49 protein-coding genes and 4 pseudogenes (2 of these 53 cut by a window edge) are annotated in these 56,884 nt (G+C 61.5%); 32 read left to right on the top strand and 21 right to left on the bottom strand.

Annotation, left to right across the window (positions count from 1 at the left end; genetic code table 11):
• The 3 genes and pseudogenes from AB4N33_RS10475 to ribBA all read right to left on the bottom strand — a co-directional run.
• Positions 1-541, bottom strand: partial view of an ABC transporter permease gene (locus AB4N33_RS10475; RefSeq protein WP_460139530.1) — the 5' portion only. 389 nt of this gene lie to the left of the window's left edge; only the first 541 of its 930 coding nucleotides appear in the window; its start codon is at positions 539-541; its stop codon lies off the left edge, out of view.
• Positions 538-1,562, bottom strand: a pseudogene (locus AB4N33_RS10470) (ABC transporter substrate-binding protein). The gene AB4N33_RS10475 and the pseudogene AB4N33_RS10470 overlap by 4 nt, the downstream one beginning before the upstream one ends.
• Positions 1,563-1,812: 250 nt before the next feature.
• A complete protein-coding gene (gene ribBA, locus AB4N33_RS10465; RefSeq protein WP_460142096.1) occupies positions 1,813-2,922 on the bottom strand; it encodes a bifunctional 3,4-dihydroxy-2-butanone-4-phosphate synthase/GTP cyclohydrolase II in 1,110 nt (369 codons plus the stop codon).
• A 70-nt stretch (positions 2,923-2,992) separates the two neighbouring features.
• Here ribBA and AB4N33_RS10460 point away from each other — a divergent pair, with 70 nt between their 5' ends.
• A complete protein-coding gene (locus tag AB4N33_RS10460) occupies positions 2,993-3,289 on the top strand; it encodes a DUF1330 domain-containing protein (protein WP_460126320.1) in 297 nt (98 codons plus the stop codon).
• A gap of 126 nt (positions 3,290-3,415) precedes the next feature.
• Here AB4N33_RS10460 and AB4N33_RS10455 read toward each other — a convergent pair whose 3' ends face one another.
• The 8 genes from AB4N33_RS10455 to AB4N33_RS10420 form a co-directional block, all read right to left on the bottom strand.
• Complete coding sequence (locus AB4N33_RS10455) at positions 3,416-3,979, bottom strand: NUDIX hydrolase (RefSeq protein WP_460126319.1); 564 nt, start codon at positions 3,977-3,979, stop codon at positions 3,416-3,418.
• A gap of 2 nt (positions 3,980-3,981) precedes the next feature.
• Complete coding sequence (locus AB4N33_RS10450; RefSeq protein WP_460126318.1) at positions 3,982-4,734, bottom strand: GntR family transcriptional regulator; 753 nt, start codon at positions 4,732-4,734, stop codon at positions 3,982-3,984.
• Between the two features lie 87 nt (positions 4,735-4,821).
• On the bottom strand, positions 4,822-5,211 hold the full coding sequence (locus tag AB4N33_RS10445; RefSeq protein ID WP_427527800.1) for a carboxymuconolactone decarboxylase family protein: 390 nt from the start codon (positions 5,209-5,211) through the stop codon (positions 4,822-4,824).
• Positions 5,211-6,683: an NAD-dependent succinate-semialdehyde dehydrogenase gene (locus tag AB4N33_RS10440; RefSeq protein ID WP_476457224.1), complete on the bottom strand. Its 1,473-nt coding sequence runs from the start codon at positions 6,681-6,683 to the stop codon at positions 5,211-5,213. The genes AB4N33_RS10445 and AB4N33_RS10440 overlap by 1 nt, the downstream gene beginning before the upstream one ends.
• Before the next feature lie 157 nt (positions 6,684-6,840).
• Positions 6,841-7,326 (bottom strand): flavin reductase family protein, encoded by a 486-nt coding sequence (locus AB4N33_RS10435; RefSeq protein ID WP_460142094.1) that lies wholly within the window; start codon positions 7,324-7,326, stop codon positions 6,841-6,843.
• 12 nt (positions 7,327-7,338) lie between these two features.
• Entirely contained in the window at positions 7,339-8,820 is a 1,482-nt protein-coding gene (locus AB4N33_RS10430; protein ID WP_460126314.1) for an aldehyde dehydrogenase, read from the bottom strand.
• A complete protein-coding gene (locus AB4N33_RS10425) occupies positions 8,817-9,650 on the bottom strand; it encodes an alpha/beta fold hydrolase (RefSeq protein ID WP_476457223.1) in 834 nt (277 codons plus the stop codon). Before AB4N33_RS10425 ends, AB4N33_RS10430 begins: the two co-directional genes overlap by 4 nt.
• Entirely contained in the window at positions 9,647-10,282 is a 636-nt protein-coding gene (locus AB4N33_RS10420) for an amino acid synthesis family protein (protein ID WP_476457222.1), read from the bottom strand. The genes AB4N33_RS10425 and AB4N33_RS10420 overlap by 4 nt, the downstream gene beginning before the upstream one ends.
• Positions 10,283-10,618: 336 nt before the next feature.
• Between AB4N33_RS10420 and AB4N33_RS10415 the strand changes: the two genes are divergently transcribed.
• Positions 10,619-11,746, top strand: a complete 1,128-nt coding sequence (locus AB4N33_RS10415) for a GGDEF domain-containing protein (RefSeq protein ID WP_460142093.1) — start codon at positions 10,619-10,621, stop codon at positions 11,744-11,746.
• A gap of 6 nt (positions 11,747-11,752) precedes the next feature.
• Here the strand turns inward: AB4N33_RS10415 and AB4N33_RS10410 are convergent, their stop codons facing one another.
• Positions 11,753-12,757, bottom strand: coding sequence for an AraC family transcriptional regulator ligand-binding domain-containing protein (locus AB4N33_RS10410; RefSeq protein ID WP_476457221.1), 1,005 nt, complete (start codon positions 12,755-12,757; stop codon positions 11,753-11,755).
• Between the two features lie 227 nt (positions 12,758-12,984).
• On the opposite strand from AB4N33_RS10410, the gene AB4N33_RS10405 reads away from it, so the two are divergent.
• Together AB4N33_RS10405 and treS are read left to right on the top strand one after the other, a co-directional pair.
• Complete coding sequence (locus tag AB4N33_RS10405; protein ID WP_476457220.1) at positions 12,985-13,734, top strand: EAL domain-containing protein; 750 nt, start codon at positions 12,985-12,987, stop codon at positions 13,732-13,734.
• A gap of 100 nt (positions 13,735-13,834) precedes the next feature.
• Positions 13,835-15,886, top strand: a complete 2,052-nt coding sequence (gene treS / locus AB4N33_RS10400; RefSeq protein ID WP_476457219.1) for a maltose alpha-D-glucosyltransferase — start codon at positions 13,835-13,837, stop codon at positions 15,884-15,886.
• A 230-nt stretch (positions 15,887-16,116) separates the two neighbouring features.
• Here treS and katG read toward each other — a convergent pair whose 3' ends face one another.
• Positions 16,117-18,375, bottom strand: a complete 2,259-nt coding sequence (gene katG, locus AB4N33_RS10395) for a catalase/peroxidase HPI (protein ID WP_476457218.1) — start codon at positions 18,373-18,375, stop codon at positions 16,117-16,119.
• 307 nt (positions 18,376-18,682) lie between these two features.
• The gene (locus AB4N33_RS10390; RefSeq protein ID WP_460126306.1) at positions 18,683-19,192 is read right to left on the bottom strand and encodes an Lrp/AsnC family transcriptional regulator; all 510 of its coding nucleotides are present in this window, start codon (positions 19,190-19,192) and stop codon (positions 18,683-18,685) included.
• Positions 19,193-19,389: 197 nt separating this feature from the next.
• Between AB4N33_RS10390 and AB4N33_RS10385 the strand changes: the two genes are divergently transcribed.
• The 3 genes from AB4N33_RS10385 (at position 19,390) to mdeB (ending at position 23,683) form a co-directional block, all read left to right on the top strand.
• A complete protein-coding gene (locus AB4N33_RS10385; RefSeq protein ID WP_476457217.1) occupies positions 19,390-20,406 on the top strand; it encodes a 1-aminocyclopropane-1-carboxylate deaminase in 1,017 nt (338 codons plus the stop codon).
• A 94-nt stretch (positions 20,407-20,500) separates the two neighbouring features.
• The gene (locus AB4N33_RS10380; RefSeq protein WP_460142088.1) at positions 20,501-20,965 is read left to right on the top strand and encodes a transketolase; all 465 of its coding nucleotides are present in this window, start codon (positions 20,501-20,503) and stop codon (positions 20,963-20,965) included.
• Positions 20,966-20,983: 18 nt separating this feature from the next.
• On the top strand, positions 20,984-23,683 hold the full coding sequence (gene mdeB / locus AB4N33_RS10375) for an alpha-ketoglutarate dehydrogenase (RefSeq protein ID WP_476457216.1): 2,700 nt from the start codon (positions 20,984-20,986) through the stop codon (positions 23,681-23,683).
• A 19-nt stretch (positions 23,684-23,702) separates the two neighbouring features.
• On the opposite strand, the gene AB4N33_RS10370 is transcribed toward mdeB, so the two are convergent.
• Positions 23,703-24,689 (bottom strand): EamA family transporter, encoded by a 987-nt coding sequence (locus AB4N33_RS10370; RefSeq protein ID WP_476457215.1) that lies wholly within the window; start codon positions 24,687-24,689, stop codon positions 23,703-23,705.
• Between the two features lie 205 nt (positions 24,690-24,894).
• On the opposite strand from AB4N33_RS10370, the gene AB4N33_RS10365 reads away from it, so the two are divergent.
• From AB4N33_RS10365 to AB4N33_RS10305, 13 genes are all read left to right on the top strand, one after another.
• Complete coding sequence (locus tag AB4N33_RS10365) at positions 24,895-25,095, top strand: YbdD/YjiX family protein (protein ID WP_460126298.1); 201 nt, start codon at positions 24,895-24,897, stop codon at positions 25,093-25,095.
• Between the two features lie 221 nt (positions 25,096-25,316).
• Positions 25,317-26,108, top strand: a complete 792-nt coding sequence (locus AB4N33_RS10360; RefSeq protein ID WP_460126297.1) for an enoyl-CoA hydratase/isomerase family protein — start codon at positions 25,317-25,319, stop codon at positions 26,106-26,108.
• Positions 26,109-26,130: 22 nt separating this feature from the next.
• Complete coding sequence (locus tag AB4N33_RS10355) at positions 26,131-27,291, top strand: acyl-CoA dehydrogenase family protein (protein WP_476457214.1); 1,161 nt, start codon at positions 26,131-26,133, stop codon at positions 27,289-27,291.
• Positions 27,292-27,309: 18 nt separating this feature from the next.
• On the top strand, positions 27,310-29,397 hold the full coding sequence (locus tag AB4N33_RS10350) for an acetate--CoA ligase family protein (RefSeq protein ID WP_476457213.1): 2,088 nt from the start codon (positions 27,310-27,312) through the stop codon (positions 29,395-29,397).
• Between the two features lie 31 nt (positions 29,398-29,428).
• Positions 29,429-30,130 (top strand): NAD(P)H-dependent oxidoreductase, encoded by a 702-nt coding sequence (locus AB4N33_RS10345; protein ID WP_476457212.1) that lies wholly within the window; start codon positions 29,429-29,431, stop codon positions 30,128-30,130.
• A gap of 48 nt (positions 30,131-30,178) precedes the next feature.
• Positions 30,179-30,814, top strand: a complete 636-nt coding sequence (locus AB4N33_RS10340) for a TetR family transcriptional regulator C-terminal domain-containing protein (protein ID WP_460126289.1) — start codon at positions 30,179-30,181, stop codon at positions 30,812-30,814.
• Between the two features lie 84 nt (positions 30,815-30,898).
• On the top strand, positions 30,899-31,588 hold the full coding sequence (locus tag AB4N33_RS10335) for a winged helix-turn-helix domain-containing protein (RefSeq protein ID WP_476457211.1): 690 nt from the start codon (positions 30,899-30,901) through the stop codon (positions 31,586-31,588).
• 187 nt (positions 31,589-31,775) lie between these two features.
• On the top strand, positions 31,776-33,410 hold the full coding sequence (locus AB4N33_RS10330; protein WP_476457210.1) for a 5-guanidino-2-oxopentanoate decarboxylase: 1,635 nt from the start codon (positions 31,776-31,778) through the stop codon (positions 33,408-33,410).
• Positions 33,411-33,690: 280 nt separating this feature from the next.
• On the top strand, positions 33,691-35,697 hold the full coding sequence (locus tag AB4N33_RS10325) for an aminotransferase class I/II-fold pyridoxal phosphate-dependent enzyme (RefSeq protein WP_476457209.1): 2,007 nt from the start codon (positions 33,691-33,693) through the stop codon (positions 35,695-35,697).
• A gap of 27 nt (positions 35,698-35,724) precedes the next feature.
• Complete coding sequence (locus AB4N33_RS10320; protein WP_460126281.1) at positions 35,725-36,507, top strand: transporter substrate-binding domain-containing protein; 783 nt, start codon at positions 35,725-35,727, stop codon at positions 36,505-36,507.
• Positions 36,508-36,628: 121 nt separating this feature from the next.
• Positions 36,629-37,333 carry an ABC transporter permease gene (locus AB4N33_RS10315; RefSeq protein WP_476457208.1) on the top strand — a complete coding sequence of 235 codons (705 nt, stop codon included), beginning with the start codon at positions 36,629-36,631 and terminating at the stop codon, positions 37,331-37,333.
• 5 nt (positions 37,334-37,338) lie between these two features.
• A complete protein-coding gene (locus AB4N33_RS10310) occupies positions 37,339-38,037 on the top strand; it encodes an ABC transporter permease (RefSeq protein WP_460126740.1) in 699 nt (232 codons plus the stop codon).
• Positions 38,037-39,044, top strand: coding sequence for a DMT family transporter (locus AB4N33_RS10305; protein WP_476457207.1), 1,008 nt, complete (start codon positions 38,037-38,039; stop codon positions 39,042-39,044). The genes AB4N33_RS10310 and AB4N33_RS10305 overlap by 1 nt, the downstream gene beginning before the upstream one ends.
• Here the strand turns inward: AB4N33_RS10305 and AB4N33_RS10300 are convergent.
• Positions 39,000-39,428 (bottom strand): annotated as a pseudogene (locus AB4N33_RS10300) (TetR family transcriptional regulator C-terminal domain-containing protein); the annotation flags it as partial. The gene AB4N33_RS10305 and the pseudogene AB4N33_RS10300 sit on opposite strands and share 45 nt — an antisense overlap.
• A gap of 215 nt (positions 39,429-39,643) precedes the next feature.
• Between AB4N33_RS10300 and AB4N33_RS10295 the strand changes: the two are divergent.
• Positions 39,644-40,660, top strand: coding sequence for a M14 family metallopeptidase (locus AB4N33_RS10295; protein ID WP_476457206.1), 1,017 nt, complete (start codon positions 39,644-39,646; stop codon positions 40,658-40,660).
• Positions 40,661-40,678: 18 nt separating this feature from the next.
• Here the strand turns inward: AB4N33_RS10295 and AB4N33_RS10290 are convergent, their stop codons facing one another.
• Positions 40,679-40,957, bottom strand: coding sequence for a Rho-binding antiterminator (locus AB4N33_RS10290; RefSeq protein ID WP_460142079.1), 279 nt, complete (start codon positions 40,955-40,957; stop codon positions 40,679-40,681).
• Positions 40,958-41,331: 374 nt separating this feature from the next.
• Between AB4N33_RS10290 and AB4N33_RS10285 the strand changes: the two genes are divergently transcribed.
• On the top strand, positions 41,332-42,597 hold the full coding sequence (locus tag AB4N33_RS10285) for an OprD family porin (protein WP_476457205.1): 1,266 nt from the start codon (positions 41,332-41,334) through the stop codon (positions 42,595-42,597).
• A gap of 39 nt (positions 42,598-42,636) precedes the next feature.
• On the opposite strand, the gene AB4N33_RS10280 is transcribed toward AB4N33_RS10285, so the two are convergent.
• Complete coding sequence (locus AB4N33_RS10280) at positions 42,637-43,665, bottom strand: AraC family transcriptional regulator (protein WP_460126269.1); 1,029 nt, start codon at positions 43,663-43,665, stop codon at positions 42,637-42,639.
• A 159-nt stretch (positions 43,666-43,824) separates the two neighbouring features.
• Between AB4N33_RS10280 and kce the strand changes: the two are divergent.
• From kce to AB4N33_RS10260, 4 genes and pseudogenes are all read left to right on the top strand, one after another.
• A pseudogene (gene kce / locus AB4N33_RS10275) lies at positions 43,825-44,762 on the top strand (3,5-dioxohexanoate:acetyl-CoA acetone transferase).
• 46 nt (positions 44,763-44,808) lie between these two features.
• The gene (locus AB4N33_RS10270; protein WP_460126265.1) at positions 44,809-46,134 is read left to right on the top strand and encodes an MFS transporter; all 1,326 of its coding nucleotides are present in this window, start codon (positions 44,809-44,811) and stop codon (positions 46,132-46,134) included.
• A 10-nt stretch (positions 46,135-46,144) separates the two neighbouring features.
• Positions 46,145-46,486: pseudogene (locus AB4N33_RS10265) on the top strand (SDR family NAD(P)-dependent oxidoreductase); the annotation flags it as partial.
• A gap of 88 nt (positions 46,487-46,574) precedes the next feature.
• Positions 46,575-46,937: an SDR family oxidoreductase gene (locus AB4N33_RS10260; RefSeq protein ID WP_476457204.1), complete on the top strand. Its 363-nt coding sequence runs from the start codon at positions 46,575-46,577 to the stop codon at positions 46,935-46,937.
• Positions 46,938-46,978: 41 nt separating this feature from the next.
• Here the strand turns inward: AB4N33_RS10260 and AB4N33_RS10255 are convergent, their stop codons facing one another.
• Positions 46,979-47,881, bottom strand: a complete 903-nt coding sequence (locus tag AB4N33_RS10255) for a LysR family transcriptional regulator (RefSeq protein ID WP_460126261.1) — start codon at positions 47,879-47,881, stop codon at positions 46,979-46,981.
• A gap of 106 nt (positions 47,882-47,987) precedes the next feature.
• Here AB4N33_RS10255 and AB4N33_RS10250 point away from each other — a divergent pair, with 106 nt between their 5' ends.
• Complete coding sequence (locus AB4N33_RS10250; protein WP_460126259.1) at positions 47,988-49,325, top strand: MFS transporter; 1,338 nt, start codon at positions 47,988-47,990, stop codon at positions 49,323-49,325.
• Complete coding sequence (locus tag AB4N33_RS10245; protein WP_460142077.1) at positions 49,322-50,596, top strand: glucarate dehydratase family protein; 1,275 nt, start codon at positions 49,322-49,324, stop codon at positions 50,594-50,596. Before AB4N33_RS10250 ends, AB4N33_RS10245 begins: the two co-directional genes overlap by 4 nt.
• Here AB4N33_RS10245 and AB4N33_RS10240 read toward each other — a convergent pair.
• Entirely contained in the window at positions 50,580-50,879 is a 300-nt protein-coding gene (locus tag AB4N33_RS10240) for a DUF7693 family protein (RefSeq protein ID WP_476457203.1), read from the bottom strand. The two genes, AB4N33_RS10245 and AB4N33_RS10240, sit on opposite strands and share 17 nt — an antisense overlap.
• Positions 50,880-51,109: 230 nt before the next feature.
• On the opposite strand from AB4N33_RS10240, the gene AB4N33_RS10235 reads away from it, so the two are divergent.
• The 4 genes from AB4N33_RS10235 (at position 51,110) to AB4N33_RS10220 (ending at position 56,255) form a co-directional block, all read left to right on the top strand.
• Positions 51,110-52,117, top strand: a complete 1,008-nt coding sequence (locus AB4N33_RS10235; protein WP_460126253.1) for an ABC transporter substrate-binding protein — start codon at positions 51,110-51,112, stop codon at positions 52,115-52,117.
• A gap of 107 nt (positions 52,118-52,224) precedes the next feature.
• Complete coding sequence (locus tag AB4N33_RS10230; RefSeq protein ID WP_476457202.1) at positions 52,225-53,265, top strand: GGDEF domain-containing protein; 1,041 nt, start codon at positions 52,225-52,227, stop codon at positions 53,263-53,265.
• A gap of 233 nt (positions 53,266-53,498) precedes the next feature.
• Positions 53,499-55,787: a 5-methyltetrahydropteroyltriglutamate--homocysteine S-methyltransferase gene (gene metE, locus AB4N33_RS10225; protein WP_476457201.1), complete on the top strand. Its 2,289-nt coding sequence runs from the start codon at positions 53,499-53,501 to the stop codon at positions 55,785-55,787.
• Positions 55,788-55,925: 138 nt separating this feature from the next.
• Positions 55,926-56,255 (top strand): hypothetical protein, encoded by a 330-nt coding sequence (locus AB4N33_RS10220; protein ID WP_476457200.1) that lies wholly within the window; start codon positions 55,926-55,928, stop codon positions 56,253-56,255.
• 1 nt (position 56,256) lies between these two features.
• On the opposite strand, the gene AB4N33_RS10215 is transcribed toward AB4N33_RS10220, so the two are convergent.
• A protein-coding gene (locus AB4N33_RS10215) for an alpha/beta hydrolase (RefSeq protein ID WP_476457199.1) crosses the window boundary here: on the bottom strand, positions 56,257-56,884 show its 3' portion. Its footprint extends 155 nt past the window's final position; only the last 628 of its 783 coding nucleotides appear in the window; its start codon lies beyond the right edge, outside the window; it ends in the stop codon at positions 56,257-56,259.

Here is a 56,884-nt window from a genome sequence, read left to right as displayed (position 1 = left end):
TCATGCCGATCACCACGCCGGTGAGGTTATGCACCATCTCCAGCGGCTGATCGATGATGCCCATGGCCATCAGTGCCTTGTTGATCACCCCGGAGGCTTGCAGCAACACCAGCCAGGAGTAAGTGCGGGCCAGCAGGCTGGTCCACATCGACAGCAGCACGATGTTGAGGATCCAGCGACCCCAGCCGCGTGGCACCAGGGTGATTGCCCAGGCCAGCGGGAAACCCAGCAGCAGGCTGAACAAGGTCACCAGGCCAGCCACCGAAAAGGTGTTGATCAAGACCCGGGCATAGGCCGAGTTGGCGAACAACTGCTCGTAGTTGCCCAGGCCGGGCACCGGTTCGAGCACGCCGCGCAGCAACAGGCCGATCAGCGGAGCCAGGAAGAACAGACCGAGAAACAGCAGGGCCGGGATCAGGTTACTCGACCCGCGCCAGCGCTGGGCCAGGCTCGGGGCCTGATTGGCCAGCGCCGCTTTGCCGGATGCCGCCCCGAGGGCGCCAGTGGCGCCCCCGGTCGGCGTGGATGCCGTCATTTTCATTTGACCAGCCATTCGTTCCACCGTGTCGCGATGGCTTGACCGTTCTTGGCCCAGTACGCGAAATCGAGAGTGATTTGATCCTTGGCATAAGCAGTCGGCAGGTTAGGTGCCAGCACCGAATCCAGGCGCGCCACGCTGTCGACGTTGACCGGTGCATAAGCGGTCAGGTTGGAGAAGTCGGCCTGGCCTTTGGCGCTGCTCGCATTGGCCAGGAATTTCATGGCCGCTTCCTTGTTTTTCGAGCCTTTTGGCACAACCAGGATGTCGGCCATGACCAGGTTCTGTTTCCAGCTCACACCCACCGGGGCGCCGTCTTCCTGCAAGGCGTGGATGCGACCGTTCCAGAACTGGCCCATGCTTGCTTCACCGGAGGCCAGCAGCTGTTGCGATTGTGCGCCGCCGCCCCACCAGACGATGTCTTTCTTGATGGTGTCGAGTTTCTTGAAGGCGCGATCCAGGTCCAGCGGATAGAGCTTGTCGGCGGCTACGCCGTCAGCCAGCAACGCCAGTTCCAGCACACCAGGGCTTGGCCATTTGTAGAGGGCGCGTTTGCCGGGGTAGGTCTTGGTGTCGAACAGGGCGGACCAGTCCTGGGGCTTGCTGGCGCCGAGTTTGCCTTCGTTATAGCCGAGGACAAAGGAGAAGAAGAACGAGCCGACGCCGTGATCGGAGATGAAACGTGGGTCGATCTTGTCGCGCTGGATGACCGAAAAGTCGAGGGGTTCGAGCAGGCCTTCGGCCGCAGCGCGCAGGGCGAAGTCGGCTTCGACATCGACCACGTCCCATTGCACATTGCCGCTTTCGACCATGGCCTTGAGTTTGCCGTAGTCGGTCGGGCCATCCTGGACCACGGTGATGCCGGTGGCCTTGCTGAACGGGTCGGCCCAGGCCTGCTTCTGCGCATCCTGGGTGCTACCGCCCCAACTGACGAAGTTGACGCTTTCGGCAGCCATCGACGCCTGGCTGGTCACGCTCAGCAGTCCCGCAAAAAAATCGCGGTTGCACGTTTGTTCAACACCATTTTTACGCCCTCATTGTTGTGTTTATGAGCGGGGCTTTCATGCCCGCCTATCGGGAGCAGTAGGTCCGAACGGTCACTGATGATCGGTCGGTCTATGGAATATCATATTATGGTATTCCAAACTTTGTGCAAGCATTTTGCCTTACCGGCCATCTGCTGAGCCTGTTTTTTTCTTTAATCTGTATTGCCTTTCAAGCGGCCGAGTCCATCCCTGTAGGAGCAAGCTCGCTCCTACAGGGGGCTTGGTGAGTCATCCCGTGAAAGCAATACTCTCCACCACCTCCAGGTCATACCCGGTCAAGCCCGCATACTTCAGCGGTGGGCCCAGGTGCCGCAGTTTGCCGACGCCCAGGTTCTGCAGGATCTGCGCACCTGTACCCACTTCAGAATAGATGCGTGACTGCGAACGGCTGAATTGGCGGGGCGGTTGGGTCAGTTGCGGCACGCGTTCGAGCAGCGCCTGGGACGATTCATGGTTGGCGAGCACCACCACCACGCCACGACCTTCTTCGGCCACGCGTTGCAGGGCAGCCCACAGCGTCCAGTTGCTCGGGCCGCTGTATTGCGCGCCCACCAGGTCGCGCAGCGGGTCGATGACATGAACCCGCACCAGGGTCGGTTCCTCGCGACGCAATTCGCCCATGACCATGGCCATGTGCACACCGCCTTCGATGCGGTCCTCATAAGTGATCAGGCGAAAGGTGCCGTGCACGGTCGGCAATTCACGCTCACCGATGCGCTCGACGGTGTGTTCGTTGCTCAGTCGATAGTGGATCAGGTCAGCGATGGTGCCGATCTTGATCCCATGCTTGCGTGCGAACACTTCAAGGTCGGGACGACGGGCCATGGTGCCGTCGTCGTTCATCACCTCGACGATCACCGAGGCAGGGGTAAACCCGGCCAGGCGTGCCAGGTCGCAGCCGGCTTCGGTGTGACCGGCGCGGGTCAGCACGCCGCCTTCACGGGCGCGCAAGGGGAAGATGTGGCCGGGCTGGACGATATCGGCGGCCGTTGCCCCCGCCGTTACCGCGGCGGCCACGGTTCGTGCCCGGTCAGCGGCCGAGATGCCGGTGGTGACGCCAACGGCGGCCTCAATGGACACGGTGAACGCGGTGCTGAACACGCTGCCGTTACTGGGCACCATCTGTTCCAGTCCGAGGCGCTGGCAGTGCTCGTCCGTCAGGGTCAGGCAAATCAGGCCACGTGCTTCGCGAGCCATGAAGCTGATGGCTTCGGCCGAGCAGCAGTCGGCGGCAAGGAGGAGGTCGCCTTCGTTCTCGCGATCCTCATCGTCCACCAGAAGCACCATCTTGCCCTGGCGGTAGTCTTCGATGATTTCTTCGATGCTGTTGAACGCCATGATGTAACTCTCGATGTGGGGTGGAGATATTTGTGGTATACCATAATACAAAATCAACACAGAGGTCACTATGAAGGCGTACTGGATAGCCCACGTGGATGTCACTGATCCCGATCAATACAGTCAATATACCCAGCGGGCGCCGGCGGCCTTCGCGTTGTACGGTGGTCGGCTGCTGGCCCGGGGCGGACGCAGCCAGGCGATGGAAGGTCGGGTGACGCCGCAGCGTAGCGTGGTGATCGAGTTTGAAACGTACGAGCAGGCGCTGGCTTGCTACAACTCTGATGAATACCAGGAAGCCAAACGGCACCGTGAAGGCGTGGCGCGGGCTGAGGTGATTATTGTTGAGGGGGTTGCGCCGGTGTAACCATCCCTCTGTAGGAGCGAATTTATTCGCGATGGAGGTCAACGATGACGCGGGAAGCCTGACACCCTGCGGCGACCCAGAAACCATCGCGAGCATGCTCGCTCCTACAGGGGAGGTGGAGTGTGCTTAGCGGATGAAGTGAATCTTCCCGCTATCGTCATTGCCGATGTAGATGCCATACACCCCGGCCTGGCGTTCTTCGATGTAGCGTTCGAGAATCTGGCGGATCGCGGGGTAGTAGATGCTGTCCCAGGGAATGTCCTCAGGCGCGAAGAATTTGTAGTCGAGGGTTTCCGGGCCGAACTGTCCGGTGATCTCCAGCGCGACGGCGCGGTAGATGATGTACACCTCGCTGATCTTCGGCACGCTGAAGATCGAGTACGGCGAGTGGATTTCAGCACGCACGCCACTTTCCTCCCAGACCTCGCGCAGCGCCGCTTGCTCGGTGGTTTCGCCGCCTTCCATGAAACCGGCCGGCAGCGTCCAGGTGCCGGGGCGCGGGGGGATGGCGCGCTGGCACAACAGATACTTGCCGTCCTGCTCGATGATGCAGCCGGCAATGATCTTCGGGTTGACGTAATGGATGTAACCGCAGCCACAGCACATCAGGCGCTCGTGCGTATCACCCGGCGGCAGCTGCGACTTGAGGTCGTTGCCACCGCACCTTGGGCAAAAGCTCGGGCTGAACATGATCAGCGACCTATGCGCGGTTCTTTCAGCGCGATGGGCAGGGTGATCTCAGGCGTGGGCCCGGTCTCTTCCTGCTTGCGCTTGAGGTATTCCAGCGCCACTGTGGCTGCGGCGCGCACGTGGTCGACACAGGCCTGGTGCGCCACCACCGGATCGCCGGTCTTGATCGCCTCCACCATGCGTTCCATTTCCTGGTTGCTGGCGCCACGACGGTTTTCCTGGGACACCGAGGTCGCACGCAGGTAGCTGATGCGCGCCTGCAACTGGCGCAACTGGGTGGCCGCCACATGGTTGCCCGAACCTTCGAGCAGCACGTCGTAGAAACCCTGTACCGAATCGATCACCTGTTGCAGTTCGCCTTCCTTGAGGGCCTTGCGGTTTTCCTCCAGGGCTTTTTCCAGGGCCTTGATGTCCTTGGCCTTGGCGCGCAGGGTGAACAACTGAACGATGAGGCCTTCGAGCACGCAACGCAGTTCGTAAATGTCGACGGCATCGTCCAGGGTGATGATCGCCACGCGTGGCCCCTTGGCGTCGGCGAACTCCACCAGGCCTTCGGATTCGAGGTGGCGCAAGGCTTCGCGAACGGAGGTGCGGCTGACACCGAGGCGGTCGCACAGATCACGCTCGACCAGACGGTCTCCCGGCATGAGCTGGAAGTTCATGATGGCGCTTCGCAGTTTATCCAGCACGATTTCGCGCAGGGTAACGGGGTTGCGATTGACCTTGAAGCTGTCGTCGAGTGGCAGGCGTTTCATGGGGTCCGCTCTGAGTGTGGCTGTCCATGCAAAAAGAGCACTTGGACCCGAAGATCATCGTGCTCAGTCAATCAAAACAGCCAAAGGTTAACTGGAGGCCTCGGCGTCGGCTTCGGCGAACGCTTCGCGGGCGAGCCGGAAGCTGTCCACCGCAGCGGGGACACCGCAATAAATACCGACCTGAAGCAGAATTTCGCGTATTTGTTCACGACTCAGCCCGTTACGCAAGGCGCCGCGTACATGCAGCTTGAGTTCGTGTGGCCGGTTGAGGGCCGAAATCATGGCCAAGTTTATCATGCTGCGCTCTTTAAGCGACAAACCCTCGCGACCCCAGACGTGGCCCCAGCAGTACTCGGTCACCATCTCCTGCAAGGGCCGGGTGAAGTCGTCGGCGTTCTCGATGGAGCGTTTGACGTAGGCTTCACCCAGCACCTGCGTGCGGATTTTCAGGCCCTGTTCATACTTTTCGTTGCTCATTAACGATTACTCCCAAAGTCGTCGAGCCCACCCATCAGGGTGTATTTGATTTCCAGGTAATCCTCGATGCCGTATTTGGAGCCTTCGCGGCCCAGGCCCGAGGACTTGATGCCGCCAAATGGCGCGACTTCGGTAGAGATCAGCCCTTCGTTGATCCCGACCATGCCGTACTCCAGCGCTTCGCTCATGCGCCAGGCGCGGCCGAGGTCGCGGGTGTAGCAGTAGGCCGCCAGCCCGAACTCGGTGTCGTTCGCCAGATGGATCGCCTCGGCTTCGCTGTCGAAGCGGAATACGGCGGCCAGCGGGCCGAAGGTTTCTTCGCGGGCGACTTTCATCGCAGCGTTCACACCGGCCAGTACGGTGGGTTGGAAGAACCCGTGGCCGAGGGCGTGCCGTTCACCGCCGCAGAGCAGTTGCGCGCCGTGGGCGAGGGCGTCCTGCACGTGATCTTCGACCTTGGCCACCGCGCGCTCGTTGATCAATGGGCCCTGATTCACGCCGCTGTCGAAGCCGCTGCCGACGTTCAACTGCGCCACGCGTTCGGCCAACCGTGCGACGAAAGCATCATGGATGCCCGACTGCACCAGGAAGCGGTTGACGCAAACGCAGGTTTGCCCGGCGTTGCGGAACTTGGCGATCAAGGCGCCTTCCACCGCTCGCTCCAGATTGGCGTCGTCGAACACGATAAAGGGGGCGTTGCCGCCCAATTCCAGCGAGACCTTTTTCAGCGTCGGCGCGCATTGCGCCATCAGCAGCTTGCCGATGCCGGTGGAGCCGGTGAACGACAGTTTGCGCACAAGGGGGCTGGCCGTCAGTTCGCCGCCGATGGCGATGGCATCGCCGGTGATCACGTTGAAAATACCCGGCGGAATGCCAGCCTGTTCCGCCAGCGCGGCCATGGCCAGTGCCGAGAATGGTGTTTCCGGGGCGGGTTTGACGATGCACGGGCAGCCGGCGGCCAATGCCGGGCCGGCCTTGCGGGTGATCATCGCCGCCGGGAAGTTCCACGGCGTGATGGCCGCGACGACGCCGATCGGCTCCTTGCTCACAACGATGCGGGCATCGCCCTTGTGGCTCGGGATGGTGTCGCCGTAGATGCGCTTGGCTTCCTCGGCGAACCACTCGATGAAGCTGGCGGCGTAGAGGATTTCGCCTTTGGCTTCGGCCAGGGGTTTGCCTTGTTCGAGGGTGAGGATTTCGGCCAGGGCATCGGCATTGTCGATCATCAGTGCGTGCCAGCGCTTGAGGACCGTGCTGCGCTCCTTGGCGGTCAAGGCGCGCCAGGCCGGCCAGGCGCCGTTGGCCGCTTTGATGACCTGCTGCGCCTGGGCTGCGCCCAGGTTTGGCACCTGGCCGATCAGCTCACCGGTGGCCGGGTTGAAGATGTCCTGGGTGGCGCCGTCGGGCGCATCCAGCCACTGGCCATTGAGGTAGGCCTGCTGGCGGAACAGTTGCAAGGCTGCTGGACTCATGCCGGCTCCTGAAAAAAGTGGGGAAAACACCGCATTCTGTAGGAGCGAGCATGCTCGCGATGGTCGTCAACGATAACGTTGGCATCCTGGCACCCCGCGGAGTTGCGGAGTTTCTTCGCGAGCATGCTCGCTCCTACAGGAGGGCAGGGATCTTGGATCAAGCCAGCGAGGGCAGCGGCCCCAGCTTGCCTTTGTGGTAGATCATCGGCGTCACAGGCTGTTCGGGCAGGATCAGGTTCTTTACCGCACCGACGATGATGGCGTGGTCGCCACCGTCGTATTCGCGCCACAGCTCGCACTCGATGATCGCCGTGGCCTTGCCCAGCAGCGGGTTGCCCAGGGCGCTCAGGTGCCACTCGATGTCCTTGGCCTTGTCCTTGCCTTTACTGGCAAAGGCATAGGCCTCGGCGGTCTGGTCGGCCGACAGCAGGTGAATCGCGAACTGCTTGCTGTCGCGCAGCACCGGGTAGGTGTCCGAAGCGTAGTTGGGGCAGAACAGCACCAGCGCCGGATCGATCGACAGCGCGCTGAACGCGCTGGCGGTGATGCCGACGATACCGCCGTCCGGGTCCAGGGTGGTGACCACCGTGACGCCGGATGGGAAGGAACTCATGACGTCTTTGTAAATGCCGGGTTCGATCATGTCGGTGGTCTCCTAACGCATCACAAACGGGTCAGGCATGGGTGCCTGGGAGAGGTTGATCCACACCGTTTTCAGTTCGGTGTAGGCCAGCACCGAGTCGATGCCGCTTTCGCGTCCATAGCCGCTGTTCTTGAAACCGCCGATCGGCGCCATGGCCGAGACCGCGCGGTAGGTGTTGACCCAGATGATCCCTGAACGCACATCCCGCGCCAGACGGTGGGCGCGACCCAGGTCGCGGGTCCAGATGCCGGCGGCGAGGCCGAACTGGGAGTCGTTGGCAATCGCCAGTGCTTCGGCTTCGTCCTTGAAACGGATGACCGACGCCACCGGGCCAAAGACTTCTTCCTGCATGATCTTCATCGAGTTGCGGTCGCACTCGAACAGCGTCGGCTCGTAGAACCAGCCGTCACCCACGCCGCTCGGACGTTTGCCCCCCGTGCGCAGGCGCGCACCCTCTGCGATGGCGTCCGCCACCAGGCCCTCGACGACCGCCAATTGTTGTGCGGTGGCCATCGGGCCCATTTCGCTGGTGTCTTCCTGCGGGTTGCCGATGCGGATGCGCTGGGCGCGTTCCACCAGGCGACCTACGAACTCGTCGTAGATTTCATCTTGCACCAACAGGCGCGAGCCGGACACGCAACTTTGCCCGGACGCGGCGTAGATCCCGGCGATGGCGCCGTTGATCGCGCTGTCGAGGTCTGCGTCGGCAAAAATGATGTTCGGCGATTTGCCGCCCAGCTCCAGCGACAGCTTGGCGAAGTTCTCGGCGCTGCTGCGCACCACATGCCGGGCCGTCGCTGCGCCGCCGGTGAAGGCGATCTTGCGCACCAGCGGATGGCGGGTGAGGGCCGCACCGGTGCTCGGGCCGTAGCCGGTAACCACGTTGACCACACCCGGTGGAATGCCGGCTTCCAGGGCCAGGCGAGCCAGTTCCAGAATGGTCGCCGAGGCGTGCTCGGAGGGCTTGATCACGATGGTGTTGCCGGCGGCCAGGGCGGGCGCGAGCTTGATGGCGGTCAGGTACAGCGGGCTGTTCCAGGGGATGATCGCGGCGACCACGCCCATGGCTTCGTGCACGGTGTAAGCAAAGAGGTCGGGCTTGTCCAGCGGCAGGGTGCCGCCTTCGAGCTTGTCGGCCAAGCCTGCGGTGTAGTGGAAGAACTCCGGCAGGTAGCCGACCTGGCCGCGGGTCTCGCGGATCAGCTTGCCGTTGTCGCGGCTTTCCAGTTGGGCCAGGTTTTCCTTGTTCTCGGCGATCAAGTCGCCCAGGCGCCGCAGCAGCTTGCCGCGAGCAGTGGCGGTCAGGCCGCGCCAGGCCGGGCTGTCGAAAGCGGTCTGCGCAGCCTGAACGGCGCGCTCGACATCGGCTTCATCGGCATCGGGCAGTTCGGCCCAGGGTTCGGCCAGGGCCGGGTTCAGGCTTTCGAATGTCTTGCCCGAGAGGGCATCGACCCATTCACCGCCGATGCACATCTGAAAGCGTGCGAGTGTCATACAACGATCCCCTTTATAGGATTTTGTCGGGCGTGCGCAGTGTCGAGAAACTCGAGCAACAACTGGTTGACCAGGCGCGGCGATTCTACGGGCATCATATGCCGCTGTTCGGCCAGTACGGCAACCGTTGCGCCGGGAATGCGCTCGGCCAGTTGCCGGGCCATTTCCGGGGTGGAGCCGGGGTCCAGTTCGCCGGTGGCGACGAGCGTCGGTGCCTGGATAGAAGCCAGGTCGTCGGCGCGGTACATGTCCTGGGTGGCGAACAGTTCGTAAGTGGTGAGGTAGCCCTGCGGGTCATTCTCGGCCAGGGTCTGGCGCAACGCGGCGATCTGAGCCGGGTTGGCTGCCTGATATTCACGGCTGAACCAGCGCGAGAGCGCCGCTTCAGCGTTGGCATCCGGGCCGTGCTCGGCCGCCTGGGCGGTGCGGGCAATGACGCCGGCACGCTGTTCGGCGGTGCGATTGAACACGCTGTTGAGTACCACCAGGCCTTGCAGGCGTTGCGGGTAATGCAGGGCGAAGGCTCGCGCCACCAGACCGCCCATGGAGAAGCCGATCACGGTCGCCTGGGGCAACTGCAAGTGATCGAGCAGCTCCAGCAACTGGTCGGCATAACCGAGCAGTGGCGTGCCGCTTTCCGGGCGCGGGCTGGCGCCATGACCCAGCATGTCATAAGCGATCACGCGGTACTTCGTGGCCAGGCCAACGACCTGGCCGCCCCACATTTCTTTATTCAGGCCCACGCCGTGGATCAAAACCACAGGCTGGCCTTGGCCGGTCGCCAGATAACTGGTGCCAGCCGGGGTGCGTTCAGCGGTGAGCCGAATCATGGAGCGCTCCTGCATACCTTTTTGTTGTAGTGACCGACCGTCTTACTGGGCTTTTCGGCGGCCAGTTCTTCCAGGTCGATGTAGCGGTTGCCGATGCGTGGGTGCAGGCGGCCGCCGTCGGCGCAACCCAGGACCACAACGATTTCATCGGCACGAGGGGCATCTTCGATCTGCATTTCCAGGGTGATGTAGTGCGAACGCTGGCCTTCGTCGTCCTTGTGCATCATCGGGATCTGGATCGAAGTGCCCGGGCCGCCGCGCTTGTTGGTGAAGCTCAGGTAGCTCTTGGCCTGGACCGCTTCGCGATAGTGGTTACCGAAGCGCAGGGTGTGGATCACCGCCGAAGCGTGCTCGATTTCGCCATCGGCACCGACCACTGCGGCCTTGCCGTATGCCTCGATCTTCTCTGCACCGCCGATCAGGCCCACCAGGCGCTCGACCATCAGGGCACCGAGGTCGGAGCAGTTGGCGCGGATCTGCGGCTTGAGATCTTCAACGAAACCATTACCCACCCATGGGTTTTTCATGACCACGGCCAGGCCGATCATGGTGACGGGCTTGTCGGTAGCTTTGCCGCCTTCGATAAAGGTCTCTTCGACATAGCTGACGATCTTGCGAATTTCGAAACTCATGAGCTGCTCCATACGGGTGAAGGGTGTCTGTCCGTATGATGGTATACCATAATATCGGCAACGCAAGCGTCCGATACGGGTTTCTGTGGGCGAGGCGACAGAATGCTTATGGGTGCTGAGTCACTTGTAGGAGCGAGCATGCTCGCGATGGTCTCAAAGGCACCGCGGGGTATCAGTTAGCCAGCGTCATCGTTGACCTCCATCGTCGGAACGCCGCCCGGAGCATGCTCGCTCCTACAGGGGGAGGTGGACCGAGAATTGGAGTCGCGGTTGTGAGCGTTGCTAGCAAAGTGCCAGAATAGAGCCCCTGCGCAGCATCATTATCAGGCGGCTCTAATGGATGGCCCTGGATTGCGGTATCAACAGGAAGATTTCATCGTGAAACTGGTGCAATCAGATCGATTGCACCAACTGTTTCGTCAGTCGGTTTTAGCGGTGCTTGGCAGTTATCTCGCGGTGCTGATGCTGTGCTGGCTGTGCTGGGACCGTTTCGATCACCGGACGGTTGCGTGGTGGATCGCACTGCTCACCGCCTCGTCGCTGGTGCGCATCATCATGTTTGCCGCTTATTTTCGCAGCCCCGACCGCGAGCGCACCCCCCAACGCTGGGAGCACATTTACTGGGTCACGCTGGTGCTGTCTGCCAGTATCTGGGGCGGCGGCGCCCTGGCGGTCATCCCGGTCGACGATCTGTTGGGCCAGACAATGGTCATGCTGTTTTGCGTGGGCATGTCGGTGAGTGCGGTGTCCTGCTATTCGGCGTACCGCTACATGACGGTCGTCTCGATCGTCCTGGTGCTGTTGCCTTGTACGGTGTGGTTGTTGGTCCAGCCTTCATCCCTGCAGGTCGGCATGGGCGTGGCGGTGATGGTGTTCGCCTCGTTCGTGTTCAGCGCCACGCGCAGCCTGTCCGAGGCGTTGGAAACCGCCTTTCGGTTGACCCGGGAAATGGAACACGCGCACAACGTATCCACCCGTGCCGCACAGACCGATGAACTCACCGGCCTCAAGAATCGCCGGGCGTTTTTCGAGAATGCACAGCATTTGTTCGGTTACTGTCGGAAAAACCACTTGCCGCTGTGCGCCCTCATGCTGGACATGGATCACTTCAAACACATCAATGACACCTACGGGCACCAGGTGGGCGATCAGGTGCTGCGGCAAATGGGTCAGGTCATCAGTTCCTCGTTCCGTGACACCGACGTGTACGGACGCCTGGGCGGCGAAGAATTCGCCGTCCTCCTGCCAAACACCTCCATCGAGGTGGCCCGTAATATCGCCGAAGAACTGCTGCAGTCGCTCGCTGGCATGATGAGTGCCCCGGTCAATCGGGTTTCGGCCAGCGTCGGTGTTGCCAGCATGAACGACGATGATCACGACCTGCATAGCCTGATGAACAACGCCGACAAGGCGCTGTATCGCGCCAAAGCTCGCGGGCGCAATCAGGTGGCAGTGGCTGAGTAACCGGGTTCAGGACGCTTCCCGATAGCATCCGGGCGTCATGCCGAACCAGCGGATACAGGCTTTGTGAAAGCTGCTCTGGTCGCGAAAACCCAGCAGCGCGCCAATGTATTTCACGCTGCGCACCGAGTTGCGCAGGAAGGTGTGCGCCAGCCTAAGACGCGCTTCATCCTGCAAGGCCGAAAAATGAATGCCTTCATCGGCGAGTCGCCGTTGCAGGCTGCGCGCGCTGATGCCCAACGCCTGGGCGATCCGGTTCAGGTCGCTGGGCACGCCTTGGGCCAGTCTCTCGGCCAGGACCCGACGAACTCGCTCGGTCATCGAGCCATTAAGCATCAGGTTCAGTCGCGTACGGGCATATTCGACATGCAGCACATCCAGTGCCGGGTCGGCAGTGGGCAACGCCATCGCACAATCGTCAATGCTGAAACTCAGGCTGTTGTATGACGCACCGAAGGACAGATTCCTGCCAAGCAGTCGCTCCAGTTGGCGGATGTCTGCGGGCCTGGGGTAAGTGAAGCTCGCCGCCACGGGATCAGGCTTGCGATTGGGCAACAGCCAGTGGACCAGCCCCAGGATCTGCGCGGCCCCGGCATCGATGTAGGCCCGGGGCGTCAGCGACGGCTGGGTGCTGACATCCAGGCCGATCAGTTTTACCGCGCCGGGTTCCTGATCCAGGCTCATGTGGAAGCCGTTGCAGATCAGCGACTGATAGTCCACAAAGCGTTGCAGCGCGGCGCCGAGCGTCGGGCAGGACATCACCGCGTAACCCAGCACCTCGAGATTCGCCGGATGGGCGCGGGCATAGGCCAGCAGGCCAATGTCCGGGTTGCCGGTGCGTACTGCCGCGGCCGCCATGACTTTGTAGACCAGTTCCAGCCGAACGCCATTGGGATTTGCCCAAACATCCTCGTGGCTACTGTCGAACTCGTTGAGCAAGGCTTCCACGTTGGCGCCCGCGTCGGTCAAGACGTCGGCGAGCACCCGAAAACCGGTGCTGGTCATTCTGTGCATGCGTATTTCCGGCGTAATGGCTAAGTGATGTCGCGAAGCCGGCGCATGATCGCAATAAACAAATGCTCGCAGTCGATTAACACCATTGACGCGTTTCCAAGGACAAGCGAAAGGACTCCGGGAACACTTCCTGCGTGATGGGCGAGCGTTGATGATGGCCGGCAGTCAGCGGGTGGTGGCATAAAGCCATTTCGGCGCCCGGCTCAATCCTTGTCTATGGATGTGACATGCACAGAGTCAAGAATTTCTATAACGAATTAGCCCAGGGCAAACTGGTGCTGGCGTTTCAACCGGTGGTCTGGATGCCCGACAGCGACCGGGTGCTGTACCAGGAAGGGCTGCTGCGACATATCGATGCCAGTGGGGAGGGGGTGTACCCGCTGGTGATGCTCGAACAGTTGCAGTCCATGCGAGAGTTGGATCGCAGCGTGGTGGGATGCGTGATTGATCGCCTGCTGCATGACGAGCACCTGCGCCTGGGCTGCAACATTTCTGCGCAAAGCGCGATCATCGACCCGTTCTGGCACTCGATTCTTGCGCGATTGCGCGAAACGCCTTCGGTGGCGGCGCGACTGGTTATTGAGATCACCGAGAGCGCCACGCCACCGAGCACTTCGGCGGCCATCGAATTTGTCCTGTGCCTGCGTGAGCTGGGCTGCCGGGTGGCCATCGATGATTTTGGCGCGGGTCTGGGCACCCTGGAATTCATCCGCAAAACCCGGCCGGACATCGTCAAGATCGACCAGGGCTACCTGCAACGCGCCCGGCTGGACACCAACAACGCGCAGACGCTCGGTCATCTGGTGCAACTGTGCAAAACGTTGGCACCGTGTGTGGTCATCGAGGGGATCGAGACCGAAGCCGACCGCGCCCTCGCCACTGCGTGCGGCAGTGAGTGGGGGCAGGGTTATCTGTTCGGTCGGCCGTGGATCGACGCGCTGGGTGAGCGCTGTCAGTTGCAGTCGATGCCTGCCTGACGCAGTACGATGCAACGAATGCCCCGCCAGGGCCTCATATGAAAACCGGTGGCGCCTTTGCGAGCGCAGGGCGCCTGCCATTTTCTGAAGGAGGGGTGCCATGACGGCAGCGGAAAAGAATCACGTGGACTGGTTGGTCGGGCAATCGATGCTGTTCGCCGCCAGGCAGCGGGCCAAGCTCTACTCGGGGCAAGGTCGGTTGTGGCAACAACCCTATGCGCAGACCCGTCCCCGTGACGCCTCGGCGCTGGCGTCGGTGTGGTTCACCGCGTACCCGGCGTCCATCGTTACCCGTGAAGACGGCACGGTGCTTGAGGCCCTGGGGGACCAAACCCTGTGGCACGCCCTGTCCAGGATCGGCATCCAGGGCATTCACAACGGCCCGCTGAAGAAGTCCGGCGGCTTGCGCGGCACTCGTCATACGTCGACGATTGACGGCAATTTCGACCGAATCAGTTTCGACATCGATCCGCAACTGGGCACCGAAGCCCAGCTTCAGGCGTTGACGCGCATGGCGGCGGCGCACAACGCGGTGATTGTCGACGACGTCATCCCCTCACACACCGGCAAGGGCGCGGATTTTCGCCTGGCCGAGATGGCCTACGAAGACTATCCGGGGCTCTACCACATGGTGGAAATCCGCGAAGAAGACTGGCCGCTGCTGCCGGAAGTTGCCGAGGGGCGCGACGCGCAAAACCTGAGCCCGCAGCAGGTCGATGCACTTCGTGACAAACATTACATCGTCGGCCAGTTGCAACGGGTGATTTTCTTCGAGCCCGGCGTCAAGGAAACCGACTGGAGCGCGACCCCCGTCGTGATCGGCGTGGACGGCAAGCCGCGTCGCTGGGTCTACCTGCATTACTTTAAGGAAGGGCAACCGTCGCTGAACTGGTTGGACCCCAGTTTTGCGGCGCAGCAGATGATCATCGGCGATGCGCTGCACGCTGTTGACGTGATGGGTGCGAAGATTCTGCGCCTCGACGCCAATGGCTTCCTCGGCGTCGAACGCAAACTCGACGGCACGGCGTGGTCGGAAAGCCATCCGCTGTCGATCACCGGCAATCAGCTACTGGCCGGGGCCATCCGCAAGGCGGGCGGTTTCAGTTTCCAGGAGCTGAACCTGACGGTCGACGACATCGCCGCCATGTCCCACGGCGGCGCGGACCTGTCCTATGACTTCATTACCCGGCCAGCCTACCAGCACGCATTGCTGATGGGCGACGCCGAATTCCTGCGCCTGATGCTGCGCCAGATGCACAACCTGGGCATCGACCCCGGCTCGCTGATCCACGCCTTGCAGAACCACGACGAACTGACCCTTGAACTGGTCCACTTCTGGACGCTGCACGCCCACGACACCTTCCTTTATCAGGGGCAGACTTTTCCCGGCAACATCCTGCGCGAGCACATTCGCGAGCAGATGTATGAGCGCCTGGCCGGCGAGCACGCGCCCTATAATTTGAAGTTCGTCACCAACGGCGTGTCCTGCACCACCGCGAGCATCATCACCGCTGCGCTGGGGATTCGTGACCTCGATGCGATCACTGCGGCAGACGTCCAGCAGATCCGTCAGATTCACTTGCTGCTGGTCATGTACAACGCCATGCAGCCAGGGGTGTTCGCTTTGTCCGGCTGGGACTTGGTGGGGGCGCTGCCGTTGCCGGCGGAGCAGGTCGCCGACCTGATGCTCGATGGCGATACCCGCTGGATTCACCGTGGTGCCTACGACCTGGTCGACCTCAACCCGCAGGCGCAGGTGTCAAATGGGCAGATGCCACGGGCACGAACCCTGTACGGCAGCCTGACGGATCAGTTGCAAGACCCGGACTCCTTCGCCTCGCAGTTGCAGCGCATCCTTGCTGCACGGCGCGCTTATGACGTTGCCGCGAGCCGTCAGATCCTGGTGCCGGACGTTGAGCATCCGGCGCTGCTGGTCATGGTGCATGAATTACCGGCGGGCAAAGGCACGCAGATCACCGCGCTGAACTTCGGCGGCACGGCGATTACCGAAACCCTGCACCTGCCGAGCATTGCACCGGGACCGGTGGTCGACATCATCAATGAACGGGTGGAAGGTGATCTCACGCCCGAAGGGGAATTCACCATTACGCTGGATGCCTATGAGGGGTTGGCATTGCGCGTGGTTATCTGATCCGTATTTTCCGGTGCAATCTGCGCCTGTTATGTACAGGCGCAGCGGCTCACAATGGCAGCACGAACCACAGCAAACCAGGAGGCCGTCATGGCCAAGATGTCTCTGTTCCTCGGCGGCTTTCTCGTGCTGACCCTGTTAATTGGTGCGCTGGCGACGATCTCCCCGGTTTGATTGCTGCGCACACCTGACCTGTAGGAGCGAGCATGCTCGCTCCTACAGGGGCAGCATCACTTCAGATCAAACCGATCCAGGTTCATCACCTTGGTCCAGGCCGCCACGAAGTCCCTGACGAATTTTTCCTTCGAATCGCCACTGGCATAGACCTCGGCGAGCGCTCGCAACTGCGCATGGGAGCCAAAGACCAGGTCCACCCGTGTGCCGGTCCATTTCACCTGGCCGGTTTGGCGGTCCCGTGCTTCGAACGTTTCGCTCGAGGTGGGTTTCCATTCATTCTCCATGCTGAGCAGGTTCTTGAAGAAGTCGTTCGTCAGCTTGTCCTTCTCGTGGGTGAACACGCCGTGGCGAGTCTGCCCGACATTGGTCTCCAGCACCCGCAGGCCACCGACCAGTACCGTCATTTCCGGAGCCGTGAGGGTCAGCAGTTGCGCCTTGTCGACCAGCAGGTGTTCAGATCCAAAGTTGAAGTTGCCCTTGGTGTAATTGCGGAAACCATCTGCAATCGGTTCGAGGAAGCCGAACGACTCGACATCGGTCTGCTCCTGCGAGGCGTCCATCCGCCCGGGTGTGAACGCTACCGTCACGTTGTGTCCCGCATTTTTTGCCGCTTGCTCGACAGCGGCACTGCCGGCCAGCACGATCAGGTCGGCCAGCGAGATTTTCTTGCCTCCTCCTTGTGCGCTGTTGAACTCGCCTTGAATACTCTCGAGCTTGGCCAGCACGTTAGCCAGTTGTTCAGGCTGGTTGGCCTGCCAGAATTTCTGAGGTGCCAGGCGCAGACGACCACCGTTGGCGCCGCCGCGTTTGTCGGAGCCACGGAAGGTCGACGCGGCGGCCCAGGCGGTCGACACCAGTTGCGAAATAGTCAGGCCCGAGGCGAGGATTTTGCTTTTGAGCGCGGCGACGTCGGCGTCGTCGACCAGGGCATGATCGACTTTCGGGATAGGGTCCTGCCACAACAGTTCTTCGCTGGGCATTTCCGGACCGAGGTAGCGCGACAGCGGGCCCATGTCACGGTGGATCAGCTTGAACCAGGCGCGGGCAAAGGCGTCGGCGAGCTGATCGGGGTTTTCCAGGAAGCGCCGTGAGATGGGCTCGTAGATTGGGTCGTAGCGCAAGGCCAGGTCAGAGGTGAGCATCCTTGGCGTCTGCCGTTTCGACGGGTCGTGGGCATCGGGAATCATCCCGGCGCCGGCACCGTTTTTCGGGATCCATTGGTTGGCGCCTGCGGGGCTCTTGGTCAGCTCCCACTCGAAACCAAACAGGTTCTCCAGGTAGTTGTTGCTCCACTGCGTCGGCGTGGTGGTCCAGGTCACTTCCAGGCCACTGGTGATAGTGTCCGGGCCTTTACCGGTGCCGAAACTGTTTTTCCAGCCCAGGCCCTGGAGTTCCAGGCCAGCCGCTTCAGGCTCAGGGCCCACGTTGTCGGCGGGGCCGGCGCCGTGGGTTTTACCGAAGGCGTGGCCACCGGCAATCAGTGCCACGGTTTCTTCGTCGTTCATGGCCATGCGGCCGAAGGTTTCGCGGATGTCCTTGGCCGAGGCAACAGGATCCGGGTTGCCTTCCGGGCCTTCAGGGTTGACGTAGATCAGGCCCATCTGCACGGCAGCCAGCGGATTCTCCAGGTTGCGGCCATGGTCGGTGCGGCTGTCCTCGTTGCGTCCAGGTTCGGCCACCAGTGGCACGTCGCCTGGCGGCTGCACCGCCTCCTTGCCTTTTCCGTAGCGGGTGTCACCGCCAAGCCAGGTGGTCTCAGAACCCCAGTAGACGTCTTCGTCGGGCTCCCAGACATCAGGCCGTCCACCGGAAAAGCCGAAGGTCTTGAAGCCCATCGATTCCAGGGCGACGTTACCGGTGAGCACGATCAGGTCGGCCCAGGACAGGTTGCGCCCATACTTTTGCTTGATCGGCCACAGCAGCCGGCGCGCCTTGTCGAGGCTGACGTTGTCGGGCCAGCTGTTGAGCGGGGCAAAGCGTTGCTGGCCGGACCCGGCACCGCCTCGGCCGTCGCCGGTTCGATACGTACCGGCGGCGTGCCAGGCCATCCGCACGAACAGTGGCCCGTAGTGACCGAAGTCGGCCGGCCACCAATCCTGCGACTCGGTCATCAGCGCCGTCAGGTCGCGCTTGACCGCGGCAAAGTCGAGTTCTTTAAAAGCTTTGGCGTAGTCGAAGCCCTCGTCCATGGGGTCGGACAGGGACGAGTGCTGGTGCAGGATCTTCAGATTCAGTTGGTTCGGCCACCAGTCACGGTTGGTCGTGCCACCGCCTGCGGCGTGGTTGAAAGGGCACTTCGATTCATTTGCCATGTGCGGGATACCTCTGGTCGTGTTCGTCCGGCTATCGGGCCCGGAGTGGGCGTTAAACAGCGACGAGCGGAATCGATGCCACAGGTTGCAGGGCCAGCAGTGCGGATGGCCGGGTCAAGCTTGGCTCGTTCCTGACTCCTTTACAGCGCTAATCCGGCCGGCTTATGGCGCCAGCGCAGACTAAGGTTAGACCCGAGTGGGGAAGGCAGCTAATAGGGGCAGTGTTGCGCGTCGATAGGCAGAATCTTTCAGCCTGACGGTGGTGAAGGCGCCTTTGAGGTCGGGTTTGTAGGGGGCTTTTGCGATCTCAGAGGGGAATTTGCGTGGTCGACAGCACGTTACGCAGCCCCATGAAGGAACGGATCTGCCGCACGCCGGGCAAGTACAGCAACTGTTCGGCGTGCAGCCGGTTGAAGCTGTTGCTGTCCTTGGTGCGCAGCAACATGAAGTAATCGAATTCGCCCGTCACCACATGGCACTCCATGCAACCGGAGACCTTTTGCGCCGCTTCTTCGAAGGCGGCGAAGGATTCCGGGGTCGAGCGGTCCAGCACCACGCCAATCAATACCACCATCCCCGCGTCCAGCGCTTCGCTGTCGAGCAACGCGACAATGCCCTTGATCAAGCCGGCCTGCTTGAGACGTTCGACGCGGCGCAGGCAGGCCGGCGCGCTGAGTTTGACCTTGTCCGCGAGGGCCACATTGGAAATGGACGCATCGCGCTGCAACGTCTTGAGAATGGCGCGGTCGATGCGATCCAGCGCATGCGGCTCCGGTGTTGGCGTGGCGGTCTTGTTGCGATGATTTATTGCGCTCATGGCGATTTCCACACAATAAAAAGATGATCAGTTTGTACATTATCGATTTATGTTTCTTTAACCACCTGAAACTTGCAACACATATTTTTCGGTTTGTTCTTACCATGGAATTCATCGAAGCCGCCCTGAAACGGCCTGCACATTCAGACCTGTCTTCGGCCTGGCGCCTGGATATTCCATAACAAAGGAGCACACCCATGAACCTGAATCAATTCAAGCGCTACCCGTTGACCTTCGGCCCTTCGCCCATCACCCCCCTGAAACGCCTGAGCGAGCACCTGGGTGGCAAGGTCGAGTTGTATGCCAAGCGCGAGGACTGCAACAGCGGCCTGGCTTTCGGTGGCAACAAGACCCGCAAGCTTGAATACCTGATCCCCGAAGCCATCGAACAGGGCTGCGACACCCTGGTGTCGATCGGTGGCATCCAGTCCAACCAGACCCGTCAGGTGGCCGCCGTTGCAGCCCACCTGGGCATGAAATGCGTGCTGGTCCAGGAAAACTGGGTGAACTACTCCGACGCCGTGTATGACCGGGTGGGGAACATTGAAATGTCGCGGATCATGGGCGCCGATGTGCGGCTCGACGCAGCCGGTTTCGACATCGGCATTCGCCCGAGCTGGGAGAAGGCCATGAGTGACGTCAAGGAGCGCGGCGGCAAGCCGTTCCCGATTCCCGCCGGTTGCTCCGAGCATCCTTACGGCGGCCTGGGTTTCGTTGGTTTCGCCGAGGAAGTCCGCGAGCAGGAGAAAGCGCTGGGCTTCAAATTTGATTACATCGTGGTGTGTTCCGTGACCGGCAGTACCCAGGCGGGCATGGTGGTGGGGTTCGCCGCCGACGGTCGCTCGAAGAACGTCATTGGCATCGACGCCTCGGCCAAACCGGCACAGACCAAGGCGCAGATCCTGCGCATCGCCCGGCACACCGCTGAACTGGTGGACCTGGGCCGGGAAATTACCGAGGAAGACGTGGTGCTCGACACACGTTTCGCCCACCCCGAATACGGCCTGCCCAACGAAGGTACCCTGGAAGCGATCCGCCTGTGTGGCCGACTGGAAGGGGTGCTGACCGACCCGGTGTACGAAGGCAAATCCATGCACGGGATGATCGAAATGGTCCGCCGTGGCGAATTCCCCGAAGGTTCGAAGGTGCTGTACGCACACCTCGGCGGGGTGCCGGCGTTGAATGCCTACAGCTTCCTGTTCCGTAACGGCTGATTCGAAGGAATCCACTGAAAACCTTGTAGGAGCGAGCTTGCTCGCTCCTACAGATGGAGCACCAGCAGAATCTTCGAACCGCAGGAGCACTGTCATGCAGACGAGACCGCAATCCGCAATCTGGATCAAGGAACCTTCGGCGGACGCCGGGGTGGTCATTGTCAGCAGCGTCGAATTGCCCAAGTACATGATCGACCAGTTGCATCTGGCCATCGATGACTGGGACCAGGTGGCGTATCTGGCGGTCAATCAGTCGCGGCAACTGATGCTCGACTGGTTGCGGGTCGAATCCGGGACGCCACCTTCGTCGTTGGCCGATGCGAGCGATGCCAGGCAGCTATTGTGTCGTGTAGCCAAAGGCAGTTTCCTGTTGGAGGTCGAAGCCGGAACGAGCCCGGGCCTGGCCTGGCTGGGCTCCGTCTGCGGACATCCGTTGCGCGTGATCGACCTGGGCGCCGTGGCGTTGTCCATTGAACAGATGGATCAGCAAGTCGAACAGGTGCTGACAGCGATCCGTCGCTTGGCGAAAAGCTTGTTGCAGGAGCGTGGTGTCATTTAATCAGTGCAGGAGATGGCCATGAGTTCGTCCCAGTCGCAGGCTCACGCATCGGGGCCAATCACGCAAGATGAAGAAGAAATCACCGAGTGGCGCGACGCCCTGTTGTCGGTGATCGCCCATGGCGGTGCCGAACAGGCCAGGCGGATCATGGACAGGCTGGTGACACTGGCCAGCACCGCCGACATCGGTTGGCGGCCGCGTCATGGCACACCGTACATCAATACCATCAGCGTCGAGCAGCAACCGGTGTACCCCGGAGACCTGGCGATGGAGGAGCGCCTGGCTTCGATCATGCGCTGGAATGCGCTGGTCATGGTCGCGCGTGCCAATCAGGCCTACGGCGAGCTGGGCGGCCACATCGCCAGTTATGCCAGCGCCGCCGATCTGTTCGAGGTGGGCTTCAACCATTTTTTCCAGGCCCGTAACGACAGCAGCGGCGGTGACCTGGTGTTCTACCAGCCGCACTCGGCACCCGGCGTGTATGCACGAGCGTATCTGGAAGGGCGCCTCGAAGAACAGGACCTGCAGCATTACCGGCAGGAGATCGGTGCGCGCGCTCACGGTGCCCGGGGGCTGTCGAGCTACCCGCACCCGTGGTTGATGCCGGACTTCTGGCAGTTCCCCACCGGCTCGATGGGCATTGGTCCGATCAGTTCGATCTACCAGGCGCGTTTCATGCGTTACCTGGACCATCGCGGCTTGCAGGACACTACCGGGCGGACCGTCTGGGGTGTGTTTGGCGACGGCGAAATGGATGAGCCGGAAAGTATGTCGGCCCTGACCCTGGCGGCGCGTGAAGGCCTGGATAATCTGGTGTGGGTGGTCAACTGCAACCTGCAGCGCCTGGACGGCCCGGTGCGGGGCAACGGTCGAATCATCGACGAGTTGGAAGCGCTGTTCGGCGGCGCGGGCTGGAACGTGATCAAGCTGGTGTGGGGTTCTGACTGGGACGGCCTGTTTGCCCGCGATCATGAGGGGGCGCTGGTCAAGGCGTTGTCCAGTACGGTCGATGGCCAGTTCCAGACCTTCGCCGCCAAGGATGGACGCTTCAACCGCGACCATTTTTTTGGCCAGAACGAAGCCCTCGCGAAATTGGCCCAGGGTCTCACTGACGAGCAGATCGACCGCCTCAAACGTGGCGGCCATGACATGGTGAAAATTTTCAGCGCCTATCACAGCGCCATGCGTGAAGGCACCAAGCCCACGGTGATCCTGGCGCAAACCAAGAAGGGCTTCGGCATGGGGGATGCAGGGCAGGGCAAGATGACCGTGCACCAACAGAAGAAGCTCGACAAGGATGCGTTGATCGCCTTCCGCAACCGTTTCAATCTGCCGTTGAGCGATGAACAGGCCACCTCGCTCAGCTTCTTCAAACCGGCTGCCGACAGTGCCGAAATGCGTTACCTGCACGAGCGCCGCCAGGCTTTGGGCGGCTACCTGCCGTCGCGGCCAACGAGCGCTCCGTCACTCAAGGTGCCGGACATCGACAGCTACGCCAGCTTCGCCATTGCCGCCGACGACAAGGAAATGTCCACCACCATGGCCTTCGTGCGCCTGCTCAGCGGTTTGTTGCGCGACAAGCAGCTCGGCCCCCGCATCGTGCCGATCGTCGCCGACGAGGCCCGCACCTTCGGCATGGCCAGCCTGTTCAAGCAGATCGGTATTTACTCCAGTGTTGGTCAGCGTTACGAGCCAGAAGACATCGGCTCGATCCTGAGCTACCGCGAAGCGCTGGACGGGCAGATCCTCGAAGAGGGTATCAGCGAGGCCGGGGCGATCAGCTCCTGGGTGGCGGCCGCCACCAGTTATTCGGTGCACGGCCTGCCGATGCTGCCGTTTTACATTTACTACTCGATGTTCGGCTTCCAGCGCATCGGTGACCTGGTCTGGGCGGCGGCCGACCAGCGGGCGCGGGGTTTCCTGCTAGGGGCAACTGCGGGGCGTACGACCCTCGGCGGTGAAGGCTTGCAGCACCAGGATGGCAACAGCCATTTGATGGCGTCGATGGTGCCCAATTGCCGGGCGTACGATCCCGCGTTCGCCGGAGAGTTTGCGGTGATCCTGGACCACGGCATGCGTCAGATGCTCGAACGTCAGGTCGACGAGTTCTACTACATCACGCTGATGAACGAAAACTACCCGCAGGCCAATGTACCGGAGGGGGCCGAGGCTGCAATCATCAAGGGCATGTACCTGTTCGGCCGACATGAAGTCGAGGATGCGCGCGGCACCGTGCAGTTGCTGGGCTCAGGGGCGATCCTGCGGGAAGTGATCGCCGCCGCCCAATTGCTGGCCAGCGACTGGAATGTCGAGAGCGAGGTGTGGAGCGTCACCAGCTTCACCGAGTTGGCGCGTGACGCCCGCGACGTCGAACGCTGGAATCGCCTGCACCCCACCGAGCCGCAGCGACGCACTCATGTCGGCGAGTCGCTGACAGCCACGGCGCCAATCGTCGCCTGCACCGACTATGTGCGCGCCTTGCCGCAACTGATCGCCAGTTATGTGGCGGCGCCGTACAGCGTGCTTGGCACCGACGGTTTTGGCCGCAGCGATACCCGCAGCCAGTTGCGCAGTTTCTTTGAAGTGGACCGCCATCAGATCGTGCTCAGTGCGTTGACCTCGCTGGTGCAGACTGGGAGTCTGGAGCCCGCCGTCTGCGCAAGAGCGATTGCGCATTACGCCATCGATATCGATGCGGTGGCGCCCTGGGACGCTTGAACTTGAGACTGGGGGCGGTTCAACGCCTGTCTTGGCAGTGTGCTGGCGGAGTACCGGCGGCGGGTGCTGTGACGGCGGATGGCGTGGGATTGGTCTTTCGGGAGGTCAGCAGGACGATCCCGGTCACGACGATCGCGCCGCCGATCACTTGTCCGGTGCTGAGCATCTGGTCCAGCACGACCCAACCCATCAGCAGCGTGGCCAGTGGTTCGATGTTCATCACGGGCGCGTTGCGGGGCATGTCCAGGCGCGGCACCGAAATGAACAGGACGATGAAGCCGGTTCCGTAGAGCACCACCAGCGTAGCCAGCGCCCACCAGCCCGTCGCGCTGGCCGGTAGGTTGAGGCCGCTGGGTAGGGCGCCGGTCAGCCCGGCCAGGTTGACGCTGCTGAATACGATGAAAATGGTCAGCAGACTGCGCACCGAACCGCGCACCTGAGACAGTTTGTGATCGGTGATCCATAACGCGCAGGCGAAAACGCTGGCGGCGCAGAACGCCAGCGCGACCCCGAGCAACCACTCGGGGCCGACGCTGCTGTTGGCGGCGAGACGTCCCGGTACGTCAAGCACAAACACCAGGCCCAGCAGTATCAGACTCATCAGTGCTGCGGTGCGCGCTGTCGGACGCGGGCCACCCAAGGCCCAAGTCAGCAATGCCAGCAGGATCGGAAACACGTTCCCCACCAGCAGTGCCAGGGCCACTGGCACCCGGGCGACCGCTGAGTAAAGACACAGGCTCTGGGTCGCGATCAGCAAACCCAGCAGCAATTGCCAGCGCCATGCACCGGCAGGCAAGCGCAAGCTCTGCCGCTGCCACAACACCAGCGCGGCCAGCACCAACAACGTTCCGCCCGAGCGCATCAGAATCGCCAGCAACACCCCGGCGCCGTCATCGAATGCCACGCGGGCGGCCACATGGTTGCCGGCAAAGGCGCAGCCCATGCACAGCAGGATCAATACGGCGAGGTGGCGGGGAAAGGGCAGTGGAGCGGTCTGGCGGTTCATGGCAGGTCTCTGGCGACGGCAGGATTTTTATTATGTTGTCGTACGACTCGTGAGTTTTTACCGCATACGGTTCGAAGGGACAAGGCTTCAGGCGCGATAGAGGTCGTACGACATAGGCGTCCAATCTTTTTTTCGTGCGGACACATTGCAGATACATGCGCGGGTTTTCATGGCAGTGTCCCATCCCCACACAGAGAGTTCTGCCATGTTCCGCAAACTGCAGCATGCCGCCCGATTCCTCAGTCAGAGCGCCCGCCTCATGGTGGGCGTTCCGGATTACGACAACTACGTGGCCCTGATGGCGCGCAATCATCCGGGGGAGACGGTGATGAGCCAGTCGGCGTTCTTCCGTGAGCGCCAGGAAGCGCGTTATGGCAAGCGCAGTTGCACGACTCGCTGTTGCTGAAGCTTGAAGCGAAGAGCCCTGGCTTGTGAGAGTCAGGGCTTTTTTGTGTCTGGCAGGTTTGTGTTGGCTGTGCTGGCCTCATCGCGCCGCCGCGATGAGGCCGTGACTTGTTCGAAGATGTAACAGGCAAGCGAACCCCCTTGCCGAGAAACTGAACAGGTGTTTAGTATCGGCGTCAGTTCGTACCTCAAGTCCAACTACAAAAACGACGAGGGCCTTTCATGACATCGCTACCTTCATTGCTCAATCGCGTTGAAAACGGCATCGCCTGGATCACCCTCAACCGTACCGAGCAACGCAATGCGCTGGACATTCCCACCCTCAAGGCCCTGATCGAGGCGCTGGAAGCCCACGACGCCAATCCCGCCGTGCGGGTGCTGGTTTTGACGGGCAACGGCAAGGGTTTTTGCGCCGGTGCGGACGTGGCGGAGTGGGCGGATGCCGAGCGTCGCGGCATCCTCGAAACCTACGGCTGGACTGAAACCGCGCATCTGCTGATGAACCGACTGCACGGCTTTAGCAAACCCACCATCGCCGCCATCAACGGCATCGCGGTGGGCGCCGGGATGGATCTGAGCCTGTGCTGCGACCTGCGGGTGGCTGCTCGGTCGGCAAGGTTCAAGGCCGGTTATACCGGCATGGCCTACTCGCCGGACGCGGGCGCCAGTTGGCACTTGCCGCGCCTGATCGGCGTCGAGCAAAGCAAGCGATTGCTGTTTCTCGATGAACTGTGGAGCGCCGACCGTGCGCTGGCCGCCGGCCTGGTGGGGGAAGTCTGCGCCGACGAAGAATTGCTCGCCCACACCACGGCACTGGCCACGCGCCTGGCCAACGGCCCGACCTTTGCCTTTGCCCAGACCAAGGTGCTGCTGCGCGACGGCGCAGGGCGCAGCCTCGCCGAACAATTGCACGCCGAACAGGCTGCCGGCCTGCTTTGCGGGCGCAGCCAGGACGGCGCCGAAGCCCTCAAGGCTGCCGTGGAAAAACGCACGCCACACTTCATCGGCCAGTAATCGAACCGCAGGTACGCTCATCATGAATTTTCAACTGACCCAAGAGCAGGACATGTTGGTCGAGTCCGTGCGCAGCTTCGTCGAAAAAGAACTGCTGCCCCATGAAGAGGCCGTCGACCGTGCCGATGCCGTTCCACCTGAACTGGCCGCGGACATTCGCGCCAAGGCGCTTGCCGCCGGTTTTTACGCGTTCAACATGCCCGAGGAAGTGGGCGGCGGAGGCCTCGATTACCTGTCCCAGGCGCTGATCGAGCGTGAACTGTCCAAGGTCTCGTGGGCGCTGCATGTATTCGTGGCGCGTCCCTCGAAAATCCTGATGGCCTGCCAGGGCGCGCAGATCGAGGATTACCTGCTGCCCTGCGTACGCGGGGAGAAAGTTGATTGCTTTGCGCTGACCGAACCGGGTGCCGGCTCCGATGCCAACGCGATCAAGACCCGCGCCGTGCGTGACGGCGACGACTTTGTCATCAACGGCAGCAAGCATTTCATCAGCCATGCCGGGCATGCCGACTTCGCCATCGTGTTTGCGGTCACCGACACCTTTGAGCACAAGGGTCGCCCACGCAACGCCGTGACTTCGTTCCTGGTCGACTGCAACACCCCGGGCATGACCATCCGCCGTGGTCCCAAGTGCGTGAGCAACCGGGGTTATCACACCAGCGAAATATTCTTCGACGACTGTCGCGTACCCGCTTCCAAGGTGCTGGGCGAAGTCGGCAAGGGCTGGGACGTAGCCAACGCCTGGCTGACGGCCGGGCGGGTGATGGTCGCGGCCAATTGCGTGGGCCAGGCGCAGCGGGCGCTGGACGTGTCGCTGCAATGGGCCGCGGACCGCAAACAGTTCGGCCATGCCATCGGCACGTATCAGGGCATCTCTTTCAAGCTGGCGGACATGGCCACCGAAATTCGCGCCGCCGAACTGTTGGCCTTGAACGCCGCCTGGAAAATGGACCAGGGCAGCATGACCGATGGCGACGCCGGCATGGCCAAGCTGTTCGCCAGTGAAGTGCTGGGGCGCGTCGCGGATGAAGCGGTGCAGATTTTTGGCGGCATGGGGCTGATGGACGAGGGACCGGTGGAGCGCATCTGGCGCAACGCACGGATTGAAAGGATCTGGGAAGGCACTTCAGAGATCCAGCGGCACATCATTTCCCGTGAACTGCTGCGGCCGCTGCTGCGCTGATTGGCCAAGGAGCCTCCCATGTCGATCAGAGATAACCTCAAGCGTCTGCTCCAACCGCGTCACCTGGCATTCGTCGGCGGACGCAGCATGGCGCGGGCGCTCAAGCGCTGCGCCGAGGGTGGCTTTGCCGGCCCGATGTGGCTGGTCAATCCGCAGCATTCGAATCTCGAAGGCGTGCCCTGTGTGGCTTCTATTGCCGAGCTGCCGTGCGCACCCGACGGCGTATTTATCGCGACCAATCGTGAACTGACGCTGGACTGCGTCCGCGAGCTGGCCGTCAAGGGCGCCGGTGGGGCGATCTGCTACGCCTCCGGTTTCGCCGAAATTGGCGAAGCCGGCGCGGCGTTGCAACAGACGCTTTTGCAAGCAGCCGGCGACATGGCGTTGCTCGGCCCCAATTGCTACGGCTTGCTCGACTACCTCCACAACGTGGCTTTGTGGCCGGTGGCCCATGGCGGCAAGACAGTGGAGAAGGGCGTGGCGATCCTGACCCAGAGCGGCAACTTCGCCTACAACCTGTCGATGAGCGACCGCTCGCTGCCGCTGGCGTACATGGCGTCGGTGGGCAATCAGGCGCAACTGGGCGTCGCCGAGTTGATGGATGTCCTGCTCGACGAGCCTCGGGTCACCGCCATCGGTTTGCACCTGGAAGGGCTCAAGAACGTCCCGGGATTCGCTCGCGTCGCGCACAAGGCCCTGGAGAAAGGCATTCCGATCATCGCTTTGAAAACCGGCGTGTCGCAGATCGGCGCCGAGTTGGCGCTCAGCCACACCAGCTCGCTGGCGGGCTCCGATGCGCTGTACGACAGTTTGTTTGCGCGCCTCGGGGTGATCCGTGTCAGCGGTCCGGTGAGTTTTGTCGAAACACTCAAGGCGGCGGCCTGCGGTAACTTGCCGAAGGGGCCGAGCCTGATTGCGCTGGCCTGTTCCGGGGGTGACGCCGGGCTGATCGCCGACTACGCCGAACGCAACCACTTGAGCTTGCCCAAACTCGCCGCCGATCAACGGGTCGAGCTGGCGCAGGTGCTGCCCGGTTATGCCAATCTGGTCAATCCGCTGGACTTCACCACGGCCATCTGGGGCGACCGCGACGCGCTGGAAAAGATGCTCGAAACGGCCCTGCGATCCCCGGCCGACGCGGCGCTGTTGGTGCTCGACTACCCGGCCGAATTTACCGGCGAGCGCAAGGAGTGCGACCTGTTGCTGGACTTGTTTTGCCAGGGGCTCGAGCGACACGGCAAGGTGGGTTTCGTCACCTCGGCGTTCCCCGAGCTGCTGCCAGCCAGCGCCCGTGAGCGCCTGCACCGCCAAGGCGTGGCGGCGTTGCAGGGCGTCGAGGATGGCCTGGCCGCCTGGGCCCGCATCGCCCATTACCGCGCGCGCCGGGACGTTTTGCTCGATGATGGCGAATCGTCGCTCGCGCTGCTCTGTCCGCAGGCGGTGCAAGGGCGGGGATGCCTGTTGGATGAATGGCAATCGAAACAGGCTTTGCGCCCGTTCGGCCTGCCCTTGCCTGACGCGCGCCTGTGTCGTCCGGACCAGGCCCTGGAGCAGGCGCGCAGCCTCGGCTACCCGCTGGTTCTCAAGGTGGTCAGCACTGATCTGCCGCACAAGACCGAAGCCGGCGGCGTTGCCCTCAACCTCAAGGACGAACAGGCCCTGAGCGCCGCACTTGAGCGCATGCGCAGCAACCTCGCGGAACATGCGCCGGGTGTGGCCTTCGATCAGGTCCTGCTCGAACGCATGGCAGCACCACCACTGGCGGAGTTGATCGTCGGCATCAAGCGCGAAACCGGCTTCGGCCTGGCGCTGGTCATCGGCGCTGGCGGGATTCTGGTCGAGCTGCTCAAGGACAGTCGCAGCCTGTTGCTGCCGACCACCGACCAGGCCATTCATGACGCGCTGCTGGCGTTGCGTTGTGCGCCCTTGCTCACGGGTTTTCGCGGCGGCCCGGCAGTGGACATGCCGGCGCTGGTGCGGGCGATTCGCGCGGTGGCGGACTACGCCTGCGAGAACGCCGAGCGCCTGTTGGAGCTGGATGTGAACCCCCTGCTCGTCAATGCCGAAGAGGCGGTGGCGGTGGATGCACTGATCCGCCTGGCCTGAGCACTCACGATAAAATTTCAAGGTCTATCCAATGAATGTACTGATACTCCACGCCCACCCGGAACCGCAATCCTTCACCAGCGCCTTGCGCGATGAGGCGGTGCAGACCTTGCACGCCCAGGGGCACGAGGTGCAGGTCTCCGATCTTTACGCGATGAATTGGAATCCGGTGGCCAGCGCCGAGGATTTCTCTGAACGCGATAACCCCGACTACCTGGTATACGCCCTCGAACAGCGCCTTGGGGTCAAGAGCAAAAGTCTCGCGCCGGACATTCAGCAGGAACTGGACAAGCTGCTGTGGGCTGACCTGTTGATTCTCAATTTCCCGATCTACTGGTTCTCCATGCCGGCCATTCTCAAGGGCTGGATCGATCGGGTGCTGGTGTCCGGCGTGTGCTACGGCGGCAAGCGCTTTTACGATCAGGGCGGCCTGGCCGGCAAGAAGGCGTTGGTCAGCGTGACCCTCGGCGGGCGCGAACACATGTTCGGCGAAGGCGCGATACACGGCCCGCTGGAAGACATGCTGCGGCCGTTGCTGCGTGGCACCCTGGCGTATGTCGGCCTGGAGGTGCTGCCGCCATTCGTGGCGTGGCACGTGCCTTACATCAGTGGTGAGGCCCGCGCGCAGTTCCTGACTGACTACCGTGAGCGTCTGACACATCTGGAACAGGATTCACCACTGGTTTTCCCGCGTCTCGAGCAGTTCGACGAAGCGCTGTATCCCATCCGCTGACGCAATGTTGTACCGTCTGCCATCGACTGTCTTACGGGCTGGAACACTATGGCTGAAGAAGCGCGTTTTCTGCGCATGGACCCCCAATTGCGCAAGGCCAATCTGGTGGCCGCTACGCTGACATGCCTGAAAAAATACGGCTTTGTCGGCACCTCGATCCGCAAGATCTGCGCCGAAGCCGGGGTGTCGGTCGGGTTGATCAGTCATCACTATGCCGGCAAGGATGAATTGGTGGCTGATGCCTACTTGCACATCACCGGGCAGGTGATGAGCCTGCTGCGCGAAGCGGTGGCCAATGCAGGGGAAGGTGCCCGCGGACAATTTTCGGCGTTCTTCGAGGCGTCGTTTTCCCCGCGCATGCTCGACCCGGAGCTGCTCGAAGCCTGGCTGGCGTTCTGGGGTGCGGTGAAAACCGCCGATGCGATCAACCGCGCCCACGATCACTCCTATGGCGAGTACCGCACGATCATGGGCGAAACCTTACGATTGTTGGCGCACGAGGAGGGCTGGGAGGGCTTCGACGCAGGCTTTGCAGCCATCGGCCTGAGTGCCTTGCTCGACGGGTTGTGGCTGGAAGCCGGACTCAATCCCGACACCTTCACCCCGGCCCAGGGCGTGCAGATTTGCGAAGCCTGGGTCGATGGCCTGCAAATGGGCGGGTATCGTCGCTTCGTCGTGGCGTGAATCGCGCTTATTGATCGACCGTTCAGCAGCGACTAGAGTGCATTCACCGCTTCGAATAATTCCAAGACGAACAGGAGCCAGTTCATGACGGGGTGTGTGCTGATTGTGAGTGACAATGCGCAGGTCCACGAACATCTGCGCAGCACCCTCGAGCCGCAGGGGTTCGAGATCCACGGCGCTGGCTCGCTCGATCAGGCCTATGCCTGCCTCGTCGGTCTGGCCATCGGACTGGTGGTGCTCGATGCAAGCTGGCCGGATGCCCTGGCCGTGACTCGACAATGGCGCGAGGAGTCGCAGGTCGGGATCATGCTCGTTGGCGACGACACCGAACGGCTTGCGGCGCTGGAATGCGGCGCAGACGAATACCTGGTGCAACCCGTGCAGCCACGAGAACTGCTCGCCCGCGCGCGCAACCTGTTGCGTCGGGTGCGCTCGTCCGTGCCGCTGGACACACACCTCAAGCGTTTCGCCGGCTGGACTCTCGACACTGGTCGCCGGCGCCTGAAGGCTGGCGATGGCCGCGAAACCCTGCTCAGCCATGGCGAGTTCCAGCTCCTCAATGTGTTCATGCGCAACGTCGGCCAGACCCTGAGTCGCGACCAGTTGATGGATCAGTTGCGCAACCGCGAATGGCTGCCCAATGACCGCTCCATTGACGTGCTGGTGGGTCGACTTCGGCGCAAGCTGCAGGACAACCCCGCCGACCCCGAGCTGATCATCACCATTCATGGGGCCGGGTATCTGTTTACCGCAGCCGCTTCGCTGGCAGCCTGAATGTTCGAAGATGTAACAACTCTCGCTCGGTGTTTTCGATAAAGCCAAGTAATCCTTTTTAAAACAGTGAGTTAAATCAGTTTTCAGCGACTTTGAGCGTTTCAGGAAAAGATTGCCTCACTGTTGAACGAGTGTTTAATATCGACAGCATCCGAATCCTCAACAGAACAATAAAACGAGGGCTGGCATGAACTCACCATCCACCGGGCAACCTTCATCCACGACCCTCACTGGCGGCCAGGCACTGGTGCGCCTGTTGGCCAATTACGGGGTCGACACCGTGTTCGGCATCCCCGGTGTTCACACCCTCGAGCTGTATCGCGGTCTGCCCGGCAGCGGCATTCGCCATGTGCTGACTCGGCATGAGCAGGGCGCCGGGTTCATGGCCGACGGTTACGCCCGTGTCAGTGGCAAGCCGGGGGTGTGCTTCGTCATCACCGGCCCCGGTGTCACCAATGCGGCAACCGCCATCGGCCAGGCCTACGCCGATTCGATTCCGATGCTGGTCATTTCCAGCGTCAACCACACCGCCAGCCTTGGTAAAGGGTGGGGTTGCCTGCACGAAACCCAGGATCAACGGGCGATCACCGCGCCCATCACCGCGTTTTCGGCGGTCGCCTTGCGCACGGACGATCTACCCGAACTGGTCGCCCGCGCCTTCGCCGTGTTCGACAGCGAGCGGCCGCGGCCGGTGCATATTTCTGTGCCGCTGGATGTGCTGGCGGGGGCGATCAGCCGGGATTGGAGTGGCGAGGTGGTGCGCCGCCCCGGACGTGGTCTGCCCGATGCCAGCGCCCTCGACGAAGCAGCCAGGCGACTGCTGGACGCCAGGCGGCCGATGATCATCGCGGGCGGTGGTGCGTTGGCCGCCGGGGCCGAGTTGCGAGCCCTGAGCGATCGCCTCGCCGCACCGTTGTTTACCAGCGTCGCGGGCAAAGGCTTGCTGGCACCCGATGCGCCCTTGAATGCCGGAGCCAGCCTGTGCGTGCAACCCGGTTGGGATTTGATCGCGCAAGCCGACGTGGTGCTGGCGGTCGGCACGGAAATGGCCGACACCGATTACTGGCGTGAGCGCCTGCCGGTCGGCGGCGAAGTGATCCGCATCGACATCGATTCGCGCAAGTTCAACGACTTCTACCCCAGTGCCGTCGCCTTGCACGGCGATGCCCTGCAAACGCTGGGTGCATTGTTGGCGCGCTTGCCCGGCGCCGCGCGTGATTCGGTTGAAGCGGTGGACGCCGTGGCCCGATTGAACGCTGCGGTCAGGGTCGGCCACGGCGATTTGCAGGCCCTGCACCAACGCATTCTCGACCGCATCGCCGCCGCAATGCCCGTCGACACCTTCATCAGCAGCGACATGACCCAACTGGCCTACACCGGCAACTACGCGTTTGCGAGCCACGGCCCCCGCAGCTGGTTGCACCCGACCGGTTACGGCACCCTCGGTTACGGCCTGCCAGCGGGGATCGGTGCCAAATTTGGCGCACCGCAGCGACACGGCCTGGTGCTGGTGGGCGACGGCGGTTTTCTCTACACCGCGCAGGAACTGGCCACCGCCGTCGAGGAGCTCGACAGCCCGCTGGTGGTGCTGCTGTGGAACAACGACGCGCTGGGGCAGATCCGCGACGACATGCAAAGCCTGGATATCGAACCGGTTGGCGTGTTGCCCCGCAATCCGGACTTCGCAATGTTGGCCACGGCCTTCGGCTGCATCGTGCGGCAACCGCAAAACCTGGCTGAGTTGGAGAGCGACCTGCGCGCAGGTTTTGCCCACGCCGGCGTGACGCTGATTGAGCTCAAGCACGACTGCGCGATGCGCTAAACCGGACACCCCATCGCCCCTGTAGGAGCGGGCTTGCCCGCGATGGCGGTGTGTCATTCAACATTCTCTTCGGCTGACACACCGCCATCGCGAGCAAGCTCGCTCCTACAGGGGAGGTCTGCAGGCTCCCATGTAACTGTCGTGAAAACGACCTGTTTACGCTGAACACGAACAAGTTTGTCTTTTCTGTTGAACGAGTGTTCAGTCTGGACTATGTTGGCTCCACCATCCCCCGGTTGGTTGCGGGCTTGCGTTTCTTCCATTCGAACGAGGCACTGGCATGCGGTTTTCACCTTTTGTTGAACGGATAGCCGGCGACGGCGTGGCCGCCTGGGACATTCACTACGCCGCGTATGAAGCCAAGCGTCGGGGCGAGGACGTGATCATCCTCAGCGTGGGCGACCCGGATTTTCCCACCCCCGATTTCATCACCGATGCCGCCATCCATGCGCTACGCGAAGGTGACACCCACTACACCGAAATTGCCGGTCGCCAGGCCCTGCGCGAAGCCATTGCGGGGCGCTACGGCAAGCTGTTCGATCGCCAGGTGCAAGCCGCTAACGTGATCATTGTCGCCGGCGCGCAAAATGCCTTGTTCGCCACCTCGATGTGCCTGCTCAGTGCCGGTGACGAAGTGATTGCCCTCGACCCGATGTACGTGACCTACGAGGCAACACTCAAGGCCTCCGGCGCCACGCTGGTGCGGGTGCCCTGTTCGGCAGACGCAGGGTTTCGCCTCGACGCCGCCGTGCTGGCCAAGGCCATTACACCGCGTACCCGCGCCATTTTCTTCTCCAACCCTAACAACCCGACCGGCGTGGTACTCAGCCGCGAAGAGCTGCAGGGCATCGCCGACCTCGCCATCGCCCATGACCTGTGGGTGGTGGTGGACGAGGTTTACGAAAGCCTGGCGTTCGAGCGCGACCACGTGAGCCTGGCGGCGTTGCCCGGCATGGCCGAGCGCTGCGTGGTGATCGGCAGCCTGTCCAAATCCCATGCGATGACAGGTTGGCGTACCGGTTGGATCGTCGCCGATCAAGCATTGGTGGCCCACGCTGAAACCCTGGTCTTGAGCATGCTGTATGGCTTGCCGGGGTTCGTCATGGAAGCTGCGTTGACGGCGGTGCAAGCCCATGACGAAGTGACCCGGGGCATGCGTGACATTTATCGTCATCGTCGTGACCTGGTGGTGGCGGGGCTGGCGGATTGTCCGGGCATTTCAGTGCTCACGCCCGACGCCGGGATGTTCGTGCTGATCGACGTGCGCGCCACCGGCCTGACTTCGCTGGAATTCGCCTGGCGCCTGTTGCGAGAAGGCGGCGTGTCGGTGCTGGATGCGGCGGCGTTTGGCGAACCGGCGCAAGGCTTTGTACGGCTTTCGTTCACCCTGGGTGAAGAGCGGCTGAGCGAGGCCTGCCGGCGCATTCGTGATTTCGTTCGGGTGCTGCACGGCGAAGCGCCGCGACCTGCACTCGCGTCTGTCACTTGCAACGCGAAGGCCGCCGAACCGGTGGTGGCCAAGACCATGATCGAGGTCGATCAACTGCACAAACGCTTTGGCAATATCGAGGTGCTCAAAGGCGTCTCGCTGACCGCCCGCGAAGGTGATGTGATTTCGCTGATCGGCGCCAGCGGCTCCGGCAAGAGTACCTTGCTGCGCTGCATCAACATGCTCGAAGTGCCGGATCAGGGACGCATCCTCGTGGACGGTGAGAGCATCCAGCTCAACCACTCCCGCCCCGGCGCGCCGCTGGTGTCGGACACCAAACAACTGGTGCGCATCCGTTCCAGCCTGGGCATGGTCTTCCAGAACTTCAACCTCTGGCCCCATCGCACGGTGCTGGAAAACCTCATCGAGGCGCCTACCCAGGTGCTGCGCGAAAGCCGTGCCGAAGCCACTGAACGCGCCGAAGCCCTGCTGGAGCGCGTGGGGCTGGCGGCCAAGCGCAACGAGTACCCGGCGTTCCTGTCGGGTGGGCAGCAGCAACGGGTGGCCATCGCACGCGCCCTGGCCATGCGACCCAAGGTCATGCTGTTCGATGAACCCACCTCGGCACTCGACCCGGAACTGGTCGGCGAAGTGCTGCGGGTGATCCGCTCCCTCGCCGAAGAAGGCCGGACCATGATCCTGGTGACCCATGAAATGGCTTTCGCCCGCGATGTGTCGACCAAGATCGCCTACCTGCACCAGGGGCTGATCGAGGAAACCGGTTCGCCGGATGAAGTGTTCGTACACCCACGCAGTGAACGTTGCCGGCAGTTCGTCAACGCTCACCAGACTCGCTAACGCATCATAAAAAGACGGGAAAACATCATGGGAAATCGACGTTTGGCAAACTGGTTGACCGGCGTGGCCTGCGTAATGCTGGCCGGTATGAGTGCGGCGCAGGCCCAGCCGATCAGGTTCGCGGTGGCCGCCGAACCCTATCCGCCGTACACCGAAAAGCAGGCCAATGGTGAGTGGAAAGGTTTTGAAGTGGACCTGATCCACAAGCTGTGCAGCGAGATGAAAGCCGAGTGCGAGATCAAGGAAGTGGCGTGGGACGGGATCATTCCTTCGTTGCTGGCGAAGAAGATCGACGTGATTTTCTCCTCGATGTCGGTGACCGAGGAACGCGAAAAACAGATCGCCTTCAGCAAGGCGTACTACGACTCGGTGGTTGCGTTGGTCGGTCCGAAAGACGTGTCGGTGAAGAAGTATCCTGATGACCTCAAAGGCAAGACCATCGGCGTGCAGAACTCGACGGTGAGCGCCAGTTACCTGAAGACCTACTACGAGAAAATTGCCGACGTTAAATACTACGACACCCAGGACTCGGCCAACGCCGACCTGATCGCCGGGCGCATCGACCTGATGATGGCCGACGGCACTGCCATGGCGGCCTTCGTCAAGACCCCGGATGCCAAGGATCTGGCCTACCTCGGTGCCGTCCCGTACGACCCGATTTTCGGCAAGGGCGTGGGCGCCGGACTGCGCAAGGACGATGCCGAGCTCAAGGCCAAACTCGACAAGGCGATCACCTCGCTGCTGGCCAGCAAGGACTATGACGACCTGTCCGAGCATTACTTCGGCACCAGCGTAAAACCCACGTTCTGATGTTGCTATTCCTGTAGGAGCGAGCTTGCTCGCGATCACGGTCTGTCATTGAAATTGATGTCGGCTGACACACCTCATCGCGAGCAAGCTCGCTCCTACAGGGATCCAACCGGAGACCGAAATGTTCGAGTTGATCAGTTTCAATGAAACCGGCTGGGGCGGGGCGTTGTTGCGGGGGTTGTGGATGACTCTGCAGATCTCCGCCGGGGCGTTCGCGCTCGGGTTGTTGATCGGGCTGGTGGTCGCCTGCCTCAAGCTCAACGGCCCACGGCCGATTGCCGCGCTGGTGCGTGGCTACACCACGTTGTTCCGTGCGGTGCCAGAGTTGCTGCTGATCCTGCTGCTGTATTACGTCGGCTCGATGCTGATCAACTCGATGATGGCTGAGCTGGGTTATGGCGTCATGAACGTGAGCGGCCCATTAGCCGCCATCGTCGTGCTGGGGCTGGTGCAGGGCGCCTATGCCTCGGAGATCTTCCGCGCGGCGATCCAGGCGATTCCCTATGGCCAGATTGAAGCGGCAAAAGCCTTCGGCCTTCACGGCTTCGCCTTGTTCCGGCGCGTCACGCTGCCGATCATGGCGCCCTATGCCATGGCGGGCATGGCCAACCTGTGGATCAACCTGATCAAGGACAGTGCCCTGATCAGCGTGGTGGGCACCAACGAGCTGTTGTACACCGCCAAGCAAGGCGCGGGTTCGACGCGTCATTACCTGTTGTTCTACCTCACGGCCGCCGCGATGTATTACGCGGTGACGCTGGTGTCCAACTACCTGTCGGGACGGCTTGAGCGACGCATTCGTCGCTGGATGCCCTTGGTTGAGTGATCGAAATGATTCCAGCGTGGATAATCGAATACGCGGCGCTGTTGGGTCGTGGCCTGCAAACCACCGTGAGCTTGTTGTTGCTGTCCAGTGTGTTCGGTTTCCTGCTGGCCATCCTGGTGGCCCTGGCGCGGATCTCGAAATACAAAATAATCGCAAGAGCCAGCCTGTTCTACACCAGCGTCTTCCGTGGCACACCGCTGCTGATCCAGATCTACATCTTCTATTACGGGCTCGGCAGTCTGTTCGCTCAATTCCCGCTGATTCGCGGCAGCTTCCTCTGGCCCTATCTGCGTGATGGCTACTGGTACATCGTCTTCGCCCTGGTGGTGTCCATGGGCGCCTATGTCGGCGAGGTGATTCGCGGTGGCCTGCTCGCCGTGCCCAAAGGTGAAATGGAAGCGGCCTCGGCCTTTGGCATGACGTCGCGTCAATCGCTGTTGCGGGTACGGCTGCCGCGTGCCATGCGGTTGCTGTTGCCCACCCTGGCCGGTGAGACGGTGATGCTGCTCAAGTCCACGGCGCTGGCCTCGACCATTGCCGTGATCGACCTGCTCGGCGCCGCCAACGTGGTGCGCGCGCAAACCCTGCAAGTGTACGAACCCTTGTTGCTGGTGGCCGGCGTGTACGTGTGCCTGACGTTCCTGATCGAAGCGCTGTTCGGTTTCATCGAGCGCAGCGGCACGCCCGTGCGCAGGTCGGCTTGATGCAAGCGACCGTTCGCGTTGACCGCTCGTTGCAAGGCATCGGCCTGTGCACGCTGGGTTACGCCTTTCTCGCTCTGCAAGACGCGGGCATCAAGTGGCTGGTGGCCGATTACTCGGTGGTCACCATCCTGTTCTGGCGCAGCGTCGTGGTGGTGCTGGCCTGCCTGTTGATCGGACGCGTGACCATGGTGAGGCGCGCCTGGCGTTCACCGAGCCGGCGGCTGCTGATCATCCGTGGCTTGTTGTCGCTGGTGGCGTGGGTGCTGTACTACACGGCGGCCCGCGACCTGACGCTGGCAGAAATGACCACCCTGTATTTTTCCGCGCCGATCATTGTCACGGTGCTGGCGACATTGATCCTCAAGGAGCGGGCCAGCGGCTGGCAGTGGTTGAGCCTGGTGATCGGTTTCGTTGGCGTGATCATCGCCTGTCGTCCGAGCCAGATGGCTGATCCATTGCCCGTCGTGCTGACGTTGCTGGCAGCGCTCTGCTGGGCGTTCACCTATATCCAGTTGCGTCAGGTCGATGAGCAGACGTCGGTACTCGAGCAGTTGCTGATTACCAATGTGGTGTTCGTGGTGTGCATGACCCTCGCGTTGCCCTGGACGCACACGCCAACACCCACCCCGGCCTGGCTGGGCATGATCGGCGCGGGACTGGTGGGCGGCATCGGTCAGTTCCTGGTGTTCGCCAGTTTCCAGCGCGCCACGGCCACGGTGCTCGCGCCGTTCGAATACACCGGGTTGATCTGGGCTTTCCTGCTGTCGAGCCTGATCTGGGGCACGCTGATGGATGTGTCGCTGATCATCGGTGCCGGGCTGATCGCGGTCAGCGGCACCCTGGCGATGATCTTTGGCCGCCACCCGTCACAGGACGTCGTCGGTGCTGAATGCTCCGTGACGCAACCCCTTTACCCAACAACGACTGATGTGCAGGCCGTTGGCGGGGCTGAAGGTGTCGGGGTTCAGGCACCACTCGAGCCAGAGTCCGTCGAGCATCGCCGATAAGCCGATGGCGGCCAGGCGGGTGTCGTGGATCACGAAGCCTTCACTGGCCGCCAGGTCGTCGAGCAAGGTGCGCAGCAGGTCGAGGTAGGCGCGGTAACTTTTTTCGTGGGACTGGCTGACGTCGTCCGAATGGCGGATCAGGCTCCAGAACACCACCCACACGCCCAGCAGCTTGGGGTCCATGACCCTGGGGGAAAACGAGCCGACGAGAAAGGTGTCCATTTTCTGCGCGGGCGTACCGGCCTGTTGGATTTCCTGGTGCAGGGCAGTGGTCAGCTCGCTGGCGAGTTTGTGGTAGGTGTCGGCGATCAACGCGTCGATGCTGCCGAAATGATGATTGAGCAGGCCGACGGACACCCCGGCCTCGGTGGCGATGCGGCGCACGGAGATGCCCGCGTGACCGTCACGGGCGAGGCAGCGCAGGGTGGCGGCCACCAGCAGTTCACGGCGTTCGTCGGGTTCAACGCGACGGTATTTGGGGGAGTCGGTAGTCACATCGAAATCCTTGGTTACGTTGTTTCGGAGCTTAGTTGAGCGTCTGTTCAATAGCCAGCGTTCGCAGCAGTGGTTGGCACGGGTTTCAAGGGGAGGGCAAGGAAATGGTTCAGGATGTCTCGTTCGATGTTCACAACAATAACGGCGATCCGGTGCGTGTCGGTGCCTGGCGCTTCAGCGGCAATGGCAGCGGCCCCATCGTGCATTTGCAGGCAGGGGTGCATGCCGATGAAATCGCCGGCATGCTCGTGCTGCACCTGCTGATGCAACGCCTGCAAGTCGCCCAGGAGCAGGGCCGGCTCAATGGCCAGGTGACGGTGGTGCCCCAGGCCAATCCACTGGGTATCGGCCAGTTTCGCCAAGGGCGCATTCTCGGTCGTTTTCATGACGCCACCGGGCACAATTTCAATCGCGGGTTCGACCAGTCGACCGCCATGGCCCAGCCATCGACCAATGTGCAGCACTGGCAAAAAAGCCTGGTGCAACTGGCCGCCAGCGCGCAGGTGGTGCTGGACCTGCACACCGATGACGAAGCCTTGCCGTACCTCTACGTCCATCGCCGCTTCGCGTTGCAGGGGCGGCAATTGGCGGCGGCGATGAAGATGGAGCTGGCGATCATCTGGGATGACGGTGGCGACGGCTCATTCGAAGAAACCATCATTGCTCCCTGGCTGCACGACGGTGTCAGCGACCGGCACATGGCCGCGACCCTGGAATTGCGCGGGCAGGGCGACGTCAACGACCACTTCGCCGAACAGGACGCCCAGGGGCTCTACACCTGGCTCTGCCATTGCGGGGTTATCGATGGACCGTCGACGCTCGCCGACTGGCCTGTCGAGGTGAGGGACATGGCGCAGATGGAAACCCTGCTCGCGCCGAAGCCGGGCGTACTGATTTTTGAAAAGGAGCTCGGGGATTTTGTTGAAGAGGGCCAGTGCTTCGCCCGTATCCTCGGCCGACCGGGTGATCCGTCTTCCGAAGTGGTGCTCTGCGCTGAACAGGCTGGACGGATGGTGACGCGTTACCGCGATCGCCTGGTGTCCCAGGGCATGGTAGTGGCCAAGTTCACCGGCAGCCACGTTTCGCGCAACTGGAAGGGTGGGTTGCTCGACCCCAATTGAGGTCGAGCAATCCGGGGGCTAGAACGAGCAGACAGCGCCCTGGAACTCCACACGACCAAATTGCGCATTGTCGTCCAATGGCGTGATGGCAAGCAGTTGATCGAGACGGATCTCCTGCTGGCCGTCGGCGTTTTCAACGCAGAAAAACTCTTCCTTGTCGCTGGACGTGCGCGTGGTCAGCCCCTTGGCGGTGAGGCTCGCGCCGTCGATCAGCTCGATGTGTAACTGGTAACCACGCAGGCAGGCGATTTCCAGGTAGTCGTGTAGATCACAATCCAGGGGCTGATACTCATTCATGGCGTTACTCCGGGCAACCTTGCAGTTTGATGATGCATCGAAGTGTAGACAACTGCAGTCTCGGCTGCGTCCGCTGCGTCCGCTGCGTCCGCTGCGTCCGCTGGGCCCGCTGGAGACCGAGCTGATCTGTCGGGTTACCCGAAACAACATCAGGCCAGTCCGCGCAACTTGTCCGATCAGGATCTCATGATGTCTGTTAGGGATCTTATGATCACCGGGCAATCTCGCTAGTATCGCCTCGTGCAAAACAACCGGTGACGGCTTTGGCAGTGTCGAAAAACGATACTTCGCCAAACGTGCAGTTGCACCTTGAAAAAGGCCGCCGGGTTTTGCCTGACCGTCTCGCTCATGAATAAAAATAAAAGAGAGTCCCTATGCGAAATTGCACGCTGGTCAATGCCACGGCTGTTGGCGCTTCTTTCAATCTATTGCTCTTGAGCGCCTCGCTCATTCCCCCTTCGGCGTCTGCCGAGGGGTTCATCGAAGATGCGCACGTGAGCGCCAACTTGAGAAACTACTACATCAACCGCAACTTCACCGAGAGCGCCTACCCTCAGGCCAAGGCGCAGGAGTGGACCCAGAGTGTGATCATGGACGCCCGCTCCGGATTCACCCCGGGTATCGTCGGTTTCGGTGTCGATGCACTGGGCCTCTACTCGCAGAAGCTCGACGGGGGCAAGGGCACGACCAATACCCAACTGCTGCCGGTGCACGGTGACGGACGGCCTGCGGATGACTTCGGTCGCGTGGCGGTTGCGGCCAAAATACGCTTTGCCAAGACCCAGGCGCGTATCGGCGAGTGGGTGGTGACGCTGCCGGTCATTCGTTCTGACGACGGGCGCTCGCTTCCACAAACTTTCCGTGGCGCGCAGATCACCTCCAAAGATCTGGACGACTTCACGTTTTATGGCGGTCAGTTTCGCGGCAACAGTCCGCGCAATGACGCGAGCATGGAAAGGATGTCGATGTTCAATCGACCGGACGTGACCTCGGATCGCTTCAATTTTTCCGGGGTGGAATACGCCTTCAATGACAAGCAGACCCAGGTCGGTGCCTGGTACGCGCAGTTGGAAGATATCTACCATCAGCGCTATTTCAACTTGACGCACTCCCAACCTTTGGGGCAATGGGTGTTGGGCGCAAATCTGGGCTACTTCAGCGGCGAGGACGACGGGAAGAAACTGGCCGGCGATCTCGACAACAAGACTTGGTCAGCCTTGTTGTTCGCGCGTTATCAGGCCAGCACGTTTTACCTGGGGTTGCAGAAGGTGGAGGGTGATAACTGGATGCGCCTCAATGGCACCAGTGGCGCGACGCTGGCGAACGACAGCTTCAGCAACAGTTACGATTTTGCCAACGAGCGATCCTGGCAGGTGCGCCATGACTTTGATTTCGCCGCACTGGGTGTTCCGGGGCTGACCGTGATGAACCGCTACATCAACGGTTCGGATGTGCATTCCGCGGGTGTCACTGATGGCAAGGAGTGGGGGCGCGAAACGGAATTTACCTATGTGGTACAGAGTGGAGCGCTCAGGAACCTGTCCCTTCGCTGGCGCAATTCGGTGATCAAGCGTGATTTCAGCCTGGCGGACTTCAACGAAAACCGCCTCATCGTCAGCTACCCGCTGTCCATCCTCTGAGCTTGATACGTTGATGGTCGACTGCGTCGACCATCAACTTCACCCCTGGCGGTAGTCTTTCGTGGTTTTGCCGGTCCAGCGCTTGAACGCTCGACGGAAGTTGGTCGGCTCGGAAAAACCCAGCAGCAGCGCAATATCGTCGGTGCTCATAATGGTGGTCTTCAGGTACTCGATCGCCAGCGAGCAACGCACGTCATCGGTAATCGCCACAAATGAAGTGCCTTCGTCCTGCAATTTGCGACGCAGGCTGCGGGTGGTCATGTGCAACTTCTCGGCCACCGTTTCCATGTCCGGAAATGCCCCGGGGGTTTGCATCATCATCTGGTACACCTCGCCCGAAATCCCCGACGACACCTTTGCCTGGCCGATCAGACGGTCGCAGGTTTCCTGTAGAACGGTGGCCGTCAGACGGTGGGCCAGGTGGGGTTTGTGATCCAGGATCGAGCTGTCGTAATGCAATTCGCATTGGGGGTGATCGAAAATGCACGGGCAGCCCAGGTATTGCTCGTAGATATCGGCGTGGGGTGGCGCCGGGTAGGCAAAGCACGCCTTGGTGGGCGGACAGGTCTGGCCAAACACGTCCTGCAGGTGTGTGACGTGCTGGGTAAATTGTTGCTCGATCAGGAACCGCTTGATCTCCATCGAAGGCACCGGATTGGACGCGTCAGGGAAGGTCCAGACGGCCTCGCTCTCATATTCGTGCCATTCAATCGTCAGCGTTGGGGTGGCAAGCGAGTGGTATTTCACGCCGAGCCTGAAGTAGTCGCGCAATGACAGGCAGGACATCAAGGCGTACCCGTACATGCCATAGGCCGACAGATGCAGGCGCGAGCCGGTCTTGAACGGGGTGGCGGGGTCCTTGGACAGTGTCACCGCATTGCTGCAGACCGCTGCGTATTGCCTGACCGAAGTGAGCGCCGTTGCGTCGTAGATCGCTTCTTCGTCCACACCGCTGCCCTTGAGGCTGTCCGCCGGTGCGATGCCTTGTTCACTCAAGACTTCCACCAGTGCCGCGATCTTGTAGGGCGCGTAGATACGTTCGTTGAACAGCGGCGTTTTCGGCGGCATGGGCCGGCTCCTGAAGGTGTCCCTTAGGGATTCATTGATGTCCGTTAAGGATCTTACTAAGCCGTGGGAAATTCAATAAGCTCGTTTGCAAATGCAGTGGCGACAGTTCGGGCCTGTTCCCGGCGCACCTGCCCAACCAATAACAAGATCGGGTTACCCATGAGTTCAGTCAGCCGCAAAGTCATCATTTCCTGCGCGATCACCGGTGCGACGCATACACCGTCGATGTCCGACTATCTGCCGCTCACTCCGGCGGACATCGAACGGCAGTCGATCGAGGCGGCCGAGGCCGGTGCGGCGGTGCTGCACTTGCATGCCCGCGACCCTCTGGACGGTCGTCCGACCCCGGACCCGGCGGTGTTCAGCCAGTTCGTGCCGGCCATTGCGCAAGCCACCGACGCCATCATCAACATCACCACCGGCGGCAGCACCCGTATGACGCTGGCGCAACGGCTCGCGTACCCGTTGCTCGCCAAGCCGGAGCTGTGCTCGTTGAACATGGGGTCGATGAACTTTTCGATCCATCCCATCGCCGGCAAGATTTCCAGTTGGCGGCACAGCTGGAAAAGGAACACATCGAAGGCATGGAAGACGTTGTGTTCAAGAACACCTTCAAGGACATCCGCAACATCATGCTGGAGCTTGGCGAGTACGGCACCCGGTTCGAATTCGAGTGCTATGACGTCGGCCACCTGTACAACCTGGCGTACTTCGTGGAGCAGGGCCTGGTCAAGCCGCCGTTCTTCATCCAGTCGTGCTTCGGCATCCTCGGCGGCCTGGGCGCCGACCCGGAAAACATGAGCATCATGCGTGCTACTGCGGACCGCCTGTTCGGTCGGGAAAACTACCAGTTCTCCATCCTCGGTGCCGGTCGCCATCAGCTGTCGTTCGTGACCATGGGTGCGATCATGGGCGGCCACGTGCGGGTGGGGCTGGAAGACAGTATCTATCTGGCCAAAGGGGTGAAAGCCCGAACCAACGCCGAACAGGTGCGCAAGGTTCGCCACATTCTTGAAGAGCTGTCGTTCGAGATCGCAACGCCGGCAGAGGCGCGAGAGATGCTCGGTCTCAAGGGCAAAGACAAGGTCCAGCTGTAAACACGGCGTTTGAACCGTTAAAACAATAACAAGAAGAGGCTTCTCCATGACAATCATGCCAAGCACCAATGATTTGCATTGGCTTGCCACCCGGCGAGCAATGGCGCGACTCATCCCATTGATGTGTGCCATTTACTTCATGTCGTACCTGGACCGTACCAATGTCGCACTGGCCAAGGCTGCGTTGAACGCCGACCTCGGCATCAGTGCCGCTGCCTACGGTCTGGGTGCGGGGATTTTCTTCCTCGGGTATGCCCTGTTGGAGGTGCCCAGCAATTTGCTCGCGCATCGCATCGGGCCACGTCGCTGGATTGCCCGGATTGCGGTGACCTGGGGCACGCTGTCCTCGGCCATGATGTTTGTGCAGGGTGAATGGTCGTTCTACTTGTTGCGGGTCCTGCTGGGCATTGCCGAGGCCGGCCTGTTTCCTGCGCTGATGTACATGGTCACGCTGTGGTTCGCGCCCAAGGATCGCGCCATTGCCATCGGCTGGATCTACCTTGCCCCGGCGCTGGCCCTGGTCATCGGCAACCCGATTGGTGGCGCACTGATGAAAATGGACGGCATCGGTGGCCTGCATGGCTGGCAGTGGATGTTTTTGCTGGAAGGTCTGCCCAGCATCATTGTGGGGGTGATCCTGTGGTTCAAGCTGCCGGAGCGTCCACGGGACGCCCGCTGGCTGACGCCGGCACAAGCGCAATCGCTGGAAACCCATGCGTTGCTGCCCGGCCATGCGAATTCGCACGAATATTCCGGCCATTGGGTCAAGGCGCTCAAGCGACCGACTACCATCCTGATCGGTTTGATTTATTTCTTGAACCAAGTAGCGTTTGTCGGGCTGGTGTTTTTCACGCCGTCGATCATTCAACAGATGCAAATTACGTCACCGCTGACCGTAGGGTTGCTGTCCAGCAGCGTCGGTTTCGGATTCCTCGCCGGGGTGCTGGTGTTGCCGCGAATCCACCGCAGGATCGCCCGGGACTGCTATTGCCTGGGGCTGTTCACCGTTGGCCTGATTGCCAGTTCGGTGGCGTTTACGCTCGTTGCTGATGCACCGGTTCGCATCGCGTTGTTTACCGCTACGGCATTCTTTGCCGGTGGGGTATTGCCGATCTACTGGGCCATCGCCATGAAACGCCTTCAAGGGATCCAGGCGGCCGCCGGCCTCGCGTTCATCAACACCATCGGTTTGCTGGGCGGTTTTGCCGGGCCGTACCTGTTCGGGATCGCCGAGAAAGCTACGGGGCTGAGTTCATCGGGTTTTTATGTGATTGTTGGCGCTGCGGTGCTGGGCTTGATCCTGGTGCCACTGCTGGCTAAAGCCATCGACAACGAAACAACGCCGGTTGCCGCCGAACTGGCCATCCAATAAGAGAGTTGCCATGAAAATTGTTGATTTGCTGACGCCGCCCGCCAACCTGAAAGTGATCATTACCGGTGGGGCGGCAGGCATTGGCGCGGTCATCGCCAGGGCCTTCCATGAAGTGGGTGCGCACGTCTATGTCTGCGATATCAATGCCGGTGCGGTCGAACGCATGAAAGTCGAGTTTCCCGGCATGCACGGCGGCGTCGTGGATGTCGGCATCAAGCAGCACGTTGACCGTGTGATGGATGAGGCAATCACGCTGCTCGGTGGTCTTGATGTGCTGGTGAACAACGCCGGAATCGCCGGCCCTACGGGTAACATCGAGTCGCTGGACAGCGATGCCTGGGAGCAGACGGTCGCGACCAACCTGAACAGTCAGTATTTCTTCCTGCGCAAAGCGGTGCCTTGGCTGAAAAAAGTCTGGCCAGAACCCGCACATCATTGCAATGTCGTCCGTGGCAGGACGGCTGGGGTATCCCTTCAGGACGCCTTACGCGTCAACCAAGTGGGCAGTGGTCGGGCTGATGAAGTCGCTGGCCAGCGAGCTGGGGCCGGACAACATTCGGGTCAATGCAATCTTGCCAGGCGTCGTGGAAGGGGAGCGCATGGATCGGGTGATCGATGCCAGGGCGCAGACGCTTGGCATCAGCTTTGAGGCGATGCGCGATCAGTACCTGGAGAAAATCTCCCTGCGCCGGATGGTCACAATGGAGGACGTTGCCGCGCTGGCGCTGTTCCTGTCCTCACGCGCGGCGGTGAACGTTACCGGGCAGGCGATCAGCGTTGATGGCAACGTCGAGTACCTGTGACCGTAAAGCGATTGTTCCCGCGCAGCCTGTAAGCGCGGGTATCAACTCCCCCAACCCTCCCGTACCGCCCGGCGAATCGCCTCCAGCAGCATCGCGAACGCCGGGTTGTCGTTGTTTTCCCGCCAGATCAGGTGCAGCTCGCTTTGCACCCCTTCGCCCAGGTCGATGTCGCGAAACACCACATTCCTGAACACCACACTGCTGGCGCAGCGCGGCACCAGGGCAAGGCCCATGCCGGCGTTGACCAGGGCCAGGATGGTCAGCGACGAGCCAAGCCATTGCACGTACTCCGGCGCCACCCGGGCGGAGCGGAGCATGCCGGTGAGCAGTTCGTTGAAGGGCGGGTAGGCGGCGTGGGAGTACATGAGAAACGGCTGCCCATCCAGGTCGCTGACCGACACCGTGTCGGCGCGGGCCAGGCGATGCTGGCTGGGCACCGCCAGCACGAACGGCTCGCGGACCAGGCATTCGGTGGCGTAACCGGGCTCCAGCAACGGTGCGCGGGCAATGCCCAGGTCGATGCGCCGTGCGCGTAACGCCTCGTGCTGCTGATAAGTGTTCATCTCCGCCAGGTCGATTTTCACCTGGGGCTGCTTGAGCCGGGCTTCGGCGATCACCTTGGGCAAAAATTCATAGACGGCGCTGCCGACGAAACTGATGTTCACCGAACCGATGTCGCCCTCGGCGAAACGGCGGGCGGTGACGGCAGCCTGTTGCGCACGCTCCAGCAGGTTCTGCGCTTCGATGAAAAACGCCCGGCCCGCCGCGGTCAGCGCCACGCTGCGGGTGCTGCGGGTGAACAGTTCGACGCCCAGGTGATGCTCCAGCAACTGAATCTGCCGGCTCAGCGGCGGCTGGGTCATGTTCAACCGTTCGGCGGCCCGGCGGAAGTTGAGTTCGGTGGCCACCGTGGTGAAGCAGCGTAGTTGGGTCAGTTCGAACATTGATCTAATCCAGGTATCAATCAAGTGCCAAGTTAGATTAGACGGGATCAATGTCGGCGTCCATGATCGAACCGTCCCTAAAAAAACAATGAATGGGAGTCGCCCCTTGAATACCCTCCAGCCCGACCCGAACGTGCTCGCCCGCGCGGCGGCCAAGGTGAAACGCCACGTGCTGCCGCTCTTCGTGGTCATGTTCATCGTCAACTACATCGACCGGGTCAACATCGGCTTCGTGCGCAGTCACCTGGAAACCGACCTGGGCATCGGCGCTGCGGCCTATGGCCTGGGTGCCGGTCTGTTCTTCATCGGTTACGCCATCTTCGAAGTCCCGTCCAACATGCTGCTGCAACGCTACGGCGCCCGCGCCTGGCTCACGCGCATCATGTTCACCTGGGGCGCGGCCGCCATGGCCATGGCCTTCGTGCGTGGCGAGACCAGCTTCTACGTGCTGCGCTTCATTCTGGGCGCGGCCGAGGCCGGGTTCTTCCCCGGCATCATCTACTACTTCACCCAATGGCTGCCGGCCACCGAGCGCGGTAAGGCCATGGCGATTTTCCTCAGTGGTTCGGCCATTGCCTCGGTGATTTCCGGCCCGGTTTCCGGCGCCTTGCTGCACGTGAGCGGGTTGAGCCTGCACGGCTGGCAGTGGATGTTCCTGATCGAGGGTTTCGCCTCGATCGTGCTCTGCGGTTTCGTCTGGTTCTGGTTGCAGTCCCATCCACGCCAGGCCAACTGGTTGAGCACTGAAGAAAAAGACGCGCTGATCGACGCCATCGCCCTGGAACAGCAGGCCCGTGAAGCCACCCAAACGGTCAAGCCGTCGATGTTCAAGCTCCTGGCGGACAGGCAGATCGCGCTGTTCTGTTTCATCTACTTTTCCATCGCCCTGACCATATACGGCGCCACGTTCTGGTTGCCAAGCATGATCAAGAAGATGGGCAACCTCGGCGACTTCCAGGTCGGCCTGTTCAACTCGATTCCCTGGATCATCTCCATCGTCGCCATGTACGGCTTCGCGGCCATGGCCTCCAAGTGGAAATACCAACAGGCCTGGGTCGCGCTGACGCTGGTGATTGCCGCCACAGGCATGTTCATGTCCACCACGGGCGGGCCGGTGTTTGCCTTCGTCGCCATCTGTTTTGCCGCGATCGGCTTCAAGGCGGCCTCAGCCCTGTTCTGGCCCATTCCCCAAGGCTACCTGGATGCGCGCATCGCCGCGGCGGTGATCGCCCTGATCAACTCCATCGGCAACCTCGGCGGCTTCGTGGCCCCGGCGACCTTCGGTTTCCTGGAGCAGAAAACCGGTTCCATCGAAGGTGGCCTCTATGGTCTGGCCGCTACATCGCTGGTGGCGGCGGTGGTGATTTTCTTCGCCCGCACGTCGCCACACACCTCTTTTCGTCACCCCGCCTTGAAACCTGAGCCAAAGGGAGCAGCCTCTTGAAAATCACCCGAGTCACCGTCACCCCCATTGCTTTCCGTGATCCGCCGCTGCTCAATGCCAGCGGGATTCACGAGCCCTTTGCACTGCGGTCGATCATCGAGATCGAGAGCGACAACGGCTACATCGGTCTGGGGGAAAGCTACGGCGACGCACCCGCGCTGGCGATCCAGCAGCAATTGCAGTCGCAATTGATCGGCCTGGACCCATTCAACCTCAATGAGCTGCGGCGCATCGTCCAGGCCACCGTGGCGGCGAACAAGCCCGCGAGCCTGGCCGGCGCCGAGCTGGCACCGGGCTCCCACGCCAGCAAAGCGGTGAGCAACGCCTATTCGGCGTTTGAAGTGGCGTTCCTGGATTTGCAGGCGCATTCGTTGAACGTGCCATTGGTGGACTTGTTGGGCGGGGCGATTCGTGACGAGATTCCGTTCAGCGCCTACCTTTTTTTCAAGTACGCCGAACATGTGAACTCACCCTACAAACCGGATAACTGGGGTGAGGCGCTGAACGAAGAACAGATCGTCGCGCAGGCCCGTCGGATGATCGAGGCCTACGGCTTCAAGAGCATCAAACTCAAGGCCGGCACGCTGCCGCCGGAGCACGAAGTGTCGTGCATCAAGGCATTGAAAAAGGCGTTCCCCGGTTATCCCTTGCGCATCGACCCGAACGGCAACTGGTCCCTGGAAACCTCCATCCGCATGGCCGAATTGCTGGGCGACGATTTGCAATATTACGAAGATCCTACCCCGGGCCTGGACGGGATGGCCGAGCTGCACAAACGCACAGGCCTGCCATTGGCGACCAACATGGTGGTCACCGATTTCGACGAGTTCCGCCGTAGCATCGCCTTGAACAGCGTACAGATCGTCCTCGCCGACCATCATTACTGGGGCGGCCTGCGCGACACCCAGGCGTTGGCGAAAATGTGCGAGACCTTTGGCCTGGGCGTCTCGATGCATTCCAACTCGCACCTGGGCATCAGCCTGATGGCGATGGCGCACGTGGCCGCGTCGGTGCCCAATCTGGACTACGCCTGCGACACCCATTACCCGTGGCAGGAACCGGACGAAGAAGTGATCAAGGGTGGCAAGTTGCCGATTGTTGATGGCTGCGTGAAGATCACCCGTGCGCCGGGCCTGGGCCTGGAGCTGGATCACGATCAACTCGGCAAGCTGCATGACCAGTACCTGACCTGCGGCATTCGCCAGCGCGACGACGTCAAACAGATGCAGCGCTACAAACCGGAGTGGAAAGCGCTCAAGCCGCGCTTCTGAGTGCGGCGAGCAAACGCTCGATCTGGGCCAGCTCCCAGGTACTGAGCAGGCTCACCGGATCGGTGCGCAGCCAGAGGTCGTGCCCGGCTTCGCGACCATCCGGGCTGCGGCAATGTTGGCAGTGGCGCAGATGTGTGCCGTCGACCTCGAGGGTCAGGTGCCAACCCTCGATGTCGACGGTCACCAGGCCGGACTCGTCGGGTGCGCTCACCCGACGCATCGGCCGAACCTCAAGCGCTGCATCGCGCAGCAGTTGATAAATCTCACGGGTGCCCAATGCCATGAATTTCCCCGAATCCCTGTAGGAGCGAGCATGCTCGCGATGGAAGTCCAGACACCGCGGGGCGTCAGGTGCCCAGCGTCATCGTTGACGACCATCGCGAGCATGCTCGCTCCTACAGGATATCTATATTCTATTAAGAAATAACCAAATAATAATTAAGAATTATTTTGTATATCAAATTTCATGCACTATCGCTGCGACCATTTTTCTGACCTCACAGCGAGTATCTCATGGCAACCCCTAACAAGACCCTTCTGGCCATAACGCTTGCAGCGGCGGTTGCGCTGCTGACCCCCGGTGCCCAGGCGGAGGGCAAGATCAGCATTGCCCAGCAATTCGGCATCGGTTACCTGATCCTGGACGTGGTGCGCGACCAGCAGCTGATCGAGAAACACGGCAAGGAACAGGGCCTGGACATCAAGGTCGATTGGAACAGCATCTCCGGTGCTACGGCGATGAACGAAGCGCTGCTCGCTGGCGCCCTGGACGTGGTGTCGGCTGGCGTGCCGCCGATGTTGACCATCTGGGACCGCACCAAGGGCAAGCAGAACGTCAAGGCGATTGCCTCGCTGGGTTCGATGCCCAATTACCTGCTGACCAACAACCCGAATGTCAAAACCCTGAAGGATTTCTCCGACAAGGACCGCATTGCCGTGCCGGCTGCCGGGGTCGGGTTCCAGTCCCGCACCTTGCAGATCGAAACGGCCAAGCAGTTCGGCAACGAGCACTACAAGAAATTCGACGACATTTCGATCAGCCTGGCCCACCCCGATGCAACGGCTGCACTGATTGCCGGTGGCTCGGAGATCAATTCGCACTTTTCCAGCCCGCCGTTCCAGTATCAGGAATTGCAGAACCCCAATGTGCACAAAGTGTTGAGTTCCTACGACGTGCTGGGTGGTCAGGCAACCTTCAACGTGTTGTACACCACGGAAAAATTCCACGACGAAAACCCGAAGACCTACAAGGCCTTCTACGACGCACTGGCTGAAGCGGAGAAGATCATCAAGGCCGACAAGTCCGCCGCCGCCAAGACCTACATCCGCGTCGAGCAGTCGAAGCTGCCGCTCGAACTGGTCGAGAAGATCGTCAATGACCCGGAAATCAACTTCACCGTCGTGCCGCAGCGCACGGGTGTCTACGCCGAGAAGCTGCAGGAGCTGGGCGTGCTGAAAAACAAGGCTGAAAGCTGGAAGGACTACTTCTTCGAAGAAGCCCACGGTGGTGCTGGCAGCTAATACGCCAGACTTCATCACTACCACCGAAGAGGGATGGCTGTTTGCCTCACGTGTGGTTATGCTCGGCAGGTTTTGCGTTTGCCAATCATTAACAACAAAGTGATGACATGAGCCCAATAGAGACGCGTGCGACGGCGCTGGCGCTGTATCCGGAAGACTCCCGCGAGGCCGCGGCTCTGCTCAAACAAGCTGTTCCCCTGATGGTGAAACACAACATCCCGCCCAATCCGGTGCATTACGCGCTGTGGTACACCTACAGCAAGGGCGAGGACACCGAGCTCAATCGTCACCTGGATCGCGTGGTCAGGGACTTCGACGGCTTTCCGCCGGAGTCGGCCACGCGGTTGTTTCGCGATTACATCATCCGTGATGAGCTGGAAGAGGCGCGCGCCGGGCAGCAACAGGCGATCAACCTGGTGGACGACATGCACCGCGACGTGTCCCGCAGCGTCGAGGGCAGTCTGGATTTCCAGAGCAGCCTGGGGCGTTGTATCGAGATGCTCGAGTCGCCGGCCAACGAACGCTTGCCGGACATCCTCAGCGAGCTGCAACACAGCACCCAACTCATGCAGACTCAACAGGAACGATTCCTGTCGCAACTGAGCACCGCGCAAAACGAGATCAAGAGCCTGCGGGACAAGCTCGAACGCGCACAACTGGCCGCGACCCTCGATGGCCTGACCGAGTTGCTCAATCGCAGCGCGTTCGCCCGCCTGCTGGATGAGGCGTTAGGTCACGGCGTTCCGGGTGTTGCGCTGGTGATGCTCGACATCGACCACTTCAAACAATTCAACGATCAATACGGCCATCCGTTGGGTGACCGCGTACTCAAGCATGTCGCGCAGGTGTTGCGCAGTTCGCTGCCGGTCCACGCCACGGCAGCGCGTTACGGCGGCGAGGAGTTCTGCGTGATTCTGGAGCACTGCCCGGACCTGGAAACGGCTGTCGTATTCGCCGAGCAGATACGCACGAAGGTGCAGTCCTTGCGCATCAAGGCCCGTGGCGACGGCAAGGTGCTCGATACCATCACCGCGTCCTTCGGCGTGGCCTTCGCGCAACCGGGCGAGCAACCGGACAACCTTCTGACCCGGGCCGATGACGCCCTGTACCAGGCCAAGCGCACAGGGCGTAATCGCGTCCATCGCTGAATACCTGACTACTGTAGGAGCGAGCATGCTCGCGATGGTCGTTAACGATAACGCTGGCTACCAGATACCCTGCGGTGCCGGTGACACCATCGCGAGCATGCTCGCTCCTACAGGAGATCTGTGTCGCTTCTTATTATGAGAAAAACTCGCGATCATCGCGATTAAAATGAGTTTGTCTCACTGCATGCCTACTACCGACAATGTGCCCATCAAACACATTGGAGTTATTTGTCATGGCTTTGGCCCATTCCCTTGGATTTCCGCGCATTGGCCGCGACCGCGAATTGAAGAAAGCACAGGAAGCCTTCTGGAAGGGTGAGCTGAGCGAAGAGGGCCTGCGCGCCGTTGGCCGTGAGCTGCGCGAGAGCCATTGGGATCTGCAGAAAAACGCCGGCATCGAGCTGCTGCCGGTCGGCGATTTCGCCTGGTACGACCAGGTCCTGACCCATTCCCTGATGTTCGGGGTGATCCCTGAGCGCTTCCGCCCAGCCAATGGCCAGGCTTCATTGCAGACCCTGTTCGGCATGGCGCGTGGTGTCAGTGACAGCTGCTGCGGTGGCGCACATGCCCAGGAAATGACCAAGTGGTTCGACACCAACTATCACTACTTGGTCCCTGAGTTCACCGCCGAGCAACCATTCCATCTGGGCTGGGAGCAGTTGTTCGAAGAAGTCGAAGAAGCCCGCGCGCTGGGTCACAACGTCAAGCCCGTGGTGATCGGCCCGCTGACTTACCTGTGGCTGGGCAAGACCAAGGGCAGTGATTTCGACAAGCTTGACCTGCTGGACCGCCTGCTGCCGCTTTACGGCCAGATCTTCCAGCGCCTGGCCGCGCAGGGCGTCGAGTGGGTTCAGATCGACGAGCCCATCCTGGTACTCGACTTGCCACAAGCGTGGAAGAACGCCTTTGAACGCGCCTACAACCTGATTCAACGCGACCCGCTGAAAAAACTCGTCGCCACCTACTTCGGCGGTCTGGAAGAAAACCTCGGCCTGGCGGCGAACCTGCCGGTCGATGGCCTGCACATCGATCTGGTCCGCGCTCCAGAGCAATACCCGACCATTCTCGATCGCCTGCCGGCCTATAAGGTGTTGTCGCTGGGTGTGGTCAACGGCCGTAACGTGTGGCGCTGCGACCTGGAAAAAGCGCTGGCCACCCTGCAACACGCCAACGAGCGTCTGGGTGATCGCCTGTGGGTGGCGCCGTCCTGCTCGCTGCTGCACAGCCCCGTGGACCTGGGGCGTGAAGACAAGCTCGATGCCGAACTGAAAAGCTGGCTGGCGTTTGCCGTACAGAAGTGTGAAGAAGTGGCGGTCCTCGCCCAGGCCGTCAACGAACCGCAGGCGCCACACGTGCTGCGTGCCTTGACCAACAGCCGATCCGTCCAGGCCAGCCGTGCCGCTTCGCCGCGTATCCACAAACCCGAGGTGCAGGCCCGTGTGGCGGCGATCACCGCCAACGATAGCCAGCGTCACTCGTCCTTCGACGGCCGTATCGGCAAACAACGCGTGCGCCTGAACCTGCCATTGTTCCCGACGACTTCCATCGGCTCGTTCCCGCAAACCTCGGCCATTCGTCTGGCTCGCCAGTCGTTCAAGCAAGGCAAGCTGACGGCAGCCGAATACACCGAAGCGATGCACAGCGAAATCCGGCATGCGGTGCAGGTGCAGGAACGCCTGGGGCTTGACGTCCTCGTGCACGGCGAAGCCGAGCGTAACGACATGGTCGAATACTTCGCCGAGCAGGTCGACGGCTACATGTTCACCCGCTTTGGCTGGGTGCAAAGCTACGGTTCGCGCTGCGTGAAACCGGCGGTGATCTTCGGCGACCTCAGCCGTCCGCAAGCCATGACCGTGGAGTGGATCCGTTACGCCCAGGGCCTGACCGACAAGGTCATGAAAGGCATGCTGACGGGCCCCGTGACCATGCTGATGTGGTCGTTCCCCCGCGAAGACGTGTCTCGCAAGGTCCAGGCGCAACAACTGGCACTGGCCCTGCGTGACGAAGTGGTGGACCTGGAAACGGCCGGCATCAAAGTCGTGCAGATCGACGAAGCCGCCTTCCGCGAAGGCTTGCCGCTGCGTCGTGCGCAATGGCAGGACTACCTGGACTGGGCCGTGGAAGCGTTCCGCCTCACCGCCAGCGGTGTACGCGACGAAACGCAGATCCACACCCACATGTGCTACAGCGAGTTCAACGACGTGATCAAGTCAATCGCGGCCATGGACGCCGACGTGATCACCATCGAAACCTCGCGTTCGGACATGGAACTGCTCGACGCCTTCGAAGCGTTCGACTACCCGAACGACATCGGTCCGGGCGTCTACGACATCCACTCGCCACGAGTCCCGGATGCCTCGGAAATGGCCAACCTCCTGCGCAAGGCTGCCCAGCGTATTCCCGCCGAGCGCTTGTGGGTCAACCCGGATTGCGGCTTGAAAACTCGCGGCTGGCCGGAAACCGAAGCGGCGCTGGTCCACATGGTCACGGCGGCGCGCCAATTGCGTAAAGAATTGGCCTGACGTTCGTAAGCACGTCCGAAACCGGAGCCCTGCATGGCGCTCCGGTTTTTTTATGGGAGTAAGGCAATTTGCTGGCCCCCAACGCCCGAAGTTACATAGAGAATCACTTTACTTTCAGGTGGTTAGGGCCAACTTTAAATGCGCAATCTATGGATTCCACTGATTTCCCTGGGCCTGGCGGGTTTCGCCGTCCAGGCCCAGGCAAGGGAGCTGCAAGCCAATGACCGCTATATGTGCAGTTGGGGCGCGGGCACCGCAGCCAAGGCTCAGGAGCTGAAGCTGGCGGGTGTTTCGTTGTATGCCGCGCGAAAAAAGCTACAAACCTACAAGTTCAGCAAACCGTGGATGCGCATGATGGCCATGGGCATTACCGAACAGACTTACGACAGCCCGACCCGCATGAAACCCGAAGCCTTGCGCCGCAGCTTCAATGAGGACTGCCTGCGCTACAAGGTGGCGCGCAAGTGATCTACAGCGCCTGGTCGATCAGCTCAAGGTAAGCGGGGCTGGCGGAGATCGAGTTGTGTCCCACGCCCGGTATCACCTTCAGCACCGCCACCCCTTGGGCGAAGTGCCGATAGAGCGCTTCTGTGCTGGAGCGGGGGATGATGTCGTCCTGTTCTGCGGCCAGCAGCAGGGTCGGGATCGAGATATGCGCGGCGTATTTCCAGGAGTCGAAGCGGTCCTTGAGCAGCCACTTCACCGGAAAGATCGGGTACTGGCGCACGGCGAGTTCTTCCAGGCTGTTGTAGGGCGTGATCAGGATCAGCCGCGCCGCCGGGCGCTGGCTGGCCAGGCGCACCGCCACCCCTGAACCGAGGCTGCGGCCGACCACTGCGACTTGCGTATGGCTGCTGTATACCCTGTCGAACAGGGTCAGGGCGTCGCGGGCAATCGCTTCTTCCGAGGGCTTGCCCGTGCTGCCGCCAAAACCGCGATAGTGCATTAAATAAAGGGCGTGGTCAGGAAACGCCTGGGAGAATTCCTCCAGGTTGCGCGATACGTCCTCTGCATTGCCACCAAAATAAATGAGCGCTTTTGGCCCATCGTGTGGTCTGACGGTCACTTGCACCTGCGCGTCGTCCACTTTCAGCGTG

The sequence above is a fragment of the Pseudomonas sp. S1_E05 genome (assembly GCF_056337105.1).
Note: the sequence above shows the minus strand (reverse complement) of the source record. Positions and strands in the feature narration are given on the sequence as shown.

What these genes read in the sequence shown, in the direction of transcription:
- AB4N33_RS10270 (WP_460126265.1), top strand. Translation starts at nt 44,809, where the DNA reads ATGACAATCATGCCAAGCACCAATGATTTGCATTGGCTTGCCACCCGG.
- AB4N33_RS10445 (WP_427527800.1), bottom strand. Translation starts at nt 5,211, where the DNA reads ATGAGCAACGAAAAGTATGAACAGGGCCTGAAAATCCGCACGCAGGTG.
- AB4N33_RS10230 (WP_476457202.1), top strand. Translation starts at nt 52,225, where the DNA reads ATGAGCCCAATAGAGACGCGTGCGACGGCGCTGGCGCTGTATCCGGAA.
- AB4N33_RS10365 (WP_460126298.1), top strand. Translation starts at nt 24,895, where the DNA reads ATGTTCCGCAAACTGCAGCATGCCGCCCGATTCCTCAGTCAGAGCGCC.
- AB4N33_RS10440 (WP_476457224.1), bottom strand. Translation starts at nt 6,683, where the DNA reads ATGAGTCCAGCAGCCTTGCAACTGTTCCGCCAGCAGGCCTACCTCAAT.
- AB4N33_RS10455 (WP_460126319.1), bottom strand. Translation starts at nt 3,979, where the DNA reads ATGTTCAGCCCGAGCTTTTGCCCAAGGTGCGGTGGCAACGACCTCAAG.
- AB4N33_RS10255 (WP_460126261.1), bottom strand. Translation starts at nt 47,881, where the DNA reads ATGTTCGAACTGACCCAACTACGCTGCTTCACCACGGTGGCCACCGAA.
- AB4N33_RS10385 (WP_476457217.1), top strand. Translation starts at nt 19,390, where the DNA reads ATGAACCTGAATCAATTCAAGCGCTACCCGTTGACCTTCGGCCCTTCG.
- AB4N33_RS10295 (WP_476457206.1), top strand. Translation starts at nt 39,644, where the DNA reads ATGGTTCAGGATGTCTCGTTCGATGTTCACAACAATAACGGCGATCCG.
- AB4N33_RS10340 (WP_460126289.1), top strand. Translation starts at nt 30,179, where the DNA reads ATGGCTGAAGAAGCGCGTTTTCTGCGCATGGACCCCCAATTGCGCAAG.
- AB4N33_RS10240 (WP_476457203.1), bottom strand. Translation starts at nt 50,879, where the DNA reads ATGGCATTGGGCACCCGTGAGATTTATCAACTGCTGCGCGATGCAGCG.
- AB4N33_RS10345 (WP_476457212.1), top strand. Translation starts at nt 29,429, where the DNA reads ATGAATGTACTGATACTCCACGCCCACCCGGAACCGCAATCCTTCACC.
- AB4N33_RS10425 (WP_476457223.1), bottom strand. Translation starts at nt 9,650, where the DNA reads ATGATTCGGCTCACCGCTGAACGCACCCCGGCTGGCACCAGTTATCTG.
- AB4N33_RS10405 (WP_476457220.1), top strand. Translation starts at nt 12,985, where the DNA reads ATGCACAGAGTCAAGAATTTCTATAACGAATTAGCCCAGGGCAAACTG.
- AB4N33_RS10410 (WP_476457221.1), bottom strand. Translation starts at nt 12,757, where the DNA reads ATGCACAGAATGACCAGCACCGGTTTTCGGGTGCTCGCCGACGTCTTG.
- AB4N33_RS10460 (WP_460126320.1), top strand. Translation starts at nt 2,993, where the DNA reads ATGAAGGCGTACTGGATAGCCCACGTGGATGTCACTGATCCCGATCAA.
- AB4N33_RS10235 (WP_460126253.1), top strand. Translation starts at nt 51,110, where the DNA reads ATGGCAACCCCTAACAAGACCCTTCTGGCCATAACGCTTGCAGCGGCG.
- AB4N33_RS10285 (WP_476457205.1), top strand. Translation starts at nt 41,332, where the DNA reads ATGCGAAATTGCACGCTGGTCAATGCCACGGCTGTTGGCGCTTCTTTC.
- AB4N33_RS10430 (WP_460126314.1), bottom strand. Translation starts at nt 8,820, where the DNA reads ATGACACTCGCACGCTTTCAGATGTGCATCGGCGGTGAATGGGTCGAT.
- AB4N33_RS10360 (WP_460126297.1), top strand. Translation starts at nt 25,317, where the DNA reads ATGACATCGCTACCTTCATTGCTCAATCGCGTTGAAAACGGCATCGCC.
- AB4N33_RS10320 (WP_460126281.1), top strand. Translation starts at nt 35,725, where the DNA reads ATGGGAAATCGACGTTTGGCAAACTGGTTGACCGGCGTGGCCTGCGTA.
- AB4N33_RS10280 (WP_460126269.1), bottom strand. Translation starts at nt 43,665, where the DNA reads ATGCCGCCGAAAACGCCGCTGTTCAACGAACGTATCTACGCGCCCTAC.
- AB4N33_RS10420 (WP_476457222.1), bottom strand. Translation starts at nt 10,282, where the DNA reads ATGAGTTTCGAAATTCGCAAGATCGTCAGCTATGTCGAAGAGACCTTT.
- AB4N33_RS10355 (WP_476457214.1), top strand. Translation starts at nt 26,131, where the DNA reads ATGAATTTTCAACTGACCCAAGAGCAGGACATGTTGGTCGAGTCCGTG.
- AB4N33_RS10390 (WP_460126306.1), bottom strand. Translation starts at nt 19,192, where the DNA reads ATGAGCGCAATAAATCATCGCAACAAGACCGCCACGCCAACACCGGAG.
- AB4N33_RS10350 (WP_476457213.1), top strand. Translation starts at nt 27,310, where the DNA reads ATGTCGATCAGAGATAACCTCAAGCGTCTGCTCCAACCGCGTCACCTG.
- AB4N33_RS10450 (WP_460126318.1), bottom strand. Translation starts at nt 4,734, where the DNA reads ATGAAACGCCTGCCACTCGACGACAGCTTCAAGGTCAATCGCAACCCC.
- AB4N33_RS10305 (WP_476457207.1), top strand. Translation starts at nt 38,037, where the DNA reads ATGCAAGCGACCGTTCGCGTTGACCGCTCGTTGCAAGGCATCGGCCTG.
- AB4N33_RS10380 (WP_460142088.1), top strand. Translation starts at nt 20,501, where the DNA reads ATGCAGACGAGACCGCAATCCGCAATCTGGATCAAGGAACCTTCGGCG.
- katG (WP_476457218.1), bottom strand. Translation starts at nt 18,375, where the DNA reads ATGGCAAATGAATCGAAGTGCCCTTTCAACCACGCCGCAGGCGGTGGC.
- AB4N33_RS10260 (WP_476457204.1), top strand. Translation starts at nt 46,575, where the DNA reads ATGTCGTCCGTGGCAGGACGGCTGGGGTATCCCTTCAGGACGCCTTAC.
- ribBA (WP_460142096.1), bottom strand. Translation starts at nt 2,922, where the DNA reads ATGGCGTTCAACAGCATCGAAGAAATCATCGAAGACTACCGCCAGGGC.
- AB4N33_RS10335 (WP_476457211.1), top strand. Translation starts at nt 30,899, where the DNA reads ATGACGGGGTGTGTGCTGATTGTGAGTGACAATGCGCAGGTCCACGAA.
- AB4N33_RS10435 (WP_460142094.1), bottom strand. Translation starts at nt 7,326, where the DNA reads ATGATCGAACCCGGCATTTACAAAGACGTCATGAGTTCCTTCCCATCC.
- AB4N33_RS10415 (WP_460142093.1), top strand. Translation starts at nt 10,619, where the DNA reads ATGGATGGCCCTGGATTGCGGTATCAACAGGAAGATTTCATCGTGAAA.
- AB4N33_RS10330 (WP_476457210.1), top strand. Translation starts at nt 31,776, where the DNA reads ATGAACTCACCATCCACCGGGCAACCTTCATCCACGACCCTCACTGGC.
- AB4N33_RS10325 (WP_476457209.1), top strand. Translation starts at nt 33,691, where the DNA reads ATGCGGTTTTCACCTTTTGTTGAACGGATAGCCGGCGACGGCGTGGCC.
- AB4N33_RS10370 (WP_476457215.1), bottom strand. Translation starts at nt 24,689, where the DNA reads ATGAACCGCCAGACCGCTCCACTGCCCTTTCCCCGCCACCTCGCCGTA.
- AB4N33_RS10315 (WP_476457208.1), top strand. Translation starts at nt 36,629, where the DNA reads ATGTTCGAGTTGATCAGTTTCAATGAAACCGGCTGGGGCGGGGCGTTG.
- AB4N33_RS10220 (WP_476457200.1), top strand. Translation starts at nt 55,926, where the DNA reads ATGCGCAATCTATGGATTCCACTGATTTCCCTGGGCCTGGCGGGTTTC.
- AB4N33_RS10290 (WP_460142079.1), bottom strand. Translation starts at nt 40,957, where the DNA reads ATGAATGAGTATCAGCCCCTGGATTGTGATCTACACGACTACCTGGAA.
- treS (WP_476457219.1), top strand. Translation starts at nt 13,835, where the DNA reads ATGACGGCAGCGGAAAAGAATCACGTGGACTGGTTGGTCGGGCAATCG.
- AB4N33_RS10310 (WP_460126740.1), top strand. Translation starts at nt 37,339, where the DNA reads ATGATTCCAGCGTGGATAATCGAATACGCGGCGCTGTTGGGTCGTGGC.
- mdeB (WP_476457216.1), top strand. Translation starts at nt 20,984, where the DNA reads ATGAGTTCGTCCCAGTCGCAGGCTCACGCATCGGGGCCAATCACGCAA.
- metE (WP_476457201.1), top strand. Translation starts at nt 53,499, where the DNA reads ATGGCTTTGGCCCATTCCCTTGGATTTCCGCGCATTGGCCGCGACCGC.